Origin of the sequence: Rhodococcus sp. KB6 (genome assembly GCF_001445685.1) — a bacterium.
Taxonomy (GTDB): Bacteria; Actinomycetota; Actinomycetes; order Mycobacteriales; family Mycobacteriaceae; genus Rhodococcus_F; species Rhodococcus_F qingshengii.
The window spans coordinates 1-57671 of record NZ_LNAK01000163.1; the positions used below are offsets into that span (position 1 = coordinate 1).

Sequence of the window (57671 nt, forward strand, 5' to 3'; positions counted from 1 at the left end):
CGGCACTCGTACTGCAACTATCTCAGCCCTGCCGACTACGAAAACGCTCACACATCCGATAGCCTGCAGAAAGCCGCGTAATCACAAACCCCGTGTCCAGTTTCCGGGGTCAAGGCCCATGGATCAAATGGGGACCTTCACGAGCATCGGTGGCCCGACGCCTCCACGTTTGTTCCCAATGCAACTGAGATTGAACAGTTGAACGAACTCCGTGAGCACGGCACGGAGATGGAAGAGTCGGAGCGTCAGCCCGAGGCGAGAACTGAACCGCAACCGCGGGAGCAAGATTCAGGCAACGGGGCTCTCGACGTTGCCGGGTTCAAGGTACTTCAGTCGATGATGACATCGTCCCTGTTCTCGGATTATCTGCACTATCGTGCGATCAGGGCGCACGATCTGCCGGCGCTTGAGATGCGTGTGAATAGATACTGCATGGACCACAAGTGTCTCTCATGGTTCTGCACGGTGCTCGATATGCTCACGAGATTGCTGGTCTGGATAGTTGTCTTCGTCGGCCTGGTCTCGATCGTCGGCGCAACAATCTACCGGGCATTTCTATCGGAGATCTTCCCGATCAACTAGCAGATGGTCAGTTGGTCCACGATCGCGACTTTGCGTGGACCAACTGATCAATCAGCGAAATCGTCAGAAGTAGGTCGGTTTGATAAGTCGACCACCGAGCTGCGCCTTAATGTTCTTGCAGTTGTCGTTGATCGTCGTGTCACCGCAATTGATCATCCACTTCGAGCCCGCGACAAGGCCGTACTCCATCTTCACCGGCTCCATCAGCGACGAGAAAACCTCGATGTTGTCAGCCTGGTCGGCGTCCGAAGTGAAAACTGAAAGCACGGCGTCCTCGCCGGCTATCTGGCAGGTTGCTGACTGTGTGGCGTATCGGGTCGACTCGTTGATCGTGAAGTTTTCGCAGGGCATGCCTGCGGCAGTGAGGTCGTCCGCTATACCTTGCGCCGAGTCATACTGCTGTGTTCCGGATTTCGGTTTGAAGGTTTCTTCTTCGGCGGTGTCGTTGCTGGAGCATCCGCCGAGGATGAGTGCGGCCGAGCTGATGGCCGCTACCGCGGCGAGTGTCCTGTTCATGCGAGTATTACTACCAGGTTGCTCAGACAGTGGATACCAGTCGGTCCGAAAATTGTCATAGGCATAGGAGCCACTTCTCCAGCTCTGAGTTTTCGATCAGCCAGCGACCTTTGAACTTGCGTTGGATACCTTTCAGCTCACCGCTCTGCAGAGCCATGTAAATCATATTTGGGTGGCATTTGGCGATGGCCGCAGCCTCGTTCGGTGTGTGAAGTTCGAACATTGTGACTCTCCGTTGACGGCAATGGACGGCAGCACGTTATCGGTAGTGTGCGCGACAATCAACGTGTCGCCTATGTGAGCGTGTCGACTCCCAACTTCGGTTGTCATTCTTGGGTTTTCGCACAACTTCGTGCACAAGACCGAACACGAATGCGCCCCACCTGGCTAAGTGTCAGGTGGGGCGCTATTGGTCGTTTCGGGATCTAACTGGACAGGGACTGCGTGAACCACTCGTGAAGCATTGCGACCGTTTCGGGTGTGGCGTCTGGATTACGCAGAACGTAGTGCGCGGTGCATGAGGCCGCGTCGTCGGCGATGTTCGTTCTGCGGGCGCGGTTGGCGAAGAGCCTGGGGTGAACTGGCTTCGCGTTAGCCCACGGCTCCAGCTTCTTGGCTGGTTCGGCGGTGGTCGCCTCGCAGCGCTTTTGCGCAGCCTCGGCCTTCCGAGACTCGATAGTGGCTTCGTGATCGGGCTGCAAAACCATCAACGTCTCCAACGCCTTCTGCAGTGACTTCAGAAGTTCGAGACCCGTTGTCAGATCGACTTCGAGTTCGCGGTCATGACTCTGCTCGACCAGAACATCGTAGGCGGGAACTTGCCCCGGAGTGATCGTGGTGCGTGTTGTCACGCGCATTGCATAAGTGGTTCGGGCACCGAGGTCTTCCTTCGTGTGGGTGATTCGATAGGTGCCGTCGATGTCGACTTCGAAGTCATGAGCGGGTGCTGAATTCATGGGGGTACTCCAAGTGTGATGCAACGCCATTGGGCGCTGAGAATGGTTCTGAAGCAGTGGTCTTGATGACTCGGGAGGGAGAGAGGGAGCAGGAGGGAAGAGCGTTCCCCGTTCGCAAATGGAACGAGGACTCACCTGATGCTCGGTCGGTCGGTCGGTCACGAGTCGGTCAGTGGTCCACAGCTCGGGAATTATTCGGGCTGTCGAGGCCGGGATGTTTGAATCAGCGCTACCGCTGCCACGCGGTTCCTGTCCGGGCTCGCCTTCAACAGGTGGCTGGATTCAATCGGAATGGGTGCTCTGGCCCCTCTAACGGGCGACGACCACGATGGCTAGGCGTGTCACCCGATGACGCTTCGGGCGCAGAGATCGAACGGGGGATTGGTGACGAGCAGGTGCCGGATCGGTCTGTGTCACCAAGTGCCCTGTTGGATCAGGCGTGCCATCCCAGGAGGATCAGGGCCTTCAGCGCGCCGTATGCGACGGCATATGTGAGGAAGAGGATCAGCATCACGGCGGCGACTTCACGCACGTTTTCGCTGGTCGAAAGTTTGTCGGTAGCTCTTGCTACATTTTTTGTACGGTTCATCGGAGTCACATTCCGTTCGTTCCGAGGCTCCGGAGCTGGTGTTAGCGCACCAACCGGGGCCGATTTGGTCTGTCGGATAACATCGAGGGATAGAAGCCCGAATGACCTATGGGGGATCCGAGAGGGATTCCTGTGGTCATACTCAAGAATTCCCAGCTAGGAGACCCACGGCGTGGCCGAGTTCATTTACACGATGAAGAAGGTGCGCAAGGCGCACGGTGACAAGGTCATCCTCGATGACGTCACGATGAGCTTTTACCCCGGCGCGAAGATCGGTGTCGTCGGACCGAACGGCGCTGGTAAATCCAGCATCCTCAAGATCATGGCCGGACTGGACCAGCCGGGCAACGGCGAGGCATTCCTGGCTCCGGGCGCGACCGTCGGCATCCTCATGCAGGAGCCGGAGCTCGACGAGACCAAGACTGTTCGCGAGAACGTCGAGGACGGTCTCGGAGAGACGATGGTCCAGCTCAAGCGGTACAACGAGATCGCCGAGCTGATGGCTACGGATTACTCCGACGAGCTCATGGAAGAGATGGGCGAGCTGCAGGAGAAGCTCGATCACGCAGATGCGTGGGAGATCGACTCGCAGCTCGAGCAGGCTATGGACGCCCTGCGCTGCCCCCCGCCGGAAGAGATGGTCACTCACCTCTCCGGTGGTGAGAAGCGACGCGTTGCGCTCTGCAAGCTGCTGCTGAGCAAGCCCGACCTCCTGCTCCTCGATGAGCCCACCAACCACCTCGACGCCGAATCTGTCCTGTGGCTCGAGCAGCACCTCGCTGCTTACCCCGGCGCAATCCTCGCCGTGACTCACGATCGTTACTTCCTCGATCACGTCGCGCAGTGGATCTGTGAAGTAGACCGCGGACGCCTGTACCCGTACGAGGGCAACTACTCCACCTACCTGGAGCAGAAGGCTGCACGCCTCGAAGTTGCCGGCAAGAAGGATCAGAAGCTGCAGAAGCGCCTCAAGGACGAGCTCGCATGGGTTCGTTCCGGCGCCAAGGCCCGCCAGGCCAAGAACAAGGCTCGTCTCGATCGCTACGAGGAAATGGCGAACGAAGCAGAGAAGACGCGCAAGCTCGACTTCGACGAGATCCAGATCCCGGCACCGCCGCGCCTGGGTGACGTGGTCGTGGAGGTCTCGAACCTCGACAAGGGCTTCGACGGTCGCGTTCTGATCAAGGATCTCTCGTTCACGTTGCCGCGCAACGGAATTGTCGGCGTCATCGGCCCCAACGGCGTCGGTAAGACGACGCTGTTCAAGACCATCGTCGGTCTCGAGGAGCCTGACGCCGGTGAGGTCAAGATCGGTCAGACGGTCAAGCTGAGCTACGTCGACCAGAACCGTTCCGGAATCGACCCCAAGAAGACGGTCTGGGAGACCGTGTCCGACGGGCTCGATTTCATCGTCGTCGGCCAGACCGAGTTCCCCTCGCGCGCGTACATCAGCTCGTTCGGTTTCAAGGGCCACGATCAGCAGAAGCCGGCCGGCGTCCTCTCCGGTGGTGAGCGCAACCGCCTGAACCTGGCGATGACGCTCAAGCAGGGCGGCAACCTGATCCTGCTCGATGAGCCCACCAACGACCTCGACGTCGAAACCCTCGGCTCGCTGGAGAACGCTCTCGAAGAGTTCCCCGGCTGCGCCGTCGTGATCTCGCACGATCGCTGGTTCCTGGACCGGACTTGTACCCACATCCTCGCGTGGGAAGGTGGCTTCGGCGACAACGAGGCAGCTTGGTACTGGTACGAGGGCAACTTCGAGGGCTACGAGGCGAACAAGGTCGAGCGACTCGGCCCCGACGCCGCACGCCCGCACCGCGTGACTCACCGCAAGCTCACCAGGGACTGATCCGGTGTCCGACGTATACACAGCGCAGATCCAGGTCCGGTGGGGCGATTCCGACCGGTTGGGTCACGTCAACAACACGCGTTACGTCGAGTACATGCAGGAAGCGCGCATCCAGTTCCTGGAAGCGAAACTGGCGCCGCTCGGCGGCCGGCCGGGATACCTCGTGGTTCGAAAGATGACCGTCGAGTTCCTCAAGCCGGTCACCGATCGGTCCGGTCCCTTGAATGTGGAGATCTTCACGACTCACGTCGGGACTTCCTCGTTCACGGTTCGGCACGTCATCCGTGACAACGCGGGTGTCGAATGCGCTTTCGGCGACGCGTTGATGGTCGGATTCGACACGGTGTCCGAAAAGTCCAGACCGCTGGCGGACAGCGAACGCGCGGTGCTCGAAGCATCGCTTGTTCAGATGACGACATCGTAGATTTCGTTTCTCAGTTCACCCTAGGTACTGGTTGCCGCGGCTAGTCTCGAGTCAGAGATTGGTCGCGGCGATCAGAACCCACAAGGATGTGAGCCAGGAATGACAGACCGTGTACGGCAGCAGGGCACAGGCCTCGACGAAGCGACGTTGTTGACGCGTCTTCGCGAGGCCTTTTTCACGCATATCGACGAGGGTGACAGCGACGACGTCATCAACGGTCGATCGGATCGAGTCCTGCTCGCGCATCTTGCGCTCGGGAGGCAGCGGACCCCGGGCACGGCCGTATGGCGTGTGTACCGCCCGTCAGGATCCGAGGGTCTCGGCGCTGCCGTCCAGATCGTCACCGACGACATGTCGTTGCTCGTCGAGTCCGTTACCGCGATGCTCAACCGACAAGGTGTGGGAATCAGTCAATTCGCCCATCCGATCCTGACGGTTGAACGCGATGACTCGGGCAATCTGATGTCCTTGGGCGACAGCGGTATCCAAGAATCCTGGATGCACGTCCAGTTGGACTCCGAAGTCGAGGATTCCGCTCTCGACGCGATCGAAGCACACCTCGGCAAGGTGCTCGCGGACGTCCGCCAGGTGGTTGGTGACACCCCGGACATGAAGGCATTGCAACTGCGCGTTGCCGACGAGTTGGAGAGTGCTGCAGAAACTGCCTCCGGGAGGATCACCCCCGAAGAATTCTCCGATACCGCTCGGCTGCTGCGGTGGATGGCGGACGGAAACTATGCCGTGCTCGGATACCGGCGATTCGAGGGTACGAAGGACGGTTCACGCACGGTCGCCGGCAGCGGGCTCGGCGTGCTGCGCTCCGACGCGGTCACCGAAGGCCCGATGAGTTTGCCTCCCGTCGCAGATCTCCCGGATCGACCGCTTCTGGTCCTGACGCAGGGATCGTTCCCCGCCACGGTGCACCGCGCTGTCTACCCGTACTTCGTGGGTGTCTCGATCCTCGACGACGAGGGAAACATCGTGGGGGAGCACAGATTCCTGGGTGTGTTCACCGTGGTCGCACTCCACGAGAACGTCCTCGCGATTCCTCTGATCGAGCGCCGCGTTCGCGAAGTCATCGCGCGTGCCGGTGTCGACCTGCATTCGTACTCCGGTCAGGCGATGCTCGAGGTCATCCAGTCGTTCCCACGCACCGAGTTGTTCTCGAGCGACGCCGAGACCTTGTTCGAGACCGTCCACGCCGTGCACAGCATCGGGCTGCGTCGACAGGTGCGACTCTTTGTCCGCGAGGACACGTTCGGACGCTTCGTGTCCTGCTTGGTGTACCTACCCCGCGACCGGTACACGACGCGGGTGCGACTGGCGATGCAAAACCTGCTGTGGCGCGAATTCGGACCAGGCACAGTCGATTACACCGCCCGGGTTACCGAGAACGATCTTGCGCTGTTGCACGTGACGATCCGGCGCGATCCGGACAGTGAGCCGGTTCATCTGGATGTCTCCGAGGCCAACCGCGAGCGAGTTCAGGCTCTGTTGACCGAAGTCAGTCGTAGCTGGGACGACCGCATCAACGACCTTGTTCGTGAAAGTCCGGGTGTGGATCCGGAACTGGTGCAGCGGTATTCGCGGGTGCTTCCCGATGGATACAAGGAGGACTTCGAACCGTCACGCGCGTTGGCCGACATCGCCCGACTCGAGGCGTTGGCGCCAGGCGCGATCGACGTACTGCTCTATCGTGCTGTGGACTCCGCGCCCGGTGCCTGGCGCTTCACGCTCTTCGTCGGCGGCGACGGTATCTCGTTGAGCCAGGTGCTACCGGTGCTGCAGTCACTCGGCGTCGAAGTTCTCGACGAGCGGCCGCACGTCGTGCAGCGACTCGACGGCGTTCAGTGCTGGATCTACGATTTCGGATTGTCGGTACCGGCGGATCTTCGGGCGTCGGTCGAGATCGACCTCGATGCGCAGGTGCCGCTCGAGACCAGTACCGCCCCGCTGACCGAGGTCCAGAAGCGATTCACGGCTGCATTCGGTGCAGTCTGGTTCGGCCGGGCCGAAGCTGACCGATTCAACGAGTTGGTGCTGCGGGCCGGAATGTCCTGGCGGCAAGCCGTGGTGCTGCGTGCTTACGCAAAGTATCTGCGCCAGGCCACATTTCCATACAGTCAGTTCCACATCGAAGGAATCGCGCTTACACACCCGCAGACCGCGTTTGCATTGGTGCAGTTGTTCGAGGCGATGTTCGACCCCGAGAAGCAGGACGACATTCGCGTCGCCGAATTGGACGAGCAGTTGCGTGCGTCCATCGACGAGGTACTCAGCTTGGATGCCGATCGCATTCTGCGTGGAATGTTCTCCTTGGTGAAGGCGACCTTGCGTACCAATTTCTACGTCGTCGACGCCGATGGCCGCTCTCGCGACTACCTGTCGGTCAAGCTCGATCCCTCACGGATCAGCGAGTTGCCCAAGCCGCGGCCGGCTTTCGAGATCTACGTGTACTCACCCGAGGTCGAAGGCGTCCACCTGCGATTCGGCGCAGTCGCGCGCGGCGGGCTCCGCTGGTCCGACCGGCGCGAGGATTTCCGCACCGAGGTGCTCGGCTTGGTGAAGGCTCAGGCCGTCAAGAACGCGGTGATCGTGCCGGTCGGCGCCAAGGGCGGCTTCGTCGTGAAGAATCCGCCTCTGCCGACGGGTGATCCGGCCGTTGATCGAATGGCGACGCTGGAAACCGGCAAGGCCTGCTACACCACGTTCATCTCCGGATTGCTCGACATCACCGACAACGTGCACGCGGCTACCGGCGAAGTTGTGACGCCGGATCGAGTGGTGCGCAAGGACGATCAGGATCGCTACCTGGTGGTCGCCGCGGACAAGGGCACGGCGACGTTCTCGGATCTCGCCAATTCGGTTGCCGCCAAGTACGACTTCTGGCTCGGCGACGCGTTTGCCTCCGGTGGCTCCGTGGGATACGACCACAAGGGCATGGGTATCACCGCTCGCGGCGCCTGGGAAAGCGTCAAGCGGCACTTCCGCGAACTCGGGGTCGACACGCAGACGCAGGATTTCACGACGGTAGGCGTCGGCGACATGAGCGGAGACGTGTTCGGCAACGGAATGCTCCTCAGTCGGCACATCCGTCTGGTGGGCGCGTTCGATCATCGACACATCTTCCTCGATCCGAACCCGGATGCAGCGAGCTCGTTCGTCGAACGTCAACGACTTTTCGAGTTGCCACGGTCGTCATGGGCCGACTACGACAAGAGCCTGATCAGTGAAGGTGGCGGCGTCTGGGACCGCACGGTCAAGTCGGTTCCGATCGCCGAAAGCGTCCGGATCGCACTGGGTCTGGCCGAGGGGGTCACGAAGCTCTCGCCGCCGGAATTGATGCAGGCGATTCTGTCGGCACCGGTGGATCTGCTGTGGAACGGCGGAATCGGTACATACGTCAAAGCGTCGACCGAGACCAATGCGCAGGTTGGCGACAAGAGCAACGACGCCGTGCGTGTCGACGGTCAAGATCTGCGGGTCAAGGTGATCGGGGAGGGCGGCAACCTCGGCGTCACTGCTCTGGGAAGAATCGAGTTCAGCGCCAGCGGCGGTCACATCAACACCGACGCCATCGACAACTCGGCCGGCGTCGACTGCTCCGATCACGAAGTGAACATCAAGATTCTTCTCGATTCGCTCGTGCGTTCGCAGTTACTGCCCACGCAGGAACGGAATCCGTTGCTGGCGTCGATGACCGACGACGTGGCGGCGCTGGTGTTGGCGGACAACATTGCTCAGAACGCGCTGCTCGGAATCTCCCGCGTGACCGCTTCTCAGATGCTCGGTGTTCACCGCCGTCAGTTGACGGATCTGACCAAGGCACGTGGCCTTGACCGCAAGCTCGAGGCGTTGCCGACCGACAAGGAGATCGAGCGTCGACTCGAGGCCGGTGTGGGTCTGACGTCGCCGGAATTGGCGACGCTGACGGCGCACGTGAAGCTTTCACTCAAGGACGATCTGCTCGCAACCGAGTTGCCGGACAACGATTTCTTCGCCCAGCAGATCCCGCAGTACTTCCCGACCGCTGTTCGCGATCGGTTCGAAACGGAGATCAAGGCACACCCGTTGCGGCGGCAGATCGTCGCGACGATGCTCGTGAACGAAGTGATCGACAACGGCGGAATCACGTACGCCTACCGCTTGGCCGAGGAGACCGGAGCGAGCAGTACGGACTCGATCCGTGCCTACGCCGCTGTGCGAGAGGTGTTTGCGCTCGACGAGGTGTGGTCGCGAATCCGCTCGGCGGGCGTCAGTGCAGAGATCGAAAACGAGTTGATCGTTGAGTCGTGCCGCTTGCTCGACCGCGCGTCGCGGTGGTTCCTGGCCAATCGGCCCCAGCCGATCGCCGTCGGCGCCGAGGTTGCGCGTTACTCGGCGGCGTATCGGGCTACGGCACCTCTGGTCCCGGGGCTGCTTGCGGGCCATCAACTCGACGATCTGCTGGTGCGGGCTCAATCGGTGATCGATCGCGGGGCTCCGGAAGCGTTGGCGCTGGACGTGTTCCGACTGCTGGATGTCTACTGCCTGCTCGACATCGCGGATATCGCCGACATCGCAGATCACGACATCGCCGAAGTTGCGGAGCTGTACTACGCCTTGGACGCGCATCTGGGAATCGACTGGTTGCTGAGCGCGGTCTCGGGACTCGAGCGCGGCGATCGATGGCACTCGCTCGCGAGGCTCGCGTTGCGAGACGACCTCTACAGTTCGCTGCGGCAGTTGACGATGGAGGTTCTGGCCGGCGGCGAGCCGGGGGAGTCGCCGCAGGAGAAGATCGACGAATGGGAATCGACCAACGCCTCGCGGCTGAGTCGGGCGAGGGCAGCTCTCGTCGAGATCTTCGAGTCTGGGACGCTTGACCTCGCGACGCTCTCGGTGGCGGCGCGTCAGGTTCGTAGCATGGTGCGCAGCATGGGCACCCGATCGGAGGTAGGACGTTGAGCGAAGGATTCCACGCCGAAGTTGTGGTTCGGTGGTCCGACATGGATGCCTTCCAGCACATCAACCACGCACGGATGGTGACGTTGCTCGAAGAGGCGCGGATTCCTTGGTTGTTCGAAGACTCGCGCCCGACGGTCACCCTGCGTGACGGGGCCGTGATTGCCGATCTCCATGTGCGGTACCGCGGGCAACTGCGGCACGACGATTCGCCGCTCGACGTCTTCATGTGGGTGGAAAAGGTGCGCGCGGTGGACTTCACCATCGCGTACGAGGTTCGCCCCCGCGGTGCGGATCTCAGTGTCCCGCCGTCCATCGTGGCGTCGACTCAGATCGCGGCCTTCGATATCGACACTCAACGTTTGCGTCGCCTCAGCGGGCCCGAGCGCGAGTACTTGGAGAGCTGGCAACGTGCATGAACGTGTACTGACCGTGCCCGAGGAGGCCGAGCGAAAGAACTTGGCCGGCTTCATCGGTCATGCCTTGCGTTTGGACGAGTCCACGGTCATCCGGATGCGTCGACGCGGAGATGCTCACCTGAGCGTTTGGGCGTCAACGGGTTTCGACGCTCTCGCTACGCGAACCGTGGCGGGCACCATCAACCCTGACGACACCTCGGCTGCCGGCGATCAGTTGCTCTCGGCGGTGGAGCAGGCGACAAGTGAGCTGATCGATCCGGGGTTCGCCATGGATTCGGCGTGGCGTGGGGCGTTGCCGCCGATGGACGGCTTCGAGCACCTGGACGACGTACCCGCCCGGGTGCTGATCGAACTGGCGCAGCGGGGCAACGCCTTGGCACTGGAGCATGGAAGTAGTCACGGTCCGCCGGCGTCGTTGCTCGATCAGGACGTGCTCGAGGTCAGTGGTCCGTCCGGCACGGTCGGGATCTCGATGCGGGTTGTTTTTGCCTTGACCGCAATGGGATTCGTTCCGCACGCCGGGTCCGAGGCGATGACCGCCGACATCGACCTCGAGCAGATCGACGCCTCGGAACTGGTTCGGGTGCGGGCGAGCAAATCCTGGGTGCGGCTCGATGCACGGTTCGGTTCGATCTACCGTCACCGCGGTGGTTCGATACCGCTGATGGTCGCACGATAGGAGTTCAGGTGGCGGGTGCGTGTTCTCTCAGATCAGCCACGCCGCAGCGTTGACGGGTAGTTGACCGTCGACGAGTGGTGCGCTGCTCAACAGCAGCTGCCCGTTCGGCAGTGCGATCGGCACCTCCGTGGTGTTGAGAGCACAGATCAGACCACCGCGTCGACGGAAAGCGAGGCAGCCGGGGGGACTGCCGTACCAATCGATGTCGGCGCCGGAGAACTCCGGCCTGGCGCTACGAAGTTCGAGGGCGGCGCGATAAAGCGAGAGCATCGAGTCGACGTCCTCGATCTGCGCCTCCACCGTGAGTGTCGACCACTCGCGTGGCATCGGCAACCAGGTGCTCGCACCGGTGGTGAATCCGAACGGGGGTTCGCTTCCTTCCCACGGAAGGGGCACTCGGCAGCCGTCGCGTCCTCGCTCGGCATGTCCGGATCGTTCCCAGACCGGGTCCTGTAGTGCCTCGTCGGGCAGGTCGACGTTCGGCAGGCCGAGTTCGGCTCCGTTGTAGATGAAGCTCGCGCCCGGAAGCGCCAGTTCGACGAGGATCATCGCCCGTGCGCGTTGGGTTCCGATCTCACCCCCGCCGTAGCGCGTGACTTCACGTTCGACGTCGTGATTCGACAGCGTCCACGTGGGCACACCCCCGACCTCGGCGACGGCCGCAAGAGAGTTCTCCACGGCCTCCCGGACGGACTCGGCGGAGAATTCGGTTTCTGCAAGTCGGAAGTTGAATCCGAGATGCAGTTCGTCTGGCCGGATGTATTCGCCGAACTTCTGGTTGTCCTTCACCCAGATCTCGCCGACGGTCATCGCCTCCGGGAACTCGTCCATGACCTTGCGGATGCCGCGGTGGATTTCGTGAACTGCCGGGTTGTTGAACCGCGGGTCGTCGTCGGAATTGCGCATGAGCTCGTTGAGCTCCCAGTCGTGGTCCGGCAAACCGTCGGGCTTAGCCATTCCGTGGGCCACGTCGATGCGGAATCCGTCGATTCCGCGCTCGAGCCAGAAGCGCAGAGTCTTGGCGAGGTCGTCGAAGACCTCGGGGTTGTCCCAGTTCAGGTCGGGCTGTTCCTTGGCGAAGATGTGCAGGTACCACTGGCCGGGTGTTCCGTCGGCTTCGCTGACGCGGGTCCATGCCGGGCCGCCGAAGATGCTCGGCCAGTTGTTCGGCGGTTCGTTGCCGTTTTCACCTTTGCCGTCTCGGAAGATGTAGCGGGATCGCTCCGCAGAACCTGGCGCCGACGCCAGGGCTGCCTTGAACCACTCGTGCTGATCACTCGTGTGGTTCGGGACCAAGTCCATGGTGACCTTGATTCCGCGCTCGTGGGCCGACGTGATCAGCGAATCCATCGTCGCCAGATCACCGAACAGGGGATCGATGTCGCGAGGATCCGAGACGTCGTAGCCGTGGTCTGCCATCGGTGACTTCATCACCGGGCTCAACCAGATCGCGTCGATGCCGAGCAGTTCGAGGTAGCCGAGTTTCTCCTCGACTCCGCCGAGGTCGCCGATACCGTCACTGCCCGAATCGGCAAAGGAACGCGGATAGATCTGATAGAAGACCGCCTCGTTCCACCACGGGGCTTCGGGCCGGCTTACAGAGGACGAATCCGCGGGGGTGCTCACAGCAGTTCATAGTGCCAAACGTCTGGCACTCTCACGACTTGGACACGGTAAAAGCGTGACTCTTTACCTAGCCTTGGTGTACTTTGCATTCACGCGGTGACACCATGTGGCAACTTTGGTGTTACTGCCGGGGGAGAAGTATTCGGGAATTCAACCAAGGGGGCTTGGCCTTGACTTTGTCGGCAATCGAAGCGGTCAGTTTGGATCATGTACTGCTCGAAGATGATCCCATCAACCGCGACTGGATAATCTTCGGCACACCGGTTGCACGGTCGGCGCAATGGTCGGCGAGTAAAGACGGGACCACGACTACACACGTCTGGGATTGCACGAAGGGGCGCTTCCGCTGGTACTTCCACGCGGACGAAATCGTGCACATCATCGAAGGGTCGGTCACCGTTCAGGCCGACGGAATCGCCGAGCGAACCCTGAGTGTCGGCGATGCCGCACTCTTCCGTGCGGGCAGTTGGTCGGAGTGGGAGGTCGAAGAGTACGTGCGCAAGCATGCAATCTTGAGTTCGCCCCTGCATCCCACGGTGTCGTTCGGGGTACGAGCAGTCCGCCGGGTCGCGCGCGTGTTCAGGCCGAAGGCTAGGTAGACGGTCAGATAGCGGAGTTCACCATGGACGCGGCAGCCATCTCCATGTAGTCGATCAACTGCTTGCGGTGCACCGGGCTCAGAGTCTTCTCGTCGATGGACGCGATGGCGACGTGCATGCACCGCAGCCACGCATCACGCTCGATCGGGCCGATCACGAATGGATTGTGGCGCATCCGCAGACGCGGGTGTCCACGTTCCTCCGAGTACGTGTGCGGTCCGCCCCAGTACTGCTCGAGGAACATCCGCATCCGCCGCTCGGCCGGGCCGAGATCGGCCTCGGGGTAGAGCGGGCGCACAACCTCGTCCTTCGCGACCTCTTCGTAAAATCGCGCGGTGAGCTTGTGAAACGTCTCGGCTCCGCCGACGGCGTCGTAGAAGGTCTGCTGCACGTCGTGCTGTACGTCATTCATGGCAAGTTCCATTGTGCCTGACGGCCGTAGTGGTCGGTTTCCGGGTCGACGACGGTTGTATCGAGTCGGAGTGCGTACCCATTCACCGGAAATTCACCGGCCGTCCTGGCAATTTTGTTCGAAATGGGAGTGCGTAACGCGATCATCCGTGGTCAACTTGGGGGCAGTCTCCCGGAGGTCGTATGAAGAACCGACATGCTGCACGCAATCACCGACAACTCCAGCCCACTAGCGCGCGGAACGACCACGCGTTAGGGGCTGTTCTGGAAGTTGTTCCTGACGGGTTCGCGCACACTACCGACCCACTCTTTTCCGACGAGCATTCTCACCTCGAGATGTTCCCTCCCGATCGCGTCGTCCCCGAGTGGGTGAAACGTCGGGTGCTACTGCTCAACGTCACGTACGAACCGCTGACCGCCCTTCCTGCCAGGCGCGCGGTCGTACTGATGGCCTGCGGCAAGGCCGATACCGTCCACGAGGACGAACAGGGCCCGGTAGTCCATTCCGCGGACTGGTCGGTGCAGGTTCCCTCGGTCATTCGATTGCGCACCTACGTGCGCGTTCCATATCGCGCCCGCATCCCCATGACTCGTGCCGCGCTGATGCATCGTGACCACTTCCGATGTGCGTACTGCGGAGCCAAAGCCGAAACCATCGACCACGTCGTTCCTCGCAGCAGAGGTGGCGGGCATTCGTGGGAGAACTGCGTCGCGTGCTGTGCCCCCTGCAATCACCGCAAGGCCGACAAGATGCTCAGCGAACTCGGATGGACCCTCCGTGCGGAATTGGTCCCGCCGTCCGGACCTCACTGGCGTCTGCTCGCGGCGACCAAGGAATTGCATCCGGCGTGGATGCCTTATCTCGGCGTGGGCGCAGCCTGAGCTATGTGTCGGCGTGGGCGCAGCCTGAATTGAGTTCTAGCGTCACCGAAACGAAATTGCCCGAGAATTTGTGGCCCTGACGCTTTCCTTCCTGGCGTTCTGGGCTACGTTATCTGGTGTGAGCATTCTCGAGGTAGTACTGATATACGTTGGGATTCCGGCCTTGATCACCGCGTTCTTCGCGGCTGCGTCCTTCCTCGGGAAGAAGACGCCGGGACCGGTTCCGCCGGCGTTCCATCTCGGTGAGTCGTGGGATCACGCTCCCGTGCTGTGGAGTGCTGTCGACGAGGTCACCGTTCGCGGTGGCCATCACGGCAGTGCACACGCAATCGAAGCCGGTTCGGCTGATCTGATCGGAGGGTCCGCAAGTGGCAAGTGGTGATCATTCGACCGCGCTCGCAGTAGCGCCCGAGGACCTGCCCGTCGGCAGCGTCGTCACGTCCAGTGGACGCGTATCCGGTGTGCATCGCATCGGCGAGCCGTTCACCGACGATCTTCCGTTCGAGACCATGGATCTGGTCGCGCTCGACGTCGCGATGACCGAAGCGACGCGGGCCACCAAGGTGCGGTTCAACGCGTACGTCGGTGATCTCGGTTCTGATCCGGCAGCGGGTGCCGACGCATTGTTCCCGACCACGCCCGAAGCCGAGCGTTCCGTCCTGATCGCCGTTTCGCCCAACCAGCGCACCGTCGAGGTTCGCAGCGGTCGGGCAATCGCCGATCGGGTCACCGATCGTGTTACCCAGCTCGGAGCAACGGCAGCTGTTGCATCCTTCAGTGAAGGCAACCTGATCGACGGACTGATCAGCGCTATCCGCGTTATGGCAGCCGCAATTTCAGCGCCGTAACTGTTTGTCAGACACAGGCCGGTGCCCGCGTCGATTCGTGAGAATCGACGCGGTCACCGGCCTTTCGCATGTCAGCTCGCGTCGAACTTTCGTGCTGCGAGTGAACGAACCACGCCGGCCTGGCCTTCGACGACCAGGCGACGCAACGCGGGAGGGATGTCGCCTTCGAGGAACCGGTCTGCTGCCGCTACGGATTCGTCCGAGATCGACCACGACGGGTACAGCCCGATGACGACCGTCTGTGCCACTTCGCTCGAGCGTCGTTCCCACACCGCCGCGATATCGGCGAAGTAGCGGGAGACGAAGGGCTCGAGCAATTCGTCCTGGCCTTCGCGAGCGAACCCGCCGATGATCGATCGCGCGGTGATGTTGGGCACGGAGTCGTCGCCGACGACCTTTGCCCAGACCTCTTCCTTGACAGCGACCTGCGGACGTCCGGCCGCGGCCGCCGCGGCTTGACGAGCGCCCGCAGCGGTCGGGTCACGCTGAGCTTCGGCGTCGATGAATGGAGTTGCGGTTCCTTCGGCGTCGATCTCACCGGCGGCCGCGAGTGCCCCGACGATGCGCCAGCGCAGGTCCGTGTCGACGATCAGGCCGTCGAGCCCAACGGTGGAGGGATCGGCGTCGAGCAATTCGCGCAGTACCTCGGTGTGCCACGGGGAGAGTGCTGCGCCGGTGAGTGCGTTGACGAATGCCAGCTGGTGGTCGGACCCGGCCTCTGCCTCACGTGCGAGTTCGAGCAACCGATTGGCGAAGCTCGCCGCGCCTTCGGCCTCGGCCCAGGCCGGATCTGCGTAGGAGCCGATGGCGGTTTGGGCTTGGAGCAAGAGACGTTGCACCACACCGACTTCGGTCTCCGAACTGATGCCGCGCTCGACCAGCGCGACGAAGTCGCGTGCCTTCAGTTCGGCTTGACGGGTCATTTCCCACGCCGCCGACCAGACCAGGGTGCGGGGGAGTGAGTCGGTGATGTCGCCGACCCGCTCGATCGCCGTCGCCAACGATTCGGGATCGAGTCGCACGGAGCCGTAGGTGAGATCGTCGTCGTTGACCAACACGAGTGCACCGCGGGCGACGCCGACAAGTTCGGGGACATCCGTGCTTTCCACAGCATCGAGGTCGAGTTCGACGCGATGGCTTCGTACCAACTTGCCGTCGACGTCGTCGTAGATGCCGATGGCGATCCGGTGGATTCGCCGCTCGCCGGCGCCTGGTGCAGCACCGTCCTGCAGGACGGCGAAGCGGGTGAACTTTCCGTCTGTGTCGACATCGAAGTCGGGGCGCAGGATGTTCAAACCGGTGGTCTTGAGCCACTGCCGACCCCAGTCGGAAAGGTCACGGCCCGAGGACTTTTCGAGTGAGCCCAGCAGACCGTCGAAGGTTGCGTTTCCGAATGCGTGCTCACGGAAGTACTCACGCAGTCCGGCGAGGAACGGCTCGAGTCCGACGTATGCCACCAACTGCTTGAGGACGCTGGCGCCCTTCGCGTACGTGATGCCGTCGAAGTTCACCTCGACGGCGGCCAGGTCCGGAATGTCCGCGGCAATCGGGTGCGTCGACGGCAACTGGTCCTGGCGGTACGCCCACGACTTCTCGACGTTGGCGAACGTCGTCCAGGCGTTCGTGTACTCCGTGGCCTCGGTCTGGCACAGGACCGAAGCGAAGGTCGCGAACGACTCGTTGAGCCACAGGTCGTCCCACCACGCCATCGTGACGAGGTCGCCGAACCACATGTGCGCCATTTCGTGCAGGACCGTTTCGGCACGACGTTCGTACGAGTAGCGGGTCACCTTGGAACGGAAGACGTAGTCCTCGAGGAATGTCACGGCGCCGGCATTCTCCATCGCGCCCGCATTGAATTCGGGGACGAAGAGCTGGTCGTACTTGCCGAAAGCATAGGGAACACCGAAGTTGCGGTGGTAGAAGTCGAATCCCTGCTTGGTCTCGGTGAACAGTCGCTCCTCGTCCATGAACTCGGCCAGCGAAGCGCGGCAGAAGATTCCGAGCGGGATGTCGCCGTGCTCGTCGGAGTAGTTGTCGGTCCACTGCGCGTAGGGACCGGCGATGAGTGCCACCAGGTACGTGCTCATCTTCGGGGTGGTCCGGAAAACGTGCTTGCCGGGATCGGCGGCAAGGGTCTCGACGACCGCGGAGTTGGAGATGACCTTCCACGACGTGGGAGCGGTGACGCGGACGTCGAACGTGGCCTTGAGATCAGGCTGATCGAAGCACGCGAACATGCGCTTGGCGTCGGCCGTCTCGAACTGTGAATAGAGGTAGACGGAGTCATCGGTCGGGTCGACGAATCGGTGCAGTCCCTCGCCGGTGTGGGAGTAGATGCAATCGGCCTCGATGACCAACTCGTTGTCGGTAGCGAGATCAGGCAGGCTGATGCCCGTCGACTCGTCGTAGCCGGAGACGTCGAGCGCGGTGCCGTTGAGGACCGCGGAATGGACTCTGGCCGCGACGATGTCGATGAAGCTGCTTGCTCCGGCCGTGGCGGTGAACGTGACGGTGGTCTTCGAGGAGAACGTCTCCTCGCCGGGTGCGTCTTTGCCGTCGGTGAGATCGAGTTCGATCAGGTAGTTCTCGACGGTCAGGATTGCTGACCGTTGCGCTGCGGTTTCGCGTGTCAGGTTCGGTGCGACCACAAAGATCTCCTCGTAGATGGTGCGGATCTATTACGTCCATCCCATCACGAAGAGAACGACTTCACTCAAGCGGACACTTCTGCCAGCGGAATCTCCGGATCGGCCAACCGCTCCGGATCGACGGGACGCGAAGACGCGACCAATTCCTTGATGGCGTCACCGGCATCCCAGATGTTCACGTTCATGCCGGCGAGCACCTTGTTCGCGGAATCGAGCCAGAATGCCAGGAACTCGCGCTTGTCGACGTCGCCGCGAGTGACGACACGGGAGTAGCCGCCGTGCGGTGCGTGACCTACGTATTCCATTCCGAGGTCGTACTGATCGGTGAAGAAATACGGCATGCGGACGTACTCGGCGGGCCGTCCCAACATGGTCTCTGCGGCCGTCTCGGGTTGGTTGAGTGCGTTTGCCCAGTGCTCCACCCGAATTCGTGCATTCAGAATCGGATGCTGTGCGGCCGCGATGTCACCCACTGCGACCACGTCGGGGTCGCTGCTCTGCAGACCGGCGTCGACGAGAACCCCGTTCTCGACGTCGATACCCGCCTCCGATGCCAACTCGGTGTTCGGCAATGCGCCGACAGCGATCAACACGGCGTCGGCCGGAATCACGGTTCCATCACTCAAAGTGACACCCGAGGCGTGACCGCCGTCGACAGAGATTGCGGTGACGTCCGTGCCGGTGCGTAAGTCCACCCCGTTCTGGCGGTGCAGCGCGGCGAAGACCTCACCCATTTCCGGGCCGAGGGTCGATTCGAGCGGAAGGCCGGCATGTTCGAGCACGGTGACCTCGACGTCGAAACCGCGAGCCGACGCGGCAATTTCGAGGCCGATCCAGCCGGCACCGACCACGACGAGCTTCTTGTCGGCGGCCAGGGTGCGCAGCAGCGCGGCGGCCTGATCGACTGTTCGCACGTAGTGAACACCCTCGGCGTCGGACCCCGGGATGTCGAGGCGCCGCGACCGCGAACCGGTGGCCAAGGCGAGCTTGTCGTACCTGATCGTGGAACCGTCCGGAAGTGACACGGTGTGCGCAGCGGGGTCGATGGCCGTTGCCGTCGTTCCCGGGCGAAGATCGACGCGATGGTCGCGAAACCACTCGCCGTCGTGGACGGTGAATTCGGGGAGTGTCTTCTTGCCTGCGAAGAACTCTTTCGACAGCGGCGGACGCTCGTACGGGAGGTGGTCTTCTTCACTCAATACGGTGATCTCACCGTCGAAATCTCTGTCACGCAGGGCTTCTGCGATCTTTGCGCCCGCGAGCCCGCCGCCGACGATCACGAATCTCCGGTTGGTGCTCATTACTGAACCACTCCTTCGTACTCGTTTCTTTTCGACACTACTGCGATCGGGAGGTGGTTCGGGGGAAAGCGCGGGAAGGATTGCGGGTTCATGATTGTTGGCAGAACGGGAGTATGTCCCCGAACTGATATGACCTGACCGACATGAACTGATAGGGAGTTTCTTCGTGAGCGCAACCTCGAGCAAGACCACGGACACTGCTGACTTCTGGTTCGATCCGCTCTGCCCGTGGTGCTGGATCACCTCACGCTGGATTCTCGAGGCCCAGCAGGTACGCGACATCGAGGCCAAGTTCCACGTGATGAGCCTTGCGGTTCTCAACGAGGGCCGTGACCTTCCCGACGAGTACCGGGAGATGATGACCAAGGCCTGGGGCCCGGTCCGTGTCGCCATCGCTGCAGCGCAGCTGAAGGGTGACGAGATCCTGCTGCCGCTGTACACGGCTATGGGGACGAAGATTCACAACGAGGGCAACAAGGACTTCGCCGACGTCATCAAGTCGTCCCTCGCCGAGGTCGGCCTGCCACCTGAACTGGCCGAGGCCGCCGACACCGACAAGTACGACGAGGCTCTGCGCGAGAGCCACCACAAGGGCATGGACGCCGTCGGACCCGACGTCGGAACCCCGACGATCCATGTCAACGGCGTGGCGTTCTTCGGCCCCGTGCTCTCACGCATCCCGCGCGGCGAGGACGCAGGCAAGGTGTGGGACGGCGCAGTAGCGCTGGCCGGCTACCCCCACTTCTTCGAGCTCAAGCGGACCCGCAACGAGGATCCTCAGTTCGACTGAGCGGCAGTGAGCGCCGGATTTCGGTAGAGCTGGCCCGGCCGGAAGAACAGATGCCCTGAGTGCGTGCGGTTGCGAAGCGCAGCCGCACGCCAGGTCAGCACCGGATGCGACGACAAGATGTTGACGAACCACGGGAAGAACCCGGATTCGAGTGTCGCCCGATCGGCCAGTTCGTCGAACCCGACCAGACCCACCAGATACTTTCCCGCGCCGAGGACGCCCATCGCGCCCGGTGCACCCTGCGGACGCATGTGAAAGCCGAAGTTGTCCGCCGTGTACTCCATGGAACGCGACAGCGAAGATCCGATCACCGGAATGTAGTTCGACGCGAACTGTCCCCACTGGCGCCAGTACGACGCATGCCCGGCAGCGATGTGGCCGACCTCGTGGCCGATGATGAATGCGAGCGCATCGGGCTCGCGTGCCTGCCCACCGACTTCGAACAGGTCGCTGTAGACGACGACGAAACGGCGAAATCCGTGCCCCGACGCGAACGCGTTGATCCGTCCGTTCCCCAGCACGACGTAGGCATCCGGCGGAGTTTTCATGCCGAACCGTGCCGCAGCCTCGGCAACGAGCTGATACCCCTCCGGAAACTGTGAAGGCGTCATCTTGATTCCGTTGACCTGTTGCGATCCGTACAGCTGACCTCGCGCAAGGAACAGCAGGATCGGAGCCGCGAGCACCACGAGGATCCACGTCGACAGATCACCCGCAGCGATCAGAACGATCGCCACCACATAAGTGACGACCGTCGTCAGCACCGCGAGCACGAGTAGCGGGATTTCCCACGGGTGGCGAACGGCGTCACTGCCCGGTGACATACGAAGGGCGGGTGCAGCGGCCTGGCCGTTGACGGGGTACATGGGCACCACGATAGGTGTGCTCGCGCGGCGATGCGTGTTCCTGAAAGTGTGACGTCGACCCGGGTGCGCCCGGCTGGTCGGGCCTGAGAGAATTGTCGCCATGCGCGTATACCTGGGTGCCGACCATGCCGGATTCGAACGTAAGAACGAGATCATCGAACACCTGAAAGCGAACGGCCACGAGGCCATCGACTGTGGTGCTCACGAGTACGACGCCGTGGACGACTACCCGGCTTTCTGCATCGAAGCCGCAAAGCGCGTCGTCGCCGACGAGGGCAGCCTGGGAATCGTCCTGGGTGGCAGTGGCAACGGCGAGCAGATCGCAGCGAACAAGGTTCCCGGCGCACGGTGCGCCCTCGCTTGGAGCGTCGAAACGGCGAAGCTGGCACGTGAGCACAACAACGCTCAGCTGATCGGCATCGGCGGACGTATGCATTCCCTCGAGGAATCGCTTGCCATCGTCGACGCTTTCCTCGCCACCGCATGGTCGGGTGAAGAGCGCCACCAGCGTCGTATCGACATCCTGTCCGAGTACGAGAAGACCGGCGTCGCACCGGCTCTGCCGCAAGCCTGATCCGAAAGTTGTTCCGTGCCTGAAGGTCATACCCTGCACCGGCTGGCACGGTTGCATGCCCGCAAGTTCGTCGGTTCACCGGTCCGCGTCCTCAGTCCGCAAGGCAGATTCGCCGAGGACGCGCGCCTGGTGGACGGACACGTACTCACGTCCTCGGATGCCTGGGGAAAGCACCTCTGGCACACGTACGACAACGGTCTGACAGTTCACGTACACCTCGGGTTGTACGGAAAGTTCACCGACGTCACCCTGCCGATGGAAGAACCGGTAGGCCAGGTCCGGATGCGAATGGTCGGTGCCGACTTCGGCACCGACCTTCGTGGTCCCACCGCCTGCGAAGTCCTGCTACCTCCTCAGGTCGCCGCGATCGAGGCCAGACTCGGGCCGGACCCACTGCGCCGCGACGCGGATCCAGAGAAGGCCTGGTTGCGAATCTCCAAGTCCAAGACGGCAATCGGCGCCCTGCTGATGGACCAGGCGGTCCTGGCGGGTGTCGGCAACGTCTATCGCGCCGAACTTCTCTTTCGTCACGGAATCAACCCTGAACGACCGGGGAATCTCGTCTCTCACGGCGAGTGGACCGCCATGTGGGCAGACCTAGTCGAATTGATGAAAGTCGGCGTCAGACGGGGGAAGATGCACGTCGTTCGCGCCGAGCACGACAACGGAGATCCGGCGTACGCGAAGGATCGTCCGCGTACCTATGTCTACAGAAGAGCAGGATCGCCGTGCCGCGTGTGCGGCACACCGATCCTGCATTCCGTCATGAAGGCACGAAACCTGTTCTGGTGCCCGGTGTGTCAGTCGGCTTAGAAGTCGAAGCCGCCGAAGTCCCCGCCGCCCCCGAAATCCATTCCGCCTCCGTCGCCACCAGACCAGTCGCTTCCGCCGTCAGCGGTGTAGTCCGTGTTGTCGATACTTCCTTGGTCGGCGCCGGGATCACCGGCGTCCATACCCTGATCTCCCGAGTCACCGGAGCCTGTGTCGGCGCCGGGATCGCCACCCTGGGCGAAAGCCTCTGCGCCGTAAGGAACCCCGGCCATGCCGGAGAACATGGTCGAGAACAGCATCATCGAACCCAGACCCCAGGCGCCGGCGACGAGTGCAGGCTTCCACCAGGGTTCGGAGTACCAGCCGGCCGGGACCGGGCGTCCGGCGACTCGGCCACCGGGGTAGTAGTTGGGTGTGTGCGACGACGGATTGGGTGATGCGGCGACCTTGCGGCCCTCGAATTCGACCTCACGGTCTTCGGTGACCGAACCGGCAGCCTTCTGTCCGTCGATGGAAGGAACTTCCGGTCCCGGATCCATGCCCATCGCCACCCGTGCCGCGCGGATGTAGTAAAGCCCTTCCAGTGCAGTCTGTTTCGCGAGACGTGCTTGGACCGGCGTTGCGGCCTGATCGATCTGCGAGCCTGCGGCGTTGTACCGTTCGGCCGCGTCGGCGAGGGCTTGGCGCGACGCGTCGTCACTGCCGGTCAGGTTGTAGACCTGACCGCCGAGGCGTTCGATCGCCTGCCGGGCATCGGCTTTCGCATCGTCGAGTTGTGTTGCGCTGTGGCCGGAACCGCGTTGCTGGCTTTTCATGACCAGAAATACGACTACGGCCAGAACGACGAGTATGAGAAGAATCGTGGTCACGAGTGGCCTCCCGAGCAGAATCGATCCGGACAACTCCAGGATACGGACCGCAGGGGAGTGGTCTGAGTGGACAAAGTCGGAATACAAAAAATCCGCACCGGCTGGGCCGATGCGGATCTTTTGTGGAGTTTCCCTCTTGATGGAGGGGATGACGGGAATCGAACCCGCGTGATCAGTTTGGAAGACTGAGGCTCTACCATTGAGCTACATCCCCGTGCATACGACAACTCGGGATCGCCGTGTTCGTCGTCTGCGATACGAAACTGTACCCAATGCCCCACCGGATTTCATAATCGGGGGGTCGGAGAAGTTCGAGACCGTCGTTCACCTGGGGAATTGGCGAATGGCTCGGCGAGTCGGGGTGTCTCGGCCGCAGGCGCGACTTCTGATTCCGGCTCTGAATGGCAGTTGAGGCAACGCTGTATGTGGCTGCCGTATGTGGCTGCCGTCGGATGACATACTGACGGGGTCGACAGCCGGGCCGTGTACAAATGGCGGTCGGGTTCGTGAGAGAGTAGTGAGCGCGATAGGGTTGTGCGCGGTCACCGATGGTGGCTGCCTTTGTGGCCCGCTGTCTTTGTGGCCTCGGATGGCCGTATCGTGTGTTTCATGTGATCGGAAACGGGATGTAGCGCAGCTTGGTAGCGCATCCGCTTTGGGAGCGGAGGGTCGCAGGTTCAAATCCTGTCATCCCGACAAGTACGTACATGGCACTTCACCTCCAGTAAGTCCGGGAGTGAAGTGCCGCGCCAGACAGCAGTACCGATTCAACACAAGTTGTGAGCAAGACCAGACGAAGGAGCGAAGTTTCGTGAAGAGCACCGTCGAGCAGCTCAGCCCGACGCGAGTCCGTATCAACGTTGAGGTGCCCTTCGCGGAACTCAAGTCTGATTTCGACAAGGCCTACAAGGCCCTCGCGCAGCAGATTCGTCTCCCCGGCTTCCGTCCCGGCAAGGCTCCGGCCCGCCTCCTCGAAGCGCGTGTCGGTCGCGGCGCTGTGCTCGAGCAGGTCGTCAACGACGCTCTGCCGTCGCGTTACTCCGAGGCTGTCACCAGCGCCGGCGTGAAGGCCATCGGCCAGCCCGAGATCGAGGTCACCAAGATCGAAGACGGCGAGCTCCTCGAGTTCACCGCCGAGGTCGACGTGCGCCCCGAGATCGAGCTCCCTGACTTCAGCTCCATCAACGTCGAGGTCGATCCGATCGAGATCACCGACGAAGCCATCGAAGAGCAGCTGCTTTCGCTGCGTCAGCGTTTCGGCACCCTCACCGGCGTCGACCGCGCAGTCGAGGACGGCGACTTCGTCTCCATCGATCTGTCGGCCACCGTCGACGGCGAGAACGTTGCCGAGGCAACCGCGAGCGGACTGTCGCACGAGGTCGGTTCGGGCCAGCTCATCGAGGGCCTCGACGAAGCCATCATCGGCCTCAAGGCGGGGGAGTCCAAGGACTTCACATCGACGCTGGTCGCCGGCGAGTACGCAGGCAAGGAAGCTGTTGTCACCGTGACCGTGCAGACGGTCAAGGAGCGCGAGCTTCCGGCTGAGGACGACGAGTTCGCTCAGCTCGCCAGCGAGTTCGACACCCTGGAAGAACTGAAGGCTGACCTCCGTGAGCGCGTCGCACGCGTCCGCAAGGTCGAGCAGGCCGGTCAGATCCGCGACAAGGTTCTCGAGCAGCTGCTCGAGACCGTCGAGGTTCCGTTGCCGGAGGCTGTCGTCAAGGCTGAGGTCGACGCTGCACTGCACGACGCCGTTCACGGTCTCGATCACGACGAAGAGGCACTGAACAAGCTCCTCGAAGAGCAGGGCAGCAGCCGCGAAGAGTTCGACAAGGATGCACAGGAAGCCGCTGAGCGCTCCGTCAAGACGCAGCTCTTGCTCGACTCGATTGCCGATGCGGGCAACGTCACCGTCGGTCAGGACGAGCTCACCGAGCGCATCCTGTTCCAGGCGCAGCGTTACGGCATGGCTCCTGAGCAGTTCATCCAGCAGATCCAGCAGGCCAACCAGCTCGGCGCCGTCTTCGCAGACGTCCGTCGTGGCAAGGCTCTCGCGTCCGTCGTCGAGTCGGCCGGTGTCAAGGACACCTCCGGCGCAGTTGTCGACACCGCAGAGCTGTTCGGCAGCAGTGAGGCCGAAACCGAAGCGGACGAGTCTGATTCCGCCGAGAGCGAAGACAAGTAAAAACGCAGGCGGACGGGTGTTTTCACCACGATCGACTGCACTGAGTTTTCCGCTTTGAGCGAAGTAGGGCGGCACCGGGACTCCGGTGCCGCCCTACTTCGTTACTGTCTGTGTCAGTAGAAGTGTTTCGCATAGACGATCCACCGCACAAGTAGATCCACATAGAAGGCAGGTACCGTGACTTCCAATCACCTGGAGACTTTGCAGAGTCCCGCCATGACTTCAGCGACCGCTGGGTTGAACCTCAGCGACTCGGTGTACGAGCGCTTGCTGCGAGAGCGCATCATTTTCCTCGGTACCCAGGTCGACGACGACATCGCCAACAAGCTGTGCGCACAGATCCTGCTGCTCTCGGCCGAGGACCCGACGCGAGACATCTCGCTCTACATCAACTCGCCCGGTGGATCCGTGACCGCAGGTATGGCGATCTTCGACACGATGCAGTTCGCCGAGTGCGACATCGCCACCTTCGGCATGGGCCTTGCGGCGTCGATGGGTCAGTTCCTGCTCTCGGCAGGCACCAAGGGCAAGCGCTACGCACTGCCTCACGCCCGCATCATGATGCACCAGCCGTCCGCCGGCATCGGTGGTTCCGCCAGTGACATCGCGATCATGGCCGAGCAGTTCAAGCACACCAAGCGCGAAATGGCCGAGCTGATTGCTCAGCACACCGGCCAGACGGTCGAGCAGATCACCGCGGACTCCGATCGTGACCGTTGGTTCACGGCGAAGGAAGCTCTCGAGTACGGCTTCGTCGACCACGTCGTCTCCCGTGCGAATCAGGCCGGCGGCACCGGCAACTGAGCCGGTTCGCCCGTCCTTTCGCTGCCCAATTCATACTTTGGAGAACTGATGACCAATCTTTTCGGAGCTAACTCGCTGGGCGGCCAGGCGCCGTCGGGCCCCCAATCGCGTTACATCCTGCCCCAGTTCACGGAGCAGACCAGCTACGGCGTCAAGACGTCCGACCCGTACAACAAGCTGTTCGAGGAGCGCATCATCTTCCTCGGCTCGCAGGTCGACGACGTGTCCGCCAACGACCTCATGGCGCAGTTGCTGGTTCTCGAATCGCAGGATCCGGACCGCGACATCACGATGTACATCAACTCGCCCGGTGGTTCTTTCACCGCGCTGATGGCGATCTACGACACGATGCAGTACGTCCGTGCCGACATTTCCACCGTCTGCCTCGGTCAGGCTGCTTCGGCAGCTGCCGTGCTTCTGGCCGGCGGTACGCCGGGCAAGCGCTTCGCGCTCCCCAACTCGCGCATTCTGATCCACCAGCCGGCTACGGGCGGCATCCAGGGTCAGGTTTCCGATCTGGAGATCCAGGCTGCGGAGATCGAGCGTATGCGTCGGCTCATGGAGAGCACGCTGTCGTTGCACACGGGTAAGGATCCGGAGACCATCCGCGTCGACACCGATCGCGACAAGATCCTCACGGCCGAGCAGGCCAAGGAGTACGGCATCATCGACGACGTGCTGGCTTACCGGAAGCTCAGCGCACAGAAGTAGTCGATTTCCGCCTCGTGTCGAGGATCTGTTACCCGATTCCCGACACGAGGCGGACACGTCGAGAAGTGCCTGGTGGAGCGCTTGCCAGGCTGAAATCTCGACTCTTTTCTTTTTTATCCGCAGACGAAACGCCGAGAACAGGTCGACCCCGTTCGGGATCTGCGGGTACCGTCACTTCACGGGCTGGTTCTCGACCGGCGTTCTGCGATTGTTCGACCAGATTTGTTCGATCAGTTTGTCTGATCTGACAACTACCGAAGTACTGCGGAGCGTCTCGACCGATCGAGTGGCGGCGAGTGCACGTACATGATGGAAAGTAGGGACCTCACGAGATGGCACGCATCGGCGACGGCGGGGATCTGCTCAAGTGCTCTTTCTGCGGTAAGAGTCAGAAGCAGGTCAAAAAGCTCATTGCAGGACCCGGGGTGTACATCTGCGACGAGTGCATCGACCTCTGCAACGAGATCATCGAAGAGGAATTGGCCGAATCGAGCGAGGTCAAGCTCGACGAGCTTCCCAAGCCTGCGGAGATCCGAGAATTCCTCGAGAACTACGTCATCGGTCAGGACTCCGCCAAGCGGACGTTGGCCGTGGCCGTCTACAACCACTACAAGCGCATTCAGGCCGGCGACAAGGGCCGTGACGCGCGGGGTGAGACGGTTGAGCTCGCGAAATCCAACATCTTGATGCTCGGCCCCACCGGCTGTGGCAAGACGTATCTCGCTCAGACTCTCGCGAAGATGCTCAACGTCCCGTTCGCCATCGCTGACGCGACGGCGTTGACCGAGGCCGGTTACGTCGGTGAGGACGTCGAGAACATTCTGCTCAAACTGATTCAGGCTGCCGACTACGACGTCAAGCGCGCCGAGACCGGAATCATCTACATCGACGAGGTCGACAAGATCGCCCGTAAGAGCGAGAACCCGTCGATCACGCGTGACGTCTCCGGCGAAGGCGTTCAGCAGGCGTTGCTGAAGATCCTCGAAGGTACGCAGGCGAGCGTCCCGCCGCAGGGTGGCCGTAAGCATCCGCACCAGGAATTCATTCAGATCGACACCACGAACGTGCTGTTCATCGTCGCGGGCGCTTTCGCAGGTCTCGAGCGGATCGTCTCCGATCGTGTCGGCAAGCGCGGTATCGGTTTCGGCGCCGAGGTTCGGTCGAAGGCCGAACTGGATACGGTCGATCGTTTCGCCGAGGTCATGCCGGAGGATTTGATCAAGTTCGGTCTGATTCCCGAGTTCATCGGCCGTTTGCCGATGATCGCGTCGGTGACCAACCTCGACAAGGAATCGCTCGTTCAGATCTTGTCGGAGCCCAAGAACGCTCTCGTCAAGCAGTATCGTCGCCTGTTCGACATGGACGGCGTCGAACTCGAGTTCACCGAAGAAGCGCTCGACGCTATTGCCGACCAGGCGATCTTGCGTGGAACCGGCGCTCGTGGCCTGCGCGCCATCATGGAAGAGGTTCTTCTTCCCGTGATGTACGACATTCCCAGCCGTGACGACGTCGAAAAGGTGGTCGTCACCGCGGAGACCGTCAACGACAACGTACTTCCGACCATCGTTCCGCGTAAGCCGGAACGTGGCGAGCGTCGCGACAAGACGGCTTAGAACTTCAAAACGACTGTGGCCCGGTATCTCTCGCGAGATGCCGGGCCACAGTGGTTCGTGCAGGATGTCTGTCGGGTATTCGGCTAGATCGGGTTGCCGAGTTCCTTGAGGGGGGTGCGGAAAGTCTCCTTGGCGGTGAACGCCGAGATCGCGCAGATGACGCAGGCCACCGAAGTCAGAATGGCAACGGGCATCCAGTGTGTCTTGTCGCCGCCCATGAGGGCGTTGCCGATGGCGGGGGCAAAGCCTGCGAGGGCGAAGCCGACCTGGGTGCCGATCGCAATGCCCGAGTAGCGGACCTTGGTGTTGAACATCTCGGAGTAGAACGACGGCCAGATGGCATTCGGGGCAGCGTAGAAGACGGACATCAATCCGATTGCGGCGAGGAAGATCAGGGGAACGTTGCCGCTGGCGATTGCGCCGAAGTACACGTAGATGAACACCGCGCTACCGAGGGCGCCACCGATGAACAACGGCCTGCGACCGATCCGGTCGGAGAGCATCGCCCAGGCGGGCTGACTGAGCAGGGCTACGGCGTTGGCTGCGATGGCAACCCAGAGCATGGTCGACTTCGGAATCCCCACTTCTTCGGTGGTGGCGAAAGCGAGACCGAAGACGGAGAAGATGGTCGAGACGACGGCGATGAAAGCGCAGCAGATCACGCGAATCAGATTTGCGCTGTGGGTGCGAAGAAGATCGGCAACAGGCAATTTGGCGACGGTCTTGGATTCCTGCTGCTCGGTGAACTCTTCGGGCTCTTCGAGCTTGAGACGCATGATGTATGCCGCGACCAGAACGATCAGGCTGCCCCAGAACGGGATTCGCCAACCCCACGTGTAAAGGATGTCGTCGGGGAGCGCGGCGATGGGCAGGAATACGAGGCTGGCGAGGATGAAGCCGGCCTGGGTGCCGTTGAGGGTCCAACTGCAGAAGAACGCGCGTCGGCCTTCGGGGGCGTGTTCGAGCGTCAGTGAGCTGGCACCGCTCTGTTCACCGGCAGCGGAGATGCCCTGGGCGATTCTCATCAGGACAAGAAGGATCGGTGCAAGAACTCCGATCGAATCGGCGCTGGGAATACATCCGATGAGGAAGGTGGCTGCGCCCATCAGAATGAGCGTGAGCAGCATGATCTTCTTGCGGCCGACGCGGTCACCGAAATGGCCGAGGACTACAGCGCCGAGGGGACGCGCGACGTACGCGACACCGAAGGTGGCCAGCGAGAGCAGAGCCGCATGTCCGCTGTCCGGGAAGAACACCGTGGGGAAGATGAGCGCAGCGGCGGAGGCGTAGATGTAGAAGTCGTAGTACTCGAGCATGCTGCCGAGAAACGACGATGTTGCGGCGCGCTTGACCTTGGTCGTATCCGGCCTTGCCAAGGATCCCGCCTCGGGCCCGGACGGTGTAACCGTGCTAGTTGACATGCTCATCTCCTGGGTGGAAGCGTCGTGGAGGCTCTACATCCGCCGATTGTGTTCGTATAAAGAACGTCTGTGCGGAGAGCGATACAAGGAATGTAACCGACGCCACAGCAACTACACAAGATTATTAACCAAATAGTTCATAAAAATCTACTGGCGGTCACGCTGCTCGTCGAAACCGCAGTTCAGAGAGTTAGGAGGCCGGCTGTGCTGCGGCCGCCACCAACTGCTCCACCTGTTCCTCGGTGATCCCGAGGCCGAAGGTGGCGAGTTTTCCGAGCGGCATCGAGCCTGCGAGTGCCATCATCTCGGGGCTGACCGCCTGTGCACCGTCGCCCGCTGCGGCAGCCATGGCGGCCCCGAGAACTGCGCTGCCGACGGGATGGGCGAGCCATTCGCCGATGGTCGACATGGCGTCGAGCGTGCCGACGCCGACGTTCCCGGCCAGGGTGATCGTGTCGGTGGTTGCGATGTCCCGAGACGAGAAGCCGACGCGGATCTCGTAGTCGCCGGCCTCGATCGCCCAGTCCTTTTCCGTGACAGACCAATAGGCAAATGCCCTGCTGTCGAGCGTGATGGTCACAGTCGCGGATTCGTCGGGGTCGAGGTGGACCTTGGCGAAGCCCTTCAATTCCTGCGCGGGTCGATCGATGCTTGCCGAGGCGTCGTGGACGTAGACCTGAACGACGGTGCTGCCCGATCGGTCGCCGCTGTTGCGCACGGTGACGGTCACTTCGGCGGAGTTCTCACCGGCCTCGACGGAGGTATCGGTGATGTCGAAGGTGGTGTAGCTCAGCCCGAACCCGAACGGGTACGCCACTTCGCGCAGCGCGGAGTCGTAGTAGCGGTATCCCACGTACAGGCCTTCGCCGTAGCGGACGTGCTGCTGTGATCCCGGGAAATGCAGATACGACGGATTGTCTTGGAGGCGAAGCGGAATGGTCTCCGTCAGGCGGCCGGACGGATTCGTGATGCCGAACAGAAGATCGGCAATCGCCGAGCCGCCCGCCTGGCCGAGTAGCCAGCCCTCGAGGATTGCGGCGGCATGATCCTTCCAAGGCTCGATCGCAACCACACCGCCGTTGGCGAGCACGACGACCGTGTTCGGGTTCGCGCCGTGGACCGCTTCCAGCAGGGCGATCTGGTCAGCCGGCAGTTCGATGTCGGTTCGGTCGAATCCTTCGGATTCCGTGGCGGACGGTAGTCCGAGGAACAGCACCGCGACGTCGGCGCGGCGTGCGGCGTCGACAGCCTCGGTGACCATGTCGTCGTCCGGAGTGCCGTCGAAGGTGAAGCCCGGTGCGAAAGTGACGCGGTCGGCGCCTTCGAGGTCGAGGATCGCGTCCAAGGCATTGTCGAGCTTGGTCGGGACCACCTGTGAACTGCCGGCTCCCTGGTACCGCGGGCTGCACGCGAATTCGCCGATCACCGCGACGGTTTGCCCGCCGGGGGTCAGCGGCAGTAGTTCTCCGTCGTTGGCCAGCAAGACAGCGGACTCCGCTGCAGCGGTCCGTGCCAGTTCGTGGTGACGCTCGACGTCGTATGTGTGGCCTTCGGTGCGCGCGGCGGCGGTGCGTGCCACCAGCGTCGCCAGGCGCTCGGCGGCAGTGGTGAGCACTGATTCGTCCAGGTCGCCGCCGCGCACGGCGTCGACGATCTGGGTATCGGTTCCGGTCGGCGGCATTTCCAGGTCGAGGCCCGCGGCGAGTGCCGCCACGCGGTCGTTGACCGCTCCCCAGTCCGAAACGACGAGGCCGTCGAAGCCCCACTGTTCGCGGAGTACCTCGGTGAGCAGCCAATGGTTCTGGCTCGAGTACACACCGTTGATCTTGTTGTACGAGCACATGACCGTCGTCGGGGCCGCGGTCTTGACGGCGTATTCGAAGCCGGCCAGATAGATCTCGCGCAGCGTCCGTTCGTCGACGTCGGCACTGACTCTCATCCGGTCGTGTTCTTGGTTGTTGGCAGCGAAGTGCTTGAGCGAGGTTCCGACGCCGCGAGACTGGATGCCGGTGATCAGCGCTGCCGCGACGCGGCCGGAGAGGAATGGGTCCTCGGAGACGTATTCGAAATTCCTGCCACACAAGGGTGATCGTTTGATGTTGATGCCTGGGCCGAGGAGGACCGAGACCTGTTCGGCTTTGGCCTCGTCGCCCAGAGCCTCACCGACCTGGCGGACGAGGTCGAGGTTCCACGACGAGCCCAACCCGACCGCCGGTGGGAAACATGTCGCTGGAATGCTGTGGCCGAGTCCGAGTGCGTCGCCGCCCTCGGGTTGTTTCCGGACTCCGTGCGGACCGTCGGTCAGGAGTATCGATTCGATTCCGGGAACGGACTGGCTGTGCCAGAAATCCGAGCCCGACGTCAACGACCCCTTCTCCTCGAGTGAAAGCCCGTCTACGTAATTCTCGGTCACGTCATTCCTCCCGGTGGCAGCTGTGAGTTCCACTCACCACCGTAGGGGGATTTTTCGGACTTCGGGGTGGGTCAGGACGGCGCCTTCGAGGTCAAGAACGCAACAACCATGTCGCCGAGCATTGTTCGAAGATGCTCACGATGCGTCGAGTCGGTCAGATCGCGGTCGAAGAGCGCTTTGAAGGTGTAACGATTGGCGATACGAAAGACGCAGTAACTGCTGATCAACATGTGAATATCGAGAGCATCTACGTCGGAGCGGAATGCTCCCGACTGCTGTCCGTCGTGGAGGATCTGCGAGACCAGGTCGGCGGCGGGGGCGCCGAGACCGCTGAGTAGCTCGGATTTCTCAATGTGCTCACCGCGGAGCATGTTCTCGTTGGCTACCAGCCGAATGAAGTTCGGGTGTTGTTCGTGGTGGTCGAAGGTGAGTTCGGCCAAGGCGCGGACCGCTGCGGTGGGGTTCAACCCCTCGAGGTCGAGTTCGCGTTCCTGTGCGCGAATGACGCTGTACGCATGCTCGAGGACGGACTTGTACAGCCCTTCCTTGTCGGTGAAGTAGTAGTAGATCATGCGCTTGGTGGTGTGAGTCTTGGTTGCGATCTCGTCCACTCGGGCGCCGGCAAAGCCTTTGTCGGCAAACTCCTCGGTGGCGACGGCGATGATGTTCACCCTGGTCAGATCGCTGTTTCGGCGTCGTTTCTCCGGCTTCGACACCACGGAGTTCACTGACTGCTCGGAAACCATGTGCTCACTCTATCTGTCAGCAGTTTGTCGACTTTGCTTGTCGAGTCCGCGTCGGGGGAGTAACGTCCAGTGAACTAACTCACTAGTTCGTACATTAGTTTCGAGCGTCAACCCCGAGGTGCCCCTGATGACTTCATCTCTACCGGTTCTGGTCCTCAACGGGCCCAACTTGAATTTGTTGGGCCAGCGCCAACCGGAGTTCTACGGGAGAGACACGCTGGACGACGTCGTTTCCCGCTGTGTAGCGGCGGCCGAGAAGTTCGGGGCGATGGTCGAGGCAAAGCAGTCGAACCACGAGGGCCAACTGATCGATTGGATCCACGAGGCCAGGGGAAACGTTGCGGGCATCGTCATCAATCCCGGTGGGTACTCGCACACCTCCATTGCGTTGCGTGACGCTCTGGTCACACTCGATGCCCCTGTCGTGGAGGTGCACATCAGCAACATCCATGGCCGCGAAGAATTCCGTCACCACTCCTACGTGTCCGGGATCGCCGACGCTGTCATCTGCGGATTGGGAATCGACGGTTACAGCGCCGCAGTCGAATTCGTCTGCGTCCGAGAAGGGAAGAACTGATGAGTGATTCGATCCTCTGCGGTCTGATCGGCACCGGCATCGGAGCCTCCTTGACTCCGATCATGCACGAGGAGGAAGGGCGCAGACAGGGCCTGCCGTACGTCTACCGCATCCTCGATCTCGATGCGATGGGGATGGCGCCGTCGGACATCGGTGAACTTCTCACCTATGCACGACGTTTCGGGTTCCGCGGCCTCAACATCACTCACCCGTGCAAGCAGTTGGTGATCGAGCACCTCGACGAGCTCTCGCCGGATGCGAGCCGGCTCGGAGCGGTGAACACGGTCCTCTTCGACTCCGGCAAGGCGATCGGACACAACACCGATTGGTCGGGCTTCGGCCGAAATTTCGACGACGGACTTCCCGGAGCACAGCTCGATCGTGTCGTGCAGCTCGGCGCCGGCGGAGCTGGTGCGGCGGTTGCCTATGCCGCGCTCAACCGTGGCGTCGGGACGCTGACGTTGGTCGATTCGAGCCTGCCGCGCGCGCAGGAACTTGCACAAACCTTCGCGCAGCAGTTTCCGGCGCAGGTTGTCGAGGCGCGGCACACGAGCGACCTTGCCGAAGTGCTCGGCAACGCAAACGGATTGATCCACGCGACGCCGATGGGAATGGCGGCTCATCCCGGAATGGCATTCTCGCCAGATCTGCTCCGTCCAGATCTGTGGGTAGCGGAAATCGTCTACCGCCCGCTCGAGACCGAACTGTTGCGTCAGGCAAGGTTGATCGGAGCCCCGACGCTCAGCGGAGGCGGAATGACTGTCTTCCAGGCCGTCGACGCGTTCCGGATCTTCACGGGCATCGAGCCCGACAGTAGGCGGATGCTCGCGCACATGACGGAACTTGTACACGGCGAACAGACTGCGGCAGCGCTGTGAGTGCCCCGGTCCGGACGTCGATCGCGACGGTATCGCTCAGTGGCACTCTCGAGGAGAAGCTCGACGCCATCGCTGCTGCCGGCTTCGACGGCTTCGAGGTGTTCGAGCCGGATTTTGTTGCTTCGCCGTGGTCCCCGAAGGAATTACGAACGAGGGCTGCGGATCTGGGCTTGACCCTCGATCTGTATCAGCCGTTCCGTGACTTCGACACGGTGGACGAGGCCCAATTTGCTCGGAATCTTGTTCGAGTGCAACGCAAATTCGAGCTCATGGATCAACTGGGGTGCGAGACGCTCCTGGTGTGCTCCTCGCCCCTGCCGACCGCAAGTCACGATGACGGTCAGTTGACAGAGCAATTCGGAGCTCTCGCCGAACTGGCGTCCGAGCACGGCAAGAAGGTTGCCTATGAGGCGCTCGCGTGGGGTGCCCACGTCAACACGTACGGCCATGCGTGGCAGATCGTCGAGGGCGTCGACCATCCTTCGCTCGGTACCTGTCTGGACAGCTTTCACATCCTCTCGCGCGGTGACGATCCCGCCGGAATTCGCGAGATTCCCGGCGAGAAGATCTTCTTCCTCCAGTTGGCGGACGCTCCGTTCTTGGCGATGGACATCCTCCAGTGGAGCCGGCATCACCGAAACTTCCCGGGGCAGGGCAGCTTCGATCTCAATGCGTTCGCTCAGCATGTCTACGCCACCGGTTACGACGGACCGTGGTCGCTCGAGATCTTCAACGACGTATTCCGCCGCGCCGACACCCAGCGGACGGCAATCGACGCTCATCGGTCGCTCCTGCATCTGGAAGAACAGGTCGCTGCCGCGAACCCTGCCGCCGGTGGACCCACGCTGTTCACCGCCCCGGAGCGCACCCCGCTCGAAGGGATCGTGTCTCTGCGAATCGCTGCGGGTCCGGCTAAACAGGACCAGGTGCACTCGATGCTCTCCCGCGTCGGTTTTCATCTTGTCGGACGGCACCACGATCACGATTTGCAGTTGTGGCGGCACGGACCGCTCACCGTTGCCGTGGATGCGACTGCGGGCACGGTGTGGACGGCGCCCGGGCTGCCTGCGGATCTACCGGTTCTGACTCAGATCGGCATCCGGGCAACCGAACCCGAGGTGTGGGGAGAGCGCGCTCTGGCTCTCGAAGTGCCGGCGACGCGCGTGCAGTTGCCGGGGTCGAGCGACGAGAACTCCGAGGTACCGGACGTCGTACGCCTGAAGGTCACCGATGCGACATCGATCGACCTTCGTGGCCCCGGCAGCGCTGCAGCGTGGGAATCGGCATTCGAGATCTACCCGCTGCCCGCCGAGCGCAATCGTGAACAGGGCGCAGTGTTCACCGGGATCGACCACGTGGCACTGGCGGTTCCGGCCGAGAGCTGGGACGGCATCATGCTGCTCCTGCGGTCCGTGTTCGAGATGCAACCACACGAGGGGCAGGACGTCACCGATTCTGTCGGCCTCATGCGAAGCCAGGCGCTCACGCTCGTTCAAGGCGGTGACGGACATACCCTGCGCATCTCGCTGAACATGGTGGAGGGAAGTCGAAGTGGGCTGCCGACGGTCCGTCGCGGCGGCGTCAGCCACGTCGCCTTCGCGTGTGAGAACATCTTCGGTGCCGCTGCGTCCATGCAGGACTGGGGATTTGCTCCGCTACCCATTTCCCCGAACTACTACGACGATCTGGACGCGCGTTTCGGACTGAATCCGGAACTGCTCGACCGGATGCGCAGCACCGGAATTCTTTATGACGCGGACGCTCACGGCGAGTTCTTCCACCTGTTCACCCCGACCGTCGGGGGAGACCTGTTCTTCGAGGTCGTGCAGCGGGTGGGTGGATACGAGGGGTACGGGGAAGTCAACTCCGCTGTGCGACTGTCGGCTCAGTTGCGTGCGAGTTCGACGTGACCTCGACACGGTGCGGGTGCGAGTAGACGTTCATCGAATCGCCGCGGATGAAACCGGCGAGAGTCAGCCCGGACTCCTGCGCTAGTTCCACGGCCAGCGACGACGGCGCGGAGACAGCACCGAGGATCGGAATGCCGGCCATGACGGCCTTCTGGACGAGTTCGAACGACGCCCGACCGCTGACGATCAAGATCGTGTCGTAGAGGGGCACTCGGCCGTCGGTGATGGCCCAACCGATCACCTTGTCGACGGCGTTGTGACGGCCGACATCCTCGCGCAGTGCCAGGAGTTCGCCGGTGGCGGTGAACAATCCGGCCGCGTGCAGGCCACCGGTGCGCTCGAAGATCCGTTGGCTCTCCCGCAGTGTGACCGGCATGGCCGACAGGATGGTCGAGGTGACGGAAGTCGTGTCACCGACCAGCGGATGTCGCGTCGTGGTTCGGACGGCGTCGAGCGAGGTCTTGCCGCACACTCCGCACGCGGAACTGACGACGGTGTTGCGGTCGGTGGTGTGGTCGGGCAACGGCACTCCGGGAGCGAGAGCGATGTCGAGGACGTTGTACGTGTTCGCACCGGATTCGTCGACGCCGTCGCAGTAGCGGACGATGCTCACGTCGTCGCGGGTGGCGATGACACCTTCGCTGAGAAGGAATCCGTGCACGAGATCGACGTCGTTGCCGGGGGTCCGCATCGTCACTGCCAGCACCTGACCGCCAACTCTCATTTCGAGTGGTTCCTCGACGGCCAGCGTGTCGGGGCGCGTGACGACCCGATCACCCGAGATTCGAACGACCGGTGTTCGTGCGGTGACTCGTCCCATCTCAGGCGCCCGATGCTTCGAGTCGAACGGTGACGGCCTTCGACACCGGCGTGTTCGACTTGGCCGCAACGTGTTCGAGGGGAACGAGCGGATTCGTCTCCGGGTAGTACGCCGCAGCATTGCCGCGCGGGGTGTCGTAGGAGACGATGCGGAATTCCGTGACCCGACGCTCTTCGAGTGTGCCGTCGGGTGTTGTCCACTCGGACACGATGTCGACGAGATCGCCGTCACGGAATCCGAGCGCGGTGATGTCTTCGGCGTTGACGAGGATGACTTTGCGTCCGCCCTTGATGCCGCGGTATCTGTCGTCGAGGCCGTAGATCGTGGTGTTGTACTGGTCGTGGCTGCGCATCGTCTGCAGAATCAGGCGCCCACTCGGAGTGGGTATCCAGTGCAGGTCGTTCACTCCGAAGTTGGCTTTGCCGGTGTGCGTGCGGAACTCACGCGAGTCACGCGGCGGGTGGGGGAGTTGGAATCCGTCTGGCTCTCGAACGCGGGAGTTGTAGTTTTCGCAGCCTGGCACTACCCGTGAGATGGAATCGCGGATCAGGTCGTAGTTGCCCTCGAAGGCCGACCAGCGGACGGAGTGATCGTTGCCGAGTAGTTCGCGGGCGAGTTGGCAGATGATGGCGACTTCGCTACGCAGGTAGGGGCTGACCGGTGTGAGGCGTCCGCGCGACAGGTGCACCATGGACATCGAATCCTCCACGGAGACAAGCTGCTTTCCGCCGGCTTGGACGTCGAGGTCGGTGCGTCCGAGGGTGGGGAGGATGATCGCGGTCTGCCCGTGGACCACGTGACTGCGGTTCAGCTTGGTGGACACCTGCACGGTGAGTTCGCATTGACGCAACGCTGTTTCGGTCGCTGCGGTGTCCGGGCTTGCCTGGATGAAGTTGCCGCCCATCGCCATGAAGAAGCTTGCCTTGCCTGCGTTCATGGCGCGGATCGCGTCGACGGTGTCCCATCCGTGCTTGCGGGGACTCGAGATCGAGAACTCGGTATCGAGCGCGGCCAGGAACTCTTCCGGCATCTTTTCCCAGATGCCCATCGTGCGGTCACCCTGGACATTGGAGTGTCCTCGCACCGGACAAACGCCGGCACCGGGTTTGCCCATCATTCCACGCATGAGCAGCAGGTTGACTGCTTCTTCGATGGTGGCGACTCCGTGTGTGTGCTGAGTGATCCCCATGGCCCAGCAGGTGACGGTTCGCTCGGATCGGGCAAGTGCGGCAGCCGTTTCCTCGAGCTGTGCCATCGACAGACCCGTTGCCTCGAGTACCGTGTCGAGATCGACCGCGCGGATGTGCTTCTCGTATTCGTCCCAACCGGCGCAGTACCGGTCGACGAAAGCGCGGTCGACGACCGTCCCGGGAGCGCGATCTTCCTGCTCGAGCAGCAGCTTCCCCAGGCCTTGGAACAGCGCCATGTCGCCGCCCAGCCGGATCTGCAGGAACTCGTCCGCGATGTCGACTCCGTGCCCGATCACGCCGGACACCTTCTGTGGATCCTTGAACCTGCGCAATCCCGCCTCGGGCAGAGGATTGATGGCAATGATCTTGGCGCCGTTGCTCTTTGCCTTCTCCAGCGTCGAGAGCATTCGAGGGTGGTTGGTGCCGGGGTTCTGTCCGGCGATGAGAATGAGATCGGCGTTCTCGAGGTCGGGAACCGTCACCGAGCCTTTGCCGATGCCGATGGATTCGGTCAGTGCGCTTCCGGACGACTCGTGACACATGTTGGAACAGTCGGGCATGTTGTTGGTGCCGTAGCTGCGAATCATCAACTGGTAGAGAAACGCGGCTTCGTTGGACGTGCGACCGGAGGTGTAGAACACCGCTTCGTCCGGCGATGCGAGGCCGTTCAGATGTTCGGCGATCAGTGCGTACGCGCCGTCCCAGTCGATCGGCCGGTAATGGGTTGCTCCCGGCGTCAGGACCATCGGGTGCGTCAGTCGCCCCTGCTGTCCGAGCCAGTAGTCGGTCTTGCCTTCGAGATCGGCGATCGAGTGCTCCGCGAAGAATTCGGGTGTGACGGTGCGAAGCGTTGCTTCCTCGGCAACAGCCTTCGCTCCGTTCTCGCAGAATTCGGCGGGCTTGCGATGTCCGGGAGTCTCCGGCCACGCACACCCCGGGCAGTCGAAGCCGTGTCGCTGGTTGAGTCTGGTGAGCGTTCGGGCGGTCCGCAAGGCTCCCATCTGCTCGATTCCTCGTTGCAGCGACACCAGAACGGCCGGAACTCCGGCGGCGTAGTCCTTGGGGTGCGTGACTTCGAGATCCGATTCGTCGATGTCCTTCGAGGGGCCCTGGCGCGTCATGTCTCCATAGTGGCCCGAACGGCGCGGTACTGCCATCGAATGGGCCGGTCGAACTAGCCGGAATGAAGCTTTCATCGGCTAGCCTTACCTACCGAACCAGCAGACTTTAAGGGGTAGGAACATGGATCGAACGGACGCAGGTCGGCTGACCCGGCGCGGATTTCTGATCGGCACGTCGGGAGCGTTGCTGGCATTCGCCGCAGCCTGCTCCAGTTCGAACGACGAGGACACACCTCCCAGCGGTGACTCTGCGGAATCGATCACCCACAAGTTCGGGGCTACGGAGTTGCCCAAGGATCCGCAGCGGATCGTCAGTGTCGGATACAACGATCAAGATGCGATCCTGGCGCTCGGTGGGACCTTGGTCGGAACCTTCGACTGGTACGGCGATTACCCCTACGGCGTGTGGCCCTGGGCGCAGCCGCTGCTGAACGGGGCGACTCCCGAGATCATCGGAACCGCGGGCACCACCATTCAGATGGAGAAGGTCGCTGCCACGACACCCGACCTGATTGTCGGCACCTACTCCGGGCTCACTCAGGCGCAATACGACAAACTCAGTGCCATTGCACCGACGGTGGCGCAGCCCAAGGAGTTCGCGGATTACGGAATCCCCTGGCAGAACCAGACGACCATCATCGGCGAAGCGTTGGGGCAGCAGGGTAAGGCCACCGAGCTGATCGCCGGCGTCGACCAGAAGTTCGCCGACGTGAAGACGGCCAATCCGGCGTTTGCCGGCAAGACCGTTCTGGTCGGCGCGTTGAAGGGGCCGGGGCAGTTCGGGGTCTACGGACCGGAAGACCCGAAGGTGCGGTTCTTCACCGAACTCGGATTCGTGAATCCGCCTGTCACCGATCAGATCACGGGTAACTTCGCCGAGATCAGCACCGAGCAACTCTCGCTCGCGGACGTCGACGTACTCGTCTGGTACGCCGGTGGCGGCTACGGCGACAAGCTTCGCGCGGAGCTGGACAAGACCCCGATCTACCAGGAACTCGACGTCGTGAAGGACGGCCGCGCGATCATTCTGGAAGACGCTGCTGCCGAAGCCATGACGTGGAGCACCGTACTGAGCTTGCCGTACGCGCTCGAACAGATTCCGCCGCGGATTGCGGGCTTGCTCGTCTGATCGGTTCAAGGGCAGCGCTGTTCAAAGTCCAGTGATTCGGACAGTCGGCGGTACTCTCGCCTCATGGGTGTACACGTACGGCCGGCTGTCCGATCCGATATTCCGGCACTGTCGGCAGTGTTGGCCGAGGCGTTCGAAGATGATCCCTTGATGGCGTGGATGTTGCCGGACGAGGCCACCAGGGCTGATCGCCTGACGAAACTGTTTGCCGCAGAAGCTCGTTACCACCACCTCGCCGGGGGCGGCGTCGAGGTGGCCACCGACGACAACGGCCTGATCGGCGGGGCAACTCTGTGGGATCCGCCGGGGCGGTGGAAGCAGTCGTGGATTTCCGGGCTCGTGAGCCTGCCCGCAATGGTGCGTGTCTTCGGCAGGGGCCTACGACACGCGGCCGAGGTCAGCTCCGTTCTCGAAGGAGCACACCCGAATTCGCCGCACTGGTATCTCGCGACCGTCGGGACCGGCAGCGCGGCGCGCGGTGGGGGATACGGCAAAGCGCTGCTGAACTCTCGGTTGGAGCGTTGTGACCGTCAACATGTCGACGCTTACCTCGAGAGCAGCAAGGAATCGAACATCCCGTACTACAACCGCTTCGGTTTCGAAGTGACCCGTGACATCGTCATGCCAGGCGGCGGGCCGACGATCTACGCAATGATGCGTCAACCGCGGGGCGCGTGATACGAACTAGTGGTGACCCAGATTCCCGAGCTCCACGCAGGCACACCGTTCGACGAACTCGACGACTACATCGCTCTGGCCAGGTTGTCCGGCCTGGTGTTGTCACCTGACGGCTCGCTGCTGATCTGCGCGCGCGCCGTTCTCGACGACAAGAGCGCCGAATACGTGTCCTCGTTGTGGGAGATCGACCCGGAAGGCCGGCGTCCTGCGCGTCGGTTGACCTGGGGTTCGACCAGCGAGTCCGGTGCTGCCTTCGCGTTCGACGGCGACGTGCTCTTCACTGCCACGCGAGCCGTGCCGGGCGAGAGTGATCCGCAACCAGCACTCTGGCGCCTACCAGCGGCGGGCGGAGAAGCTCAGCTGCTGATCTCGCGTCCCGGTGGTGTCTCGTCGGTATCAGCGGCGAAGGCGGCGCCGACGTTCGTGGCCCAGACGTCGGTCATGGCTTCGGCGATCAGCCTCGACCAGGACGATCAGGTGCGATCGGCGCGCAAGGACAAGAAAGTCACGGCGATGCTGCACACCGGTTATCCGGTGCGCCACTGGGACCACGACCTGGGCCCCGATCATCCGCATCTGGTTGTGGCCGAGACGGATTCGAAGGAATCCGTCGAGTTGCGGGACATCACACCGACGGCAGGCGCAGCGCTGCGGGAGACGTCGACCACGATTTCCGACGACGGTCTCTTCGTCGTGACCACGTGGACTGTCGGCGATGCGAGTGCCGCCCGCCGATCGACGTTGGTTCGGATCGACACGGTGACCGGTGACCGAGTCACGCTTGTCGACGAGGCCGACGCGGACGTCTACAACCCGGTGCTCTCGCCGGACGGAACCAAGCTCGCGTTCATCCGGGAGACACTCACCACACCGGAGTCCGCACCACGAATGACTCTGCAGCTCTACGACTTCGGATCCGGTGCCGTGACCGGCGTCGCCGACGGCTGGGATCGCTGGCCTACCTCACTTGCCTGGCTACCCGACGGATCCGGGCTGGTCGTCACCGCTGACGACGGCGGCCGCGGTCCGATCTTCACCATCGACCTGTGGGGCCAACCAGTACGCCTGACAGCCGACGACGCGGCGTACACCGACCTTCGAGTGGCGCCGGACGGTGAGTCGATCTACGCGTTGCGAGCCTCGTACGAAGCGCCCCCGCACGTGGTGCGGGTCGATCTGCGATCAGGTGAGATCACCGCACTTCGTGGGCCCGACACTTTGCCGGAGCTGCCGGGAACACTGACCGAGATCACCGCGCGTGCCGAGGACGGTTCGACGGTGCGTAGCTGGTTGGCGCTGCCGACGGGCGCCGCGCCGCATGCACCGGTGCCATTGCTTCTCTGGGTCCACGGCGGCCCACTCGGTTCGTGGAACACCTGGTCCTGGCGGTGGAATCCGTGGCTGCTCGTCGCCAAGGGCTATGCAGTACTGCTACCAGATCCCGCGCTCTCGACCGGATACGGCCAGGACTTCGTCCAGCGGGGGTGGGGTCAGTGGGGCAAGGCGCCCTTCACCGATCTGATGGCGATCACCGATGCTGCTGTCGCCCAGCCCGAGATCGACCCCAAGCGAACCGGCGCGATGGGTGGTTCGTTCGGTGGTTACATGGCCAACTGGATTGCCGGACATACCAACCGTTTCGACGCCATCGTCACCCACGCGAGTCTGTGGGCACTCGATCAATTCGGCCCGACGACGGACGCTGCCTGGTACTGGCAGCGCGAGATGTCGCCTGAGATGGCCGTCGAGAATTCGCCGCATCTGTACGTCGCGGACATCACGACTCCGATGCTGGTCATCCATGGCGACAAGGACTACCGGGTTCCGATCGGTGAGGGCTTGCGACTCTGGTACGAACTGCTTGCCGAGTCAGGTCTGCCCGCCGACGACGACGGGAAAACGGACCATCGCTTCCTCTACTTCCCCGACGAGAATCATTGGGTGCTCAAGCCGCAGCACACCAAGATCTGGTACGAGGTGGTCACCGCGTTCCTCTCCGAGCACGTTCTCGGCGAAGATGTCGCGCTACCGGAGATTCTGGGCTGAACCCGCGCGTGCCTCGTTCGGATGAAACACCGAACGAGGCACGAGCGTCTTCGCGTGGATCCGGACCGGAATCAGGCGCCGGGGCAACGAACGGTGTACGACCACTCGGTGTGGTCAGGGCCCGTGACGCGAACCAGAACGGACGACGCCCCACCGGCGGGCACGTTGACGACAGCTGAACCAGTTCCCTCGTTGATGTTGTCGCCGATGTATCCGGTGCTGTGGATCAACCGACCTTCGTAGTACACCTCGATCAGGTCCGGGACGTTTTCGGTCTCGTAGCCGAGCACGAACGAGGTCGGGCCACCGCGGCCGAGTTCGTGCTTGGTGCTGGTGATTCCTGCGCCGCCCGAGACGGTCGAGGCGTCGCAGCGCTGCGTGGGCGCAAACGATCCGCCGCCGCCGCTGCCGCTGGCCAGGCCACTTAGAATTTCCCTGACGTTGCCACTGGCCAGGCCGTTGACGATGTCCGTCGCGCTGGTCGAGCCGGCGTTCAGGCCGCCGAGGACGTCGTTGAGGTTCCCAGTGGCGATCCCGCCGACGATGTCACCCACGCTGCCGCTGGCGATGCCGTTTGCGATGTCGTTCCCGATATCGCCGACGCTTCCGTTGATCGTGGCGCTGCCACTGTCGATGCTTCCTTGCACACTTTCTTCGATGCCGGGGGCAGCAGACGCAGTCGCCGGAAGCACGAGGGCAACCGCCGCTCCGATCGTCGCGGCCGCCGCCAAGGTTCGAACGCCGGGACGGCGAGAACTCCAGTTGTTCAACATATTTGCTCCACAGGTCGTTGGTCGGTCGTCCTTCAGAGCGATCCTGTCAGCGGAGCGGATCGGTGAATATCGTTTGTTCGGCTGACCCCGGACCGCGGGGCAGTCGTTCGTGTGCGCTGCGGCGGCCGACGGGCGAATTCGTTCACGACGGGGGAGTCATTAGGATCAAGTGGTGACCAGTGCAGCTCCAGAGAACCCCCAGACCCCCGCCGACGCCCTACCCAAGAGCTGGGACCCCAGCGCGGTAGAGGCCGATCTGTATCAAGGCTGGGTAGACGCCGGGTACTTCCAGGCCGACGCGACCAGCGACAAGCCCGGCTACTCCATCGTGCTGCCGCCCCCCAACGTCACCGGCAGCCTGCACATGGGCCATGCCCTGGATCACACCCTCATGGACGTGCTCAGCCGTCGCAAGCGGATGCAGGGCTACGAGGTGCTGTGGCTGCCAGGCATGGACCACGCCGGTATCGCCACGCAGTCCGTCGTCGAGAAGCAACTCGCTGCCGACGGAAAGACCAAGGAAGATTTCGGCCGCGAGCTGTTCATCGACAAGGTCTGGGACTGGAAGCGCGAATCCGGTGGAACCATCGGTGGCCAGATGCGGCGCATCGGTGACGGCGTCGACTGGAGTCGTGATCGTTTCACGATGGACGAGGGCCTCTCCCGCGCAGTCCAGACAGTCTTCAAACGCATGTTCGACGAGGGCCTGATCTACCGCGCCGAGCGTCTCGTGAACTGGTCGCCGGTGCTGCAGACCGCGATCTCCGACATCGAGGTGAAGTTCGAGGACGTCGAGGGTGAGCTGGTTTCCCTGCGCTACGGCTCGCTCGACGACAACGAGCCGCACGTCATCGTCGCGACCACTCGCGTCGAGACAATGCTCGGTGACACCGCAGTAGCGGTCCATCCCGAGGACGAGCGCTACAAGCACCTCATCGGCACCACTCTCGATCATCCGTTCACCGGGCGTCAGATCCCGATCATCGCCGACGACTACGTCGACCCCGAGTTCGGAACCGGCGCTGTGAAGATCACGCCGGCTCACGATCCCAACGACTTCGAGATGGGCCTGCGGCACAACCTGCCGATGCCCACCATCATGGACAAGACCGGCAAGATTGCCGACACCGGAACCGAATTCGACGGAATGGACCGCTTCGAGGCTCGCGTCAAGGTTCGCGAAGCTCTCGCCGAGCAGGGACGCGTCGTCGCCGAGAAGCGCCCGTACCTGCACAGCGTCGGGCACTCCGAGCGCAGTGGCGAGGCCATCGAGCCTCGTCTCTCGTTGCAGTGGTGGGTCAAGGTCGAGACGCTCGCCAAGGCTGCGGGTGACGCGGTTCGCAACGGGGACACCGTCATTCACCCGGCGAGCCAGGAGCCACGCTGGTTCGACTGGGTCGACAACATGCATGACTGGTGCATTTCCCGTCAGCTCTGGTGGGGTCACCGCATTCCGGTCTGGTACGGCCCCGAGGGTGAAGTTGCGTGCTTCGGTCCTGACGAAACGGCGCCGGAAGGCTGGGTCCAGGATCCCGACGTCCTCGATACCTGGTTCTCCTCCGGACTGTGGCCCTTCTCGACGATGGGCTGGCCGGACAATACGCCCGAACTCGAAAAGTTCTATCCCACCAGCGTTCTCGTCACCGGCTACGACATCCTGTTCTTCTGGGTCGCCCGCATGATGATGTTCGGCACCTACGTGTCCGAGGACGAGTCGATCACCGCCGGTCCGGGTAAGTCCGGCGCGCAGATGCCGTTCAAGGACGTGTTCCTGCACGGACTGGTCCGCGATCAGTACGGCAAGAAGATGTCGAAGTCTCGCGGCAACGGTATCGACCCACTCGACTGGGTCGATCGTTTCGGCGCCGACGCCCTGCGATTCACACTTGCACGCGGCGCCAACCCGGGCAGCGACCTGTCCGTCGGTGAGGATTCGGCGCAGTCCTCGCGCAACTTCGCGACCAAGTTGTTCAACGCGACCAAGTTCGCTCTGATGAACGGCGCTGCTCCCGCGCCGTTGCCCGCTCGAAGCGAACTGACCGACGCCGATCGTTGGATCCTCGACCGTCTCGACACGGTCCAGGCCGAGGCGGACGCCGCATTCGATCGCTACGAGTTCAGCAAGGCGTGCGAAGGCCTGTTCCACTTCGCGTGGGACGAGGTCTGTGACTGGTACCTCGAACTCGCCAAGGTGCAGTTCGCCGCCGACGAGGCCGTCGCCGCGAACACCCGCGCCGTGCTCGGCAACGTTCTCGATGCACTGCTCCGCCTCCTGCACCCGGTCATTCCGTTCGTGACCGAAACCCTGTGGAAGGTGCTCACCGGCGGCGAGTCCGTCGTCGTCGCCGAATGGCCCACGTTGTCCGGTGAGGCAGTCGACGCCCAGGCCGCAACCAGGATCGAAGACACGCAGAAGCTGATCACCGAGGTGCGACGATTCCGAAACGATCAGGGACTCAAGCCTTCCCAGAAGGTCCCGGCTCGTGCGTCCGGGCTATCGGAGGCCGGCATGGACGGCCAGTTCGCCTACGTGGCGGCGCTGGCCAAGCTGACCGAACCCGAAGAGGGATTCACCGCGTCGATCTCCGTCGAGGTGCGCCTGAGCCAGGGCACCGTCACTGTCGACATCGACACCTCGGGCACCATCGACCTCGGCGCGGAGAAGAAGCGGCTCGAAAAGGACCTCGCGGCAGCGCAGAAGGAGCTCGTCACCGCTGACAACAAGCTGGCGAACGAGGCCTTCCTGGCGAAGGCGCCCGACGCCGTCGTCGACAAGATCAAGACACGTCGCCAGATCGCCGTCGAAGAGATCGAGCGCATCACGGGACGTCTGAAGGAGCTGGCCGACAAGTGAGTTCGTACGAGCCGTCCCAATTCGACGCTCAGAGTTCGGTTCCGACTCCGGTCGACATCGCCGAACTGGCGCTGGTGGAAGCAGAACTCGACAAGCGTTGGCCCGAGACCAAGATCGAGCCGTCACTGACTCGTATCGAGGCGCTCATGGATGTCCTGGGCTCGCCTCAGCACAACTATCCGTCGGTGCACGTCACGGGAACCAACGGTAAGACGTCGGTAACGCGCATGATCGATTCGTTGATGACGGCTCTGCATCGTCGCACCGGGCGAACCACCAGCCCTCATCTGCAGATCGCGACCGAGCGGATCAGCATCGACGGTCATCCGATCTCGCCGCGGCTCTACGTGGACACGTTCCGCGAGATCGAGCCGTACGTGCAGATGATCGACGCACAGTCGGAGGAAGCCGGGGGACCGGCGATGAGCAAGTTCGAAGTGCTCACCGCCATGGCCTATGCGGCCTTCGCGGAGGCGCCGGTCGACGTCGCCGTGGTCGAGGTCGGCCTCGGCGGACGCTGGGACGCCACCAACGTGATCGACGGACAGGTTGCGGTGATCACCCCGATCAGCCTCGATCACGCCGAGTACCTGGGCACCGACCTGGCCGGGATCGCGGAGGAGAAGGCCGGGATCATCAAGAAGGGCCGCGAGGACCTGGTTCCGGTGGACACCGTCGCGATCATCGCCGAGCAGACTCCCGAAGTCATGGAGGTATTGCTGCGGCGTGCTGTCGAGGTGGAGGCCGCGGTCGCTCGTGAAGGCTCGGAGTTCAAGGTGCTTGCTCGCCAGATCGCGGTGGGCGGACAGCAGCTCGAACTTCAAGGCTTGAGCGGTGTGTACACCGACATCTTCCTCCCCCTTCACGGTGAGCATCAGGCGCGCAACGCCGCGCTCGCGCTCGCTGCCGTAGAAGCGTTCTTCGGTGCCGGTCCGGATCGACAACTGGATCAGGATGCAATCCGCAACGGGTTCGCCTCGGTCGTCAATCCCGGTCGCCTCGAACGTGTTCGGAGTGCGCCGACGGTCTTTCTCGACGCCGCCCACAATCCAGACGGTGCTCGCGCTCTCGCGGCCGCACTGTCCGCCGAGTTCGACTTCCGCAAGCTCGTGGGAGTGGTCAGCGTCATGGCGGACAAGGACGTCGACGCCATCTTGACTGCATTCGAATCCGTCTTCGACGAGATCGTCGTCACCCACAACGGGTCACCCCGGGCGATGGACGTCGAAGAACTGGCGAACATCGCCGTCGCGAAGTTCGGCGACGAGCGCGTCGTCGTTGCGCCGGTGCTTGCCGACGCCTTGGAAGTCGCGATCGAAATCGCCGAGCAGGTCGCCGAACCCGGTGAGGCCGTATCAGGGGCGGGTGTGGTGGTGACGGGATCCGTCGTGACCGCAGGCGCCGCCCGCACGCTGTTCGGAAAGGACCCCGCGTGAGTACCCCGTCAGATGCCAATCCCGAGTCCGGAGACCACGAGCCCGGAGACACTGCCGGCGAGTTCGGGCCGCCGACCAAGGACCCGTGGAAAAGCTTCCGCGGAGTGATGGCCGGAACCCTGATCCTCGAGGCGATCGTCGTGCTGCTGGCTTTGCCGGTTGTCGCGGTCGTCGGCGGAGGCCTCACCGCGGCCTCCGCGGGATTCATCATCGGGTTGGCGGTACTGATGATTCTGGGTGCGGGCATCCAGGGCAAGCCGTGGGCGATGGGGTTCAACGTCGCGCTGCAGGTGATCCTTCTGTTCGGTTTCTTCGTCCACCCGTCGATCGCCGGTGTGGCGATCACCTTCGGGATCGTCTGGGGATACCTCGTCTACCTGCAGAGAGACATCAAGCGCCGGATGGACAAGGGCCTGCTTCCCGGTCAGCGGGACTGACCATTTAGGCTGTCCGCTGTGACTGAGCGCACCCTCGTACTGATCAAGCCCGACGCCGTTGCCCGTGGATACGTAGGAGAAATCCTCAGCCGTATCGAGCGCAAAGGCCTGACAATTGCAGCACTCGACCTCCGCGTAGCTTCCGAAGAGGTGGCTGGTAGCCACTACGCAGAACACGCCGAGCGTCCGTTCTACCCGAGCTTGTTGGAGTTCATCACCTCCGGTCCGCTGGTGGCCGCAGTGCTCGAAGGCCCCCGAGCCATCGCTGCTTTCCGTCAGTTGGCCGGCGGAACCGACCCGGTCGACAAGGCTCTTCCGGGTACGATCCGCGGCGACTTCGGACTCGAAGCGCAGCAGAATCTCGTTCACGGCAGCGACTCCGTGGAGTCGGCAGAGCGTGAAATCGCTCTGTGGTTCCCCGCGCTGTCGTCCATCTGAATCTCCGATCGGGCCTCTGGCCCACATGAACGGGCCTTCGGCCCACATCTCCACAGCGAATTCTCGGCACGTATCCCACATCGGTGCGCCCTTTGCAGTTGCAGGCGCGTTGGTGTGGGATACTGCTTTCAGTTGAACCGCAATTTGTTTTACGCACGTTCAACCGGATGACACCTAGGTTCGATGCCCTTTCATCGCTGCTCCAGGTCAACAGGAAATCCCTGGACCTCTGCACGCTGGATGATCAGGCGCTCGCGCACAGGACAACGGCCATCCAGCCAGGCACTTCATGTGCTCGCAGTGAATAACGGGCATTGCGGACCATGCGGAGCGAGACCTTACAATCTCGTACTCACTTCTGAGTGCGAGTACACACAGCACGCTCCCGCGTGGCCGCGTGACAACTCGACTTCTGGGTTGGACGCGCCCGGGGGCTGAGGAGACTTACGTGGCCGATCAATCCCCAACCGAATCAGATTCCAGCACCACCCCGGAATTTCCCGACAAGATGCGCGTACACGCGCTGGCGAAGTTGCTCGGCGTCACCAGCAAGCAGGTCCTTGCCGAAGCCGCAGCGCTCGGTACCGAATTGCGCAGCGCGCAGTCGAGTCTCCACCGTGACGTCGCTCAGCGGATTCATGCCTCGTTGACTTCCGCGGCCGAGGCCATCGAGCCCGTCGTCGCCGAGCTCGACACCCTCATCGACCCGGTTGTCGAGGCGCCGGTTGCCGAGGAGCCTGCTGCAGAAGCTCCCGTGGAGGCTGCTCCTGTTGCAGAGGCTCCGGCCGAGAAGCCTGTCAGGGCTCGTCGCACTCGCAAAAAGGTCGTCGTCGAAGAACCTGCAGCAGAAGAAACAGTGGATCCGGCTGTCGCCGAGATCAGCGCTGGACTCGACGCCGCAGCTGCGCTGCAGAGCAAGGAAGCCGAGCAGTCCGATCTGTTCACTTCCTTCGAGGCGCCGCAGACCCATCAGCCCGAGGTGGCTCCCGCCGCGCCGCAGGTCCCGCTGTTCCTGCAGCCGGATCTCGAAGCCGCCGAGGTAGCTCCGCGTCGCCGTCGCGCACGCCGCGAGCCTGCTGCACCGGCGGTCGTCGAAGAGAAGCAGACAACCGCGGAAGCCGAAACCGTCGTTCCCGAGGCAGCGCCGGTTGCAGTTCCTGCCGTCGAAGAGCCGGCTGTGACCGCACCGCAAACCGAGGGCGAGAGCGCCGAGTCCGAGGACGAGGACGACGATCAGCCGCGTCGCCGTCGTCGTGGACGCCGTGGACGTGGACGTGGTCGCGGTGAACAGGGTGGCGAGCAGGGGTCGGACGAAGAGTCGGATACCGCTACCGAATCGGAGCAGGAATCTGCCCCTGCGGCAGTCGAGAAGCAAACCGACGACGCTGCCGGCGAAGAATCCGGTGATAAGTCCGAGTCCACCGCTGATGCGGATTCCGAGAATGCCGACGATTCCGATCTCGATGCCGACGGATCGAGCCGCCGTCGCCGCCGTCGTCGTCGTCGCAAGACCGGCACCGACGGCGCCACCGACGCGACTGCGACGTCCGAGGACGATCCGCCGAACACCGTCGTTCACGAGCGCGAACCTCGCAACAAGACCCGCGTCAAGGACGAGGTCCAGGGCATCAGTGGTTCGACACGTCTGGAAGCGAAGCGTCAGCGTCGCCGCGACGGTCGTGACGCCGGCCGACGTCGCCCACCGATCCTGACCGAGTCGGAGTTCCTCGCGCGTCGTGAGGCCGTCGATCGCGTCATGGTCGTGCGCGATCGGGCAGACAGCGGTCAGCCGCATGCGACTACACAGGTAGCAGTCCTCGAAGACGGAGTGCTGGTCGAGCACTTCGTCACCAACTCGGCGTCCGCGTCGATGGTCGGCAACGTGTACCTCGGACGTGTCCAGAACGTGCTCCCCAGCATGGAAGCTGCGTTCATCGACATCGGACGTGGCCGCAACGGTGTTCTCTACGCCGGTGAGGTCAACTGGGAGGCTGCCGGTCTCGGTGGCAACTCGCGCAAGATCGAGCAGGCTCTCAAGCCTGGCGATCAGGTGCTCGTTCAGGTCAGCAAGGATCCGGTCGGCCACAAGGGTGCTCGACTGACGACACAGATTTCGCTTGCCGGTCGTTTCCTCGTCTACGTGCCCGGTGGTACGTCCACGGGTATCAGCCGCAAGCTTCCGGACACCGAGCGCAAGCGTCTCAAGGAAATCTTGCGCGACATCGTGCCCGCCGACGCGGGCGTGATCATTCGCACGGCGTCCGAGGGCGTCAGCGAAGAAGAGTTGGCGCGCGACGTGACTCGTCTGCAGGCTCAGTGGGCCGGCATCGAGGAGCAGGCTGCGGCTGCGGACACCGGTAAGTCCGGCAACCCGCAGGCGCTGTACGAAGAGCCTGACATGCTGGTCAAGGTCATTCGTGATCTGTTCAACGAGGACTTCTCCAAGCTGGTCATCGAGGGCGAGAAGGCGCACACGACGGTCGAGAACTACATCAACTCCGTTGCGCCCGACCTGCTTCCGCGGCTCGAGAAGTACACGCCGAACAACGGTATCGACGTCTTCGCGGCTCGCCGTATCGACGAGCAGTTGGCCAAGGCACTCGATCGCAAGGTGTGGCTGCCGTCCGGCGGCACCCTGGTGATCGACCGCACCGAGGCCATGACCGTCGTCGACGTCAACACCGGCAAGTTCACCGGAGCCGGCGGAAACCTCGAAGAGACCGTCACCCGTAACAACCTCGAAGCGGCCGAGGAGATCGTTCGCCAGATGCGCCTGCGGGACATCGGCGGAATGATCGTCGTCGACTTCATCGACATGGTTCTCGAATCGAACCGGGACCTGGTCCTGCGTCGGCTCACCGAATGCCTGGGTCGCGATCGCACGCGCCATCAGGTGTCGGAGGTCACGTCACTCGGGCTCGTGCAGATGACGCGCAAGAAGTTGGGCACCGGATTGGTCGAGGCCTTCTCGACCACCTGTGAGCACTGCCACGGCCGCGGCATCATCGTCCATTCCGAGCCCGTCGAGGTGAAGTCCTCGGACGACGGAGGATCGCGTTCGGGCTCGCAGCGCAGTGATTCCGGTACCTCGCGCAAGAACAAGCGTGGCCGCGGAGACAAGTCGGCTTCGACCGAGTCCAACGGACAGGAAGCTCCGGCGCCGGAGGTTCCGGCCGTCGACGCGACGGTCAAGCGGGCTCATCCGGTGGCATTGGCGATGGCCTCGCATCACCACGACGACGACGAGACCGTCGCGGCCGACTCGACCGAGTCTGATTCCGCCGGTGTGTCTTCGGGGGACGATGCATCCAAAAGTGCCGATCGGCAACAAGATCGGCCGATCGATACTCCTGCTGCTCCTGAGCGCCATGACGTTCCTGTTGTGGACTCTGCTGCGGAAGAAGTATCCGCAGTGGACAACGAGTCGGCCGCAGCTTCGACCGAAGCAGCTCCGCGCGGTCGTCGGCGTAGTCGCCGGGCGTCGCGGGCAGCGTCGGCACCTGTTGCCGAGGCAGCTCCCGAGGTGGGCACGGTCTTCGTGATTCCGACTCCGGAACCCGTGGTGGACGCGGTCGCGGAAAACGTTCCGGCTCCGGCCACCGAAGTTCCGGCTGAGGAAGAAGTTGTCGTCGTCAAGCGACCCCGTCGCAGGCGTGCAGCAGCACGTCCCGCAGGGCCTCCGGTAGACGGAGAGTAAGAACTACTGGCTTTCGGTCGGTTGGATGACTTCGCGATGAGCGAGGACATCCAACCGTTATCCGAAGTTTCAGCTGGTAGAAGCAGTACAGAGTAGTAAGCACCACCCCTCGGCGGGGCGGTTTGACCCTGACGGTTGCTTTCCCGTAACCTTGGAGGGTCGCCACCCGGCGGTAGAGATTCCGTGTGCCTAGAGTGCGCGTGAATGTCCCGGTACGTCAGTGCCGAGCCGAGGTGACATAAACCAGACCAGTCGCGATGCATTTGAAGCCTCAGGCAGCAGCGCGAGCAAGTTCGAAGAAGCAAGGGGTAGCCCTCCGATGGCAACGTACGCGATCGTCAAGACCGGCGGAAAGCAGTACAAGGTCGCTGTTGGTGACCTCGTCAAGGTCGAGAAGATCGAGGGTGAGCCCGGCACTGCTGTCTCGCTTGCTCCCGTTCTCGTGGTCGACGGATCTGACCTGACCACCGACGCGGCCAAGCTGGCCAAGGTCGCAGTCACCAGTGAGATCGTCGAGCACACCAAGGGCCCGAAGATCCGCATCCACAAGTTCAAGAACAAGACCGGTTACCACAAGCGTCAGGGCCACAGGCAGCCGATCACGGTGCTCAAGGTCACGGGCATCAAGTAACCAGTTCTTTCTAGCTAATTTCACCCGAGGAGGGTCAATAGCATGGCACATAAGAAGGGTGCATCCAGCTCCCGTAACGGTCGCGATTCAAACGCCCAGCGCCTCGGCGTGAAGCGCTTCGGCGGCCAGTCGGTCAGCGCAGGCGAAATCCTGGTTCGCCAGCGCGGCACGCACTTCCACCCCGGCGTCAACGTCGGCCGTGGCGGCGACGACACCCTGTTCGCTCTCGCTGCCGGCGCAGTCGAGTTCGGCCAGAAGCGTGGACGCAAGACCGTGAACATCGTTCCGGCCGTTGTTGCGGCTGAGGTCTAGTCTTTCTCGCTAGTTGTGCGTCATCGGTTCTACTTCGGTAAGCCGGTTCTGCTTTCGGTAAGAGAGTGACGCGTTCCAAGCTCCCGATAGGGGCGGACCAGGGTTGAAATAACCCGGTCCGCCCCTATCGTTTGTTTAAGCAGTACCCGTTTTGCCCCGAGCAACCCTGCTCACCAGAAGTTCAGCTCATCGCGTGAGACCCGCAATTGACTGAGGAAGGATCCGGCAGTCATGTCCCGATTCATTGACCGTGTTGTGCTGCACGTCAGCGCTGGAAAAGGCGGCAATGGTTGCGCCTCCGTACACCGCGAGAAGTTCAAACCGCTCGGCGGTCCGGACGGTGCCAACGGAGGTCGCGGTGGCGACGTCATCCTCGTGGTCGACGAGAATATCCACACCCTCCTCGACTTTCACTTCCATCCCAACGCGAAGGCGACCAACGGCAAGCAGGGCGCCGGCAGCAACCGCGAGGGTGCAAACGGTGAAGACCTCATCCTCAAGGTTCCGGATGGAACTGTGGTTCTCGATACCGACGGCAACGTGCTTGCCGACCTCGTGGGAGTCGGTTCACGCTTCGACGCCGCTCAGGGCGGCCGCGGCGGACTCGGCAACGCTGCACTCGCCTCGAAAGCCCGCAAAGCTCCCGGTTTCGCACTCCTCGGTGAGGACGGTGTCGAGCGTGACCTGGTTCTCGAACTCAAGTCGGTAGCCGATGTCGGTCTGCTCGGATTCCCCTCCGCCGGTAAGTCTTCGCTTGTGTCCGTTCTCTCTGCGGCCAAGCCGAAGATCGCCGACTACCCCTTCACCACTCTGGTCCCCAACCTCGGCGTCGTCTCGAGCGGTGACACCACCTTCACCGTCGCCGACGTGCCCGGGCTGATCCCCGGTGCCAGCGAAGGCCGCGGTTTGGGCCTGGACTTCCTGCGCCACATCGAACGCTGCGCCGTATTGGCGCACGTGATCGACTGCGCCACCCTCGATCCGGGACGTGACCCGATCTCCGACATCGACGCCTTGGAAGCAGAGCTGGCTGCGTACACGCCTGCGCTCTCCGGCGATTCGGGACTCGGTGACCTCGACAAGCGCCCGCGCGTCGTCATCCTCAACAAGACCGACGTTCCCGAGGCCGCCGAATTGGCCGAAATGGTCACGCCTGAGATCGAAGCTCGCGGATGGCCGGTCTTCACCATCTCGGCGGTGAGCCGAGAAGGATTGCGACCGTTGACATTCGCGCTGGCGAAGATGGTCCGCGACTACCGCGAAGCTCATCCGAAGCCCGAGCCGAAGCGCCAGGTCATTCGCCCGGTCAAGGTCAAGGATTCCAGCTTCACCATCGAGAAGGATCCCGATATTCCCGGTGGGTTCGTCGTCCGAGGCACCCGCCCGGAGCGGTGGATTCGTCAGACCGCCTTCGACAACGACGAGGCCGTTGGTTACCTCGCCGACCGTCTTGCTCGATTGGGCGTCGAGGACGCATTGGTCAAGAAGGGCGCTCAGCCAGGAGCTTCCGTCACCATCGGCGACGTCAGCTTCGAGTGGGAGCCGATGACGCCGGCCGGTATCGATCTGACCCGCACGGGCCGTGGAACCGACCCGCGTCTCGATCAGGTGGAGCGCATCGGCGCCGACGAGCGCAAGCACGCGCGTCGTGTCCGCCGCGGCTTGCTCGACGAAGACGCCTGACCCACGCGATTTCAGGACGAAAACCGAAGAGAGGGAACGGGACTGTGCTCGGGTCCACCAGGGAGTCGATAGCGTCGGCTCACAGTATCGTCGTGAAGATCGGGTCGTCTGCGCTCACCAGTCTGGTGGCGGGACTCGATACTCACCGACTCGATCTGTTGGCCGATGCCATCGAGGCTCGCATGCGTGCGGGTTCCGATGTCGTCGTCGTCTCGTCCGGTGCCGTCGGCGCCGGACTGGCGCCGCTGGGACTGACCAAGCGGCCTCGCGATCTCGCGACCAAGCAGGCTGCGGCCAGCGTCGGTCAGTTGGCTCTGGCTCACGCCTGGGGTACGTCGTTCGCCCGTTACGGCCGTACCGTCGGGCAGGTTCTACTCACGGCTGACGACATTGCTCGACGGACGCAGCACCGCAACGCCCAACGGACACTCGATCGTCTACGGGCATTGCACGCGGTGGCGATCGTGAACGAGAACGACACCGTTGCCACCACCGAACTTCGATTCGGTGACAACGATCGGCTGGCTGCTCTGGTTGCTCATCTGGTCGGCGCCGACGCGTTGATCCTGTTGTCGGATGTGGACGGACTGTACGACGGGGATCCCCGAAAGGGCGATGCCACACTGATTCCCGAGGTCAACAGTCCCGAGGATCTCGACGGTGTGGTTGCCGGTTCGGGTGGCGCCCTCGGTACCGGAGGCATGGCGTCGAAGCTCTCAGCAGCACGCCTGGCCGCTGATTCCGGCGTGCCGGTTCTGCTCGCGGCAGCATCGGACGCTGCGCAGGCACTCAGTGGTGCCGATGTCGGAACGGCATTTGCGCCGCGGCCGACGCGATTGTCGGCACGCCGATTCTGGGTTCGTCACGCCGCTGACACATCGGGTGACCTCCACCTCGACGAAGGCGCCGTCCGCGCGGTCGTGTCCAAGCGTCGAAGCCTTCTGTCCGCTGGCATCGTCGGTGTATCCGGTGACTTCCACGCCGGCGACGTAGTGTCCCTGATGGGGCCGGGGGAGAAGCCCGTCGCCCGGGGTGTCGTTGCGTTCGACGCTGCGGAGATCGAGGAGATCCTGGGGCGCTCTACCACCGATCTGCCGGCCGACATGCAGCGTCCTGTGGTTCACGCGGACGACTTGGTGGCGCTGTAGCTTTCGTGCTCAACGAGGGCGGAAAGTGCTTCAGCGCAACCGACTTCGAGCTTGAGGTCGGCGAATTCGTCGCCGCGAGTCGTGCCTCGATTGACGATGGCGATCGGCTTCCCGGTCTTGGCGGCATGCCGGACGAAACGTAGGCCGGACATCACGGTCAACGACGACCCGGCTACCAACAGTGCGTCGGATTGGTCGACAAGGCTGTATGCACGGGCGACGCGTTCCTTGGGGACGGATTCGCCGAAGTAGACGATGTCCGGTTTGAGTAAGCCACCGCACACGGCGCAATCCACGACGCGAAAGTGTGCGGTGGATTCGATCACGGCATCTGCGTCGGGTGCGATTTCGACTCCTGTTGCAGCAGCGACTGTTTCGGCGAATCCAGGATTGGCTTCTTCCAGTCTCTCCGCGAGAGTGGTACGGGAGATCAGCCGCTGGCAGCTCAGGCATCGAACCTGCGCGTAGGTGCCGTGGAGGTCGATGACGTTTCGCGTGCCGGCCTTGGTGTGCAGGAGGTCGACGTTCTGGGTGATCACGCCGACGGCTCGCCCTGTTCGTTCCAGTGCCGCGACGGCCCGGTGGCCCTGGTTGGGGCGGGAGCTGTCCATGTATCGCCAGCCGATGTGGTTGCGCGCCCAGTAGTGCCGCCGAAACGCCGGATCGCCGATGAACTGTTGGAACGTCATCGGATTGCGCGGGGGTGAATCAGGTCCGCGGTAGTCCGGGATTCCGGAGTCGGTGGAGATGCCGGCGCCCGTCAGAACTGCCAGGCGACGGCCGGCCAGGAGCTCGGGGAGGGCGTCGAGGCGGCTGTTGTCGGTAGGCACCGTTCCAGGATAGGCGCGTGTGCGAGACGGAGGCGCGGAGG

The 57671-nt window shown here is 62.8% G+C and carries 48 protein-coding genes and 2 tRNA genes; 32 read left to right on the forward strand and 18 right to left on the reverse strand.

Annotation, left to right across the window (positions count from 1 at the left end; genetic code table 11):
• Positions 1 to 645: 645 nt before the first annotated feature.
• The 4 genes from ASU23_RS30945 to ASU23_RS34105 all read right to left on the reverse strand — a co-directional run bounded on the left by ASU23_RS30945 (position 646) and on the right by ASU23_RS34105 (position 2643).
• Positions 646 to 1098, reverse strand: coding sequence for a hypothetical protein (locus ASU23_RS30945; protein WP_058039384.1), 453 nt, complete (start codon positions 1096 to 1098; stop codon positions 646 to 648).
• A 55-nt stretch (positions 1099 to 1153) separates the two neighbouring features.
• Positions 1154 to 1321 carry a helix-turn-helix domain-containing protein gene (locus tag ASU23_RS35375; RefSeq protein ID WP_082661507.1) on the reverse strand — a complete coding sequence of 56 codons (168 nt, stop codon included), beginning with the start codon at positions 1319 to 1321 and terminating at the stop codon, positions 1154 to 1156.
• Positions 1322 to 1523: 202 nt separating this feature from the next.
• Positions 1524 to 2054, reverse strand: a complete 531-nt coding sequence (locus tag ASU23_RS30950; RefSeq protein ID WP_058039385.1) for a hypothetical protein — start codon at positions 2052 to 2054, stop codon at positions 1524 to 1526.
• 433 nt (positions 2055 to 2487) lie between these two features.
• Positions 2488 to 2643 (reverse strand): hypothetical protein, encoded by a 156-nt coding sequence (locus tag ASU23_RS34105; RefSeq protein WP_156423215.1) that lies wholly within the window; start codon positions 2641 to 2643, stop codon positions 2488 to 2490.
• A gap of 172 nt (positions 2644 to 2815) precedes the next feature.
• Between ASU23_RS34105 and ettA the strand changes: the two genes are divergently transcribed.
• The 5 genes from ettA (at position 2816) to ASU23_RS30975 (ending at position 10961) form a co-directional block, all read left to right on the forward strand.
• Positions 2816 to 4495 (forward strand): energy-dependent translational throttle protein EttA, encoded by a 1680-nt coding sequence (ettA, locus tag ASU23_RS30955; protein WP_007730925.1) that lies wholly within the window; start codon positions 2816 to 2818, stop codon positions 4493 to 4495.
• 4 nt (positions 4496 to 4499) lie between these two features.
• Positions 4500 to 4919 carry a thioesterase family protein gene (locus tag ASU23_RS30960; RefSeq protein ID WP_003944475.1) on the forward strand — a complete coding sequence of 140 codons (420 nt, stop codon included), beginning with the start codon at positions 4500 to 4502 and terminating at the stop codon, positions 4917 to 4919.
• 99 nt (positions 4920 to 5018) lie between these two features.
• Positions 5019 to 9866 carry an NAD-glutamate dehydrogenase gene (locus ASU23_RS30965; RefSeq protein WP_042450238.1) on the forward strand — a complete coding sequence of 1616 codons (4848 nt, stop codon included), beginning with the start codon at positions 5019 to 5021 and terminating at the stop codon, positions 9864 to 9866.
• Positions 9863 to 10282 (forward strand): thioesterase family protein, encoded by a 420-nt coding sequence (locus ASU23_RS30970; protein ID WP_003944573.1) that lies wholly within the window; start codon positions 9863 to 9865, stop codon positions 10280 to 10282. Before ASU23_RS30965 ends, ASU23_RS30970 begins: the two co-directional genes overlap by 4 nt.
• Complete coding sequence (locus tag ASU23_RS30975; protein WP_030536651.1) at positions 10275 to 10961, forward strand: hypothetical protein; 687 nt, start codon at positions 10275 to 10277, stop codon at positions 10959 to 10961. Before ASU23_RS30970 ends, ASU23_RS30975 begins: the two co-directional genes overlap by 8 nt.
• 27 nt (positions 10962 to 10988) lie before the next feature.
• Here ASU23_RS30975 and ASU23_RS30980 read toward each other — a convergent pair whose 3' ends face one another.
• Entirely contained in the window at positions 10989 to 12587 is a 1599-nt protein-coding gene (locus tag ASU23_RS30980) for a glycoside hydrolase family 13 protein (protein WP_058039386.1), read from the reverse strand.
• 164 nt (positions 12588 to 12751) lie between these two features.
• Here ASU23_RS30980 and ASU23_RS30985 point away from each other — a divergent pair, with 164 nt between their 5' ends.
• Positions 12752 to 13186: a cupin domain-containing protein gene (locus ASU23_RS30985; RefSeq protein ID WP_054187692.1), complete on the forward strand. Its 435-nt coding sequence runs from the start codon at positions 12752 to 12754 to the stop codon at positions 13184 to 13186.
• A 4-nt stretch (positions 13187 to 13190) separates the two neighbouring features.
• Here ASU23_RS30985 and ASU23_RS30990 read toward each other — a convergent pair whose 3' ends face one another.
• Positions 13191 to 13598: a globin gene (locus ASU23_RS30990; protein ID WP_003944464.1), complete on the reverse strand. Its 408-nt coding sequence runs from the start codon at positions 13596 to 13598 to the stop codon at positions 13191 to 13193.
• A gap of 182 nt (positions 13599 to 13780) precedes the next feature.
• Between ASU23_RS30990 and ASU23_RS30995 the strand changes: the two genes are divergently transcribed.
• The 3 genes from ASU23_RS30995 (at position 13781) to ASU23_RS31005 (ending at position 15327) form a co-directional block, all read left to right on the forward strand.
• Positions 13781 to 14479 carry an HNH endonuclease gene (locus tag ASU23_RS30995; protein WP_172403517.1) on the forward strand — a complete coding sequence of 233 codons (699 nt, stop codon included), beginning with the start codon at positions 13781 to 13783 and terminating at the stop codon, positions 14477 to 14479.
• Positions 14480 to 14597: 118 nt separating this feature from the next.
• A complete protein-coding gene (locus ASU23_RS31000) occupies positions 14598 to 14861 on the forward strand; it encodes a hypothetical protein (protein WP_007730943.1) in 264 nt (87 codons plus the stop codon).
• On the forward strand, positions 14848 to 15327 hold the full coding sequence (locus ASU23_RS31005; RefSeq protein ID WP_003944512.1) for a DUF5130 domain-containing protein: 480 nt from the start codon (positions 14848 to 14850) through the stop codon (positions 15325 to 15327). Before ASU23_RS31000 ends, ASU23_RS31005 begins: the two co-directional genes overlap by 14 nt.
• A 71-nt stretch (positions 15328 to 15398) precedes the next feature.
• On the opposite strand, the gene pepN is transcribed toward ASU23_RS31005, so the two are convergent.
• Positions 15399 to 17978, reverse strand: a complete 2580-nt coding sequence (gene pepN / locus ASU23_RS31010; protein WP_058039387.1) for an aminopeptidase N — start codon at positions 17976 to 17978, stop codon at positions 15399 to 15401.
• A gap of 65 nt (positions 17979 to 18043) precedes the next feature.
• Positions 18044 to 19279 (reverse strand): NAD(P)/FAD-dependent oxidoreductase, encoded by a 1236-nt coding sequence (locus ASU23_RS31015; RefSeq protein ID WP_058039388.1) that lies wholly within the window; start codon positions 19277 to 19279, stop codon positions 18044 to 18046.
• A gap of 166 nt (positions 19280 to 19445) precedes the next feature.
• Here ASU23_RS31015 and ASU23_RS31020 point away from each other — a divergent pair, with 166 nt between their 5' ends.
• On the forward strand, positions 19446 to 20069 hold the full coding sequence (locus ASU23_RS31020) for a DsbA family protein (RefSeq protein ID WP_003944541.1): 624 nt from the start codon (positions 19446 to 19448) through the stop codon (positions 20067 to 20069).
• Here the strand turns inward: ASU23_RS31020 and ASU23_RS31025 are convergent.
• Entirely contained in the window at positions 20057 to 20893 is an 837-nt protein-coding gene (locus ASU23_RS31025) for a M48 family metallopeptidase (RefSeq protein WP_228232720.1), read from the reverse strand. The two genes, ASU23_RS31020 and ASU23_RS31025, sit on opposite strands and share 13 nt — an antisense overlap.
• A 142-nt stretch (positions 20894 to 21035) precedes the next feature.
• Between ASU23_RS31025 and ASU23_RS31030 the strand changes: the two genes are divergently transcribed.
• Together ASU23_RS31030 and ASU23_RS31035 are read left to right on the forward strand one after the other, a co-directional pair.
• A complete protein-coding gene (locus tag ASU23_RS31030) occupies positions 21036 to 21509 on the forward strand; it encodes a ribose-5-phosphate isomerase (protein ID WP_003944571.1) in 474 nt (157 codons plus the stop codon).
• A gap of 15 nt (positions 21510 to 21524) precedes the next feature.
• Complete coding sequence (locus ASU23_RS31035) at positions 21525 to 22322, forward strand: Fpg/Nei family DNA glycosylase (protein ID WP_058039389.1); 798 nt, start codon at positions 21525 to 21527, stop codon at positions 22320 to 22322.
• On the opposite strand, the gene ASU23_RS31040 is transcribed toward ASU23_RS31035, so the two are convergent.
• Both ASU23_RS31040 and ASU23_RS31045 read right to left on the reverse strand, forming a co-directional pair.
• Positions 22319 to 23095: a hypothetical protein gene (locus tag ASU23_RS31040; protein WP_050654637.1), complete on the reverse strand. Its 777-nt coding sequence runs from the start codon at positions 23093 to 23095 to the stop codon at positions 22319 to 22321. The genes ASU23_RS31035 and ASU23_RS31040 overlap by 4 nt on opposite strands.
• A 194-nt stretch (positions 23096 to 23289) precedes the next feature.
• Positions 23290 to 23363, reverse strand: a tRNA-Gly gene (locus ASU23_RS31045).
• 408 nt (positions 23364 to 23771) lie between these two features.
• On the opposite strand from ASU23_RS31045, the gene ASU23_RS31050 reads away from it, so the two are divergent.
• From ASU23_RS31050 to clpX, 5 genes are all read left to right on the forward strand, one after another.
• Positions 23772 to 23845: transfer RNA gene (locus ASU23_RS31050), tRNA-Pro, on the forward strand.
• A 115-nt stretch (positions 23846 to 23960) separates the two neighbouring features.
• Complete coding sequence (tig, locus tag ASU23_RS31055; RefSeq protein WP_007730958.1) at positions 23961 to 25334, forward strand: trigger factor; 1374 nt, start codon at positions 23961 to 23963, stop codon at positions 25332 to 25334.
• Positions 25335 to 25550: 216 nt separating this feature from the next.
• The gene (locus ASU23_RS31060) at positions 25551 to 26138 is read left to right on the forward strand and encodes an ATP-dependent Clp protease proteolytic subunit (protein WP_007730960.1); all 588 of its coding nucleotides are present in this window, start codon (positions 25551 to 25553) and stop codon (positions 26136 to 26138) included.
• A 48-nt stretch (positions 26139 to 26186) separates the two neighbouring features.
• Positions 26187 to 26849 carry an ATP-dependent Clp protease proteolytic subunit gene (locus ASU23_RS31065; RefSeq protein WP_003944539.1) on the forward strand — a complete coding sequence of 221 codons (663 nt, stop codon included), beginning with the start codon at positions 26187 to 26189 and terminating at the stop codon, positions 26847 to 26849.
• A gap of 332 nt (positions 26850 to 27181) precedes the next feature.
• Entirely contained in the window at positions 27182 to 28462 is a 1281-nt protein-coding gene (gene clpX / locus ASU23_RS31070) for an ATP-dependent Clp protease ATP-binding subunit ClpX (RefSeq protein WP_003944582.1), read from the forward strand.
• Between the two features lie 83 nt (positions 28463 to 28545).
• On the opposite strand, the gene ASU23_RS31075 is transcribed toward clpX, so the two are convergent.
• The 3 genes from ASU23_RS31075 to ASU23_RS31085 all read right to left on the reverse strand — a co-directional run bounded on the left by ASU23_RS31075 (position 28546) and on the right by ASU23_RS31085 (position 33042).
• Complete coding sequence (locus ASU23_RS31075; RefSeq protein ID WP_058039497.1) at positions 28546 to 29883, reverse strand: MFS transporter; 1338 nt, start codon at positions 29881 to 29883, stop codon at positions 28546 to 28548.
• Positions 29884 to 30073: 190 nt separating this feature from the next.
• Positions 30074 to 32296 (reverse strand): glycoside hydrolase family 3 C-terminal domain-containing protein, encoded by a 2223-nt coding sequence (locus ASU23_RS31080; protein ID WP_058039498.1) that lies wholly within the window; start codon positions 32294 to 32296, stop codon positions 30074 to 30076.
• A 71-nt stretch (positions 32297 to 32367) separates the two neighbouring features.
• A complete protein-coding gene (locus tag ASU23_RS31085; RefSeq protein ID WP_019749082.1) occupies positions 32368 to 33042 on the reverse strand; it encodes a TetR family transcriptional regulator in 675 nt (224 codons plus the stop codon).
• A 127-nt stretch (positions 33043 to 33169) separates the two neighbouring features.
• On the opposite strand from ASU23_RS31085, the gene aroQ reads away from it, so the two are divergent.
• From aroQ to ASU23_RS31100, 3 genes are read left to right on the forward strand one after another with little or no spacing between them, the layout of a single operon-like run.
• Positions 33170 to 33619, forward strand: a complete 450-nt coding sequence (gene aroQ, locus ASU23_RS31090; protein ID WP_042923833.1) for a type II 3-dehydroquinate dehydratase — start codon at positions 33170 to 33172, stop codon at positions 33617 to 33619.
• Positions 33619 to 34497: a shikimate dehydrogenase gene (locus ASU23_RS31095; RefSeq protein ID WP_058039390.1), complete on the forward strand. Its 879-nt coding sequence runs from the start codon at positions 33619 to 33621 to the stop codon at positions 34495 to 34497. The genes aroQ and ASU23_RS31095 overlap by 1 nt, the downstream gene beginning before the upstream one ends.
• Entirely contained in the window at positions 34494 to 36407 is a 1914-nt protein-coding gene (locus ASU23_RS31100; protein WP_030536642.1) for a sugar phosphate isomerase/epimerase and 4-hydroxyphenylpyruvate domain-containing protein, read from the forward strand. Before ASU23_RS31095 ends, ASU23_RS31100 begins: the two co-directional genes overlap by 4 nt.
• Here ASU23_RS31100 and fdhD read toward each other — a convergent pair.
• Together fdhD and ASU23_RS31110 are read right to left on the reverse strand one after the other, a co-directional pair.
• On the reverse strand, positions 36358 to 37227 hold the full coding sequence (gene fdhD, locus ASU23_RS31105; RefSeq protein WP_058039391.1) for a formate dehydrogenase accessory sulfurtransferase FdhD: 870 nt from the start codon (positions 37225 to 37227) through the stop codon (positions 36358 to 36360). The genes ASU23_RS31100 and fdhD overlap by 50 nt on opposite strands.
• Before the next feature lies 1 nt (position 37228).
• The gene (locus ASU23_RS31110) at positions 37229 to 39538 is read right to left on the reverse strand and encodes an FdhF/YdeP family oxidoreductase (protein ID WP_030536640.1); all 2310 of its coding nucleotides are present in this window, start codon (positions 39536 to 39538) and stop codon (positions 37229 to 37231) included.
• 121 nt (positions 39539 to 39659) lie between these two features.
• Here ASU23_RS31110 and ASU23_RS31115 point away from each other — a divergent pair, with 121 nt between their 5' ends.
• The 3 genes from ASU23_RS31115 (at position 39660) to ASU23_RS31125 (ending at position 43391) form a co-directional block, all read left to right on the forward strand.
• Positions 39660 to 40667: an iron-siderophore ABC transporter substrate-binding protein gene (locus ASU23_RS31115; protein WP_030536639.1), complete on the forward strand. Its 1008-nt coding sequence runs from the start codon at positions 39660 to 39662 to the stop codon at positions 40665 to 40667.
• Between the two features lie 63 nt (positions 40668 to 40730).
• Entirely contained in the window at positions 40731 to 41345 is a 615-nt protein-coding gene (locus ASU23_RS31120; protein ID WP_042450225.1) for a GNAT family N-acetyltransferase, read from the forward strand.
• Positions 41346 to 41357: 12 nt separating this feature from the next.
• Positions 41358 to 43391 carry a S9 family peptidase gene (locus ASU23_RS31125; RefSeq protein ID WP_050654660.1) on the forward strand — a complete coding sequence of 678 codons (2034 nt, stop codon included), beginning with the start codon at positions 41358 to 41360 and terminating at the stop codon, positions 43389 to 43391.
• Positions 43392 to 43462: 71 nt separating this feature from the next.
• On the opposite strand, the gene ASU23_RS31130 is transcribed toward ASU23_RS31125, so the two are convergent.
• Positions 43463 to 44164 (reverse strand): hypothetical protein, encoded by a 702-nt coding sequence (locus tag ASU23_RS31130; RefSeq protein WP_058039392.1) that lies wholly within the window; start codon positions 44162 to 44164, stop codon positions 43463 to 43465.
• Between the two features lie 172 nt (positions 44165 to 44336).
• On the opposite strand from ASU23_RS31130, the gene ASU23_RS31135 reads away from it, so the two are divergent.
• The 9 genes from ASU23_RS31135 (at position 44337) to proB (ending at position 56800) form a co-directional block, all read left to right on the forward strand.
• A complete protein-coding gene (locus ASU23_RS31135) occupies positions 44337 to 47018 on the forward strand; it encodes a valine--tRNA ligase (protein WP_039973213.1) in 2682 nt (893 codons plus the stop codon).
• Positions 47015 to 48454 carry a folylpolyglutamate synthase/dihydrofolate synthase family protein gene (locus ASU23_RS31140; protein ID WP_030536635.1) on the forward strand — a complete coding sequence of 480 codons (1440 nt, stop codon included), beginning with the start codon at positions 47015 to 47017 and terminating at the stop codon, positions 48452 to 48454. Before ASU23_RS31135 ends, ASU23_RS31140 begins: the two co-directional genes overlap by 4 nt.
• On the forward strand, positions 48451 to 48891 hold the full coding sequence (locus ASU23_RS31145; protein WP_003944448.1) for a DUF4233 domain-containing protein: 441 nt from the start codon (positions 48451 to 48453) through the stop codon (positions 48889 to 48891). The genes ASU23_RS31140 and ASU23_RS31145 overlap by 4 nt, the downstream gene beginning before the upstream one ends.
• Positions 48892 to 48909: 18 nt before the next feature.
• On the forward strand, positions 48910 to 49329 hold the full coding sequence (gene ndk / locus ASU23_RS31150) for a nucleoside-diphosphate kinase (protein WP_003944527.1): 420 nt from the start codon (positions 48910 to 48912) through the stop codon (positions 49327 to 49329).
• 448 nt (positions 49330 to 49777) lie between these two features.
• Complete coding sequence (locus ASU23_RS31155) at positions 49778 to 53026, forward strand: translation initiation factor IF-2 N-terminal domain-containing protein (protein ID WP_058039393.1); 3249 nt, start codon at positions 49778 to 49780, stop codon at positions 53024 to 53026.
• Between the two features lie 319 nt (positions 53027 to 53345).
• Positions 53346 to 53657, forward strand: a complete 312-nt coding sequence (rplU, locus tag ASU23_RS31160; protein ID WP_003944533.1) for a 50S ribosomal protein L21 — start codon at positions 53346 to 53348, stop codon at positions 53655 to 53657.
• A 42-nt stretch (positions 53658 to 53699) separates the two neighbouring features.
• The gene (gene rpmA, locus ASU23_RS31165) at positions 53700 to 53969 is read left to right on the forward strand and encodes a 50S ribosomal protein L27 (RefSeq protein ID WP_003944532.1); all 270 of its coding nucleotides are present in this window, start codon (positions 53700 to 53702) and stop codon (positions 53967 to 53969) included.
• A 231-nt stretch (positions 53970 to 54200) separates the two neighbouring features.
• Entirely contained in the window at positions 54201 to 55652 is a 1452-nt protein-coding gene (obgE, locus tag ASU23_RS31170; protein ID WP_003944579.1) for a GTPase ObgE, read from the forward strand.
• A gap of 44 nt (positions 55653 to 55696) precedes the next feature.
• A complete protein-coding gene (gene proB, locus ASU23_RS31175; RefSeq protein WP_003944552.1) occupies positions 55697 to 56800 on the forward strand; it encodes a glutamate 5-kinase in 1104 nt (367 codons plus the stop codon).
• Here proB and ASU23_RS31180 read toward each other — a convergent pair.
• Positions 56773 to 57630, reverse strand: a complete 858-nt coding sequence (locus ASU23_RS31180) for an NAD-dependent protein deacetylase (RefSeq protein ID WP_058039394.1) — start codon at positions 57628 to 57630, stop codon at positions 56773 to 56775. The genes proB and ASU23_RS31180 overlap by 28 nt on opposite strands.
• Positions 57631 to 57671: the final 41 nt, after the last annotated feature.

Coding starts and splice junctions, on each gene's coding strand:
- ASU23_RS30945 (WP_058039384.1), bottom strand. CDS start 1,098: ATGAACAGGACACTCGCCGCGGTAGCGGCCATCAGCTCGGCCGCACTC.
- ASU23_RS35375 (WP_082661507.1), bottom strand. CDS start 1,321: ATGTTCGAACTTCACACACCGAACGAGGCTGCGGCCATCGCCAAATGC.
- ASU23_RS30950 (WP_058039385.1), bottom strand. CDS start 2,054: ATGAATTCAGCACCCGCTCATGACTTCGAAGTCGACATCGACGGCACC.
- ASU23_RS34105 (WP_156423215.1), bottom strand. CDS start 2,643: ATGAACCGTACAAAAAATGTAGCAAGAGCTACCGACAAACTTTCGACC.
- ASU23_RS30965 (WP_042450238.1), top strand. CDS start 5,019: ATGACAGACCGTGTACGGCAGCAGGGCACAGGCCTCGACGAAGCGACG.
- ASU23_RS30990 (WP_003944464.1), bottom strand. CDS start 13,598: ATGAATGACGTACAGCACGACGTGCAGCAGACCTTCTACGACGCCGTC.
- ASU23_RS30995 (WP_172403517.1), top strand. CDS start 13,781: ATGAAGAACCGACATGCTGCACGCAATCACCGACAACTCCAGCCCACT.
- ASU23_RS31015 (WP_058039388.1), bottom strand. CDS start 19,279: ATGAGCACCAACCGGAGATTCGTGATCGTCGGCGGCGGGCTCGCGGGC.
- ASU23_RS31025 (WP_228232720.1), bottom strand. CDS start 20,893: ATGTCACCGGGCAGTGACGCCGTTCGCCACCCGTGGGAAATCCCGCTA.
- ASU23_RS31030 (WP_003944571.1), top strand. CDS start 21,036: ATGCGCGTATACCTGGGTGCCGACCATGCCGGATTCGAACGTAAGAAC.
- ASU23_RS31040 (WP_050654637.1), bottom strand. CDS start 23,095: ATGAAAAGCCAGCAACGCGGTTCCGGCCACAGCGCAACACAACTCGAC.
- ASU23_RS31060 (WP_007730960.1), top strand. CDS start 25,551: ATGACTTCAGCGACCGCTGGGTTGAACCTCAGCGACTCGGTGTACGAG.
- ASU23_RS31065 (WP_003944539.1), top strand. CDS start 26,187: ATGACCAATCTTTTCGGAGCTAACTCGCTGGGCGGCCAGGCGCCGTCG.
- clpX (WP_003944582.1), top strand. CDS start 27,182: ATGGCACGCATCGGCGACGGCGGGGATCTGCTCAAGTGCTCTTTCTGC.
- ASU23_RS31075 (WP_058039497.1), bottom strand. CDS start 29,883: ATGTCAACTAGCACGGTTACACCGTCCGGGCCCGAGGCGGGATCCTTG.
- ASU23_RS31085 (WP_019749082.1), bottom strand. CDS start 33,042: ATGGTTTCCGAGCAGTCAGTGAACTCCGTGGTGTCGAAGCCGGAGAAA.
- aroQ (WP_042923833.1), top strand. CDS start 33,170: ATGACTTCATCTCTACCGGTTCTGGTCCTCAACGGGCCCAACTTGAAT.
- ASU23_RS31095 (WP_058039390.1), top strand. CDS start 33,619: ATGAGTGATTCGATCCTCTGCGGTCTGATCGGCACCGGCATCGGAGCC.
- fdhD (WP_058039391.1), bottom strand. CDS start 37,227: ATGGGACGAGTCACCGCACGAACACCGGTCGTTCGAATCTCGGGTGAT.
- ASU23_RS31110 (WP_030536640.1), bottom strand. CDS start 39,538: ATGACGCGCCAGGGCCCCTCGAAGGACATCGACGAATCGGATCTCGAA.
- ASU23_RS31115 (WP_030536639.1), top strand. CDS start 39,660: ATGGATCGAACGGACGCAGGTCGGCTGACCCGGCGCGGATTTCTGATC.
- ASU23_RS31120 (WP_042450225.1), top strand. CDS start 40,731: ATGGGTGTACACGTACGGCCGGCTGTCCGATCCGATATTCCGGCACTG.
- ASU23_RS31130 (WP_058039392.1), bottom strand. CDS start 44,164: ATGTTGAACAACTGGAGTTCTCGCCGTCCCGGCGTTCGAACCTTGGCG.
- rplU (WP_003944533.1), top strand. CDS start 53,346: ATGGCAACGTACGCGATCGTCAAGACCGGCGGAAAGCAGTACAAGGTC.
- rpmA (WP_003944532.1), top strand. CDS start 53,700: ATGGCACATAAGAAGGGTGCATCCAGCTCCCGTAACGGTCGCGATTCA.
- obgE (WP_003944579.1), top strand. CDS start 54,201: ATGTCCCGATTCATTGACCGTGTTGTGCTGCACGTCAGCGCTGGAAAA.